We start from the raw sequence: 43,903 nt of genomic DNA, 5'->3' as shown, positions 1-43,903 counted from the left end.
CAACAGCACCCACGCCAAGATCCGCTGTCTCGGCGAGCGGGCCATGGCCACTCTGAAGGGCTGGCGCCTCCTGCGGAAGCTCCGCTGCAGCACCAACCGCATCACCGCGATCGTCCAAGCCGTCCTCGTCCTACATCACGCGGCAGCCTGAGGTTGGAAAAGGCTCAATGCCGGGCCAGCCATCGTGAGTGTGCTGTTCGGGTTCTTCCTCGCTGACACCGGCATGGCCCCGGAGATCGAGAAGTTCGTGAGGGACATCGCTGAGCTGGTCAACAGCATCCACTTCTAGACGGCCGTCGGGCGCGGGCGAGGTTCAGGCTCCCCTCCCTTTACCCCTGAGCCCGACGGCCTTTCCATCCACCCGCCTGTGATCAGAGGACTGTTGATGATGCCGATACCAGAGGCTTCGCCCCTGAGCCTGACCGTTGGTACGGCCGCGACTGCCGCACCTCTGTTGCAGCTCGTGCCGGCCACGTCACGTGGCGAGCCTGCCCTGAACGTGCAAGGCAATGCCCGGCGCGCGGGACCTCAGTCGCACCTCGTGTACGAGCAGGGCCGCCATGAATAGCCGCAGACCAGCCCTGGACCGGCATCCCGCCCGCGATGACGACCAACTACGGGCGGTGGTGGAGGACGCGGCCATGGGCCGATGGGAGGGCGCCCCGGGACCTGCTGGCGAGGATCGGTACGGACTGGGACCGACGCATCTTCCGCCTTCAGGTTCTTGCCCGCGCTGGGGTGCGGCTGACGTTCGCCGATACGTGGGCGCAGGCCGAACCTCGATCTGCCCACGCGTTGGCCCTCCTTGCAACCGTGCAGGCCTTGCGGTCGATGGCCGGCCCGCGAGGGCTGGGCAGCAACGTGGAGATGGAGCAGGCGTGGGAGTCGTGCGATGCAGCCTGTGAGGCCCTGCCATCCGATCCGGCACCGTACGTCGTCATGCTCGCGCTCCTCCGCTACCACTCCCCGGCCCGTGACCGGCAGTGGCGGGCCACGGTGCAAAAGGTGTGGGAGCAGGTGGAGGAGCGCGATCGGTGGAACAGGGAGGCGCACCACGAGCTCCTCACCTACATGTTCCCCACCTGGCACGGCATCGCCGGAGAAATGTTCCACTGGGCACAGGAACGATGCGCGCACGCCCCCCGCGGGCTCCCAATTCACACCCTCCCTTTGGTCGCTCTCGCCGAGTCCCACCGAATTCGGATGGAAAAGGAAGGGCACCGGTACGGACTGACGGTTCACCCGTGGACGGACAACCCGTCGACCCAGCAGACATGGGAAAACTGGTGGACCTACCGGGCCCCCGTTACTCCGCATGCCGCCTTCCACGAAGACGCCAATTACCTTGCGCACGCTCTGTCCTTCGGTGGACGCGAACCAGGCGGGCCGGGTCTTCGGGGTGGCCAACGGCTGCGGCCTGGCCGCCACCATCGTGGCCATGCTGATGGTCGCGACGATCACCGACCACAGCGATACCCGCTACGGATTCGTCGCGACCGCCGCCCTCAGCGCCGCCGCTACCCTGACGGCCGGGATCCGCCTGGTGCGACAGAAGCAGGTCCCGTCAGCCGCGGTGGCGTACGAGTCGACGGTTCGGTGAATCCATCGACCGTCAGCAGACCGCGCTGGTGCCGTGTGCGGACTTGGACGGAGCGGGCGGGTGGTTGGTGTTCGGTCGGCGCTCGTCGCGACAACATGGTGGGCTGGACAAGGGACGCCTGCGGTTGGTCGGTTTGGGAAGGGTGTTCGGCAAGCGGGGCCAACCGCCGGCCGGAGGGAAGCAGCTCAGCCGTGCCGGATGCGGGCGGCTGCCAGGGTGCTCGACCGCTGCTCGGGGTCTATCCGGGCAGCGGTGGCCGAGAACGACGGGCGCCCGTCGCCGGGCGTGGGTAGCGGTGCACGTTCAACTTGCCGTCGGGGAACTGCTCGTCCGGCTCGGTGACCTGGAGGACGTACCGGGCCCGGCCATGGGGCGTACCCAGGAGTAGGTGACTCCCGCATGGTCGGGCAGTGCGAACAAATGGTGCTGTGATCATGTGTTCCCGTCCTGGAGAGGTGGATCAGCGGCCGGTCGTGCCGTCGATGAGTTCGCGGAGGATGTCCGCGTGGCCCGCGTGTCGGCCGGTCTCCTCGATCATGTGGGTGAGTGCCCAGCGGATGCTGGGAGCGGGGCGGTCCGGCTGCGGTCGGGGGACCGGTGCGCCGAGGTCGGTACACCCGTCGAGAACGTCGTTCGCGCGCTTGACGGCATCTCGGTAGCGGGCGACGACATCGGCCACGCTGTCCGCCGGTGCGGCTTTGAACGTCTCCTACCAGTCGGTGACGTCGTCCCCCAGGAACATTTAGCGCTCGACGAAAGTCAGGTGGTTGAGCAGGCCGAGCAGGTTCGTGCCCGACGGCACTGCGGCTGTCCGCACCTGCGGTTCGCGGGCGCCGTCGACCTTCGCGGCGATCGAGGTACGGAGGTAGTCGAGGAAGCCGCGCCGGACCTCGGCCTCGTTGCTTCCGGTCCGGGGCGGCGGGATGTCGCGGCGGCGGTTGCGGCGCGTGCTGCTGGGCACCGTGGTCTCCTGGAGGTTGCGGTACAGCAGTGCCTCGGTTCCGGCCCCGAGCCGATCACGGCTGGGGCCCTTTGACATCCACATCCGATCTCAAACGGCGGACTCGTGACCGGGCGGCCTCTTGAGCAGCCGGCCCATGTGGCCGACAGCCTCGCGCTGCCCGTCCTGGACGACGTGCGGTAGACGTGCATCGTGACGGCGATCTGGCCGTGCCCGAGGATCCGACCCGTGCAACGCCTCCGCAGCGTGCCGCTGCGGGGCGTCGGCCGCAGCGTCCGTGACAATGCGTACGCACCACACAAGGGATGCCGCCCGGGGCTGGTCTTCGTCGACTCGGCCGGCGCAATTGCCGGATGCAGGAAAGATGCAGGAAAGGGGTGTGGCATGAGGTCTCCAGGCGTGCATCTACGGGAGATCACCGACGACAACCGCGACGCCGTTCGCGCCCTCCGCGTCCGACGGGATCAGAAGCAGTTCGTCGCCTCCGTGTCCAAGTCGCTCAAGGAGGCGGCGAAGACGCCGGAGGCCAATCCCTGGTATCGCGCCGTGTACCGCGGCGACGAGCCGGTCGGCTTCGTGATGCTGTCGTGGAAACCGCCGACCGGTCCCTTCGCAGGGCGGCACTTCCTCTGGCGTCTCCTCGTCGACAAGCGGTACCAGAGGCGGGGGATCGGCCGGGAAGCGCTCACGCAGATCGCCGCCCTGGTGCGTGAGGACGGCGCCACCGAGCTGCTGACCAGCTATGAGCCCGGCGATGGCGAACCGGGGCCCTTCTACCGGGAGTTCGGGTTCGAGCCCACGGGGGAGACCGACGACGACGGCGAGATCGTACTGCGGCTCACCTTCCCCGCTGGGTGAGCTCATAAGGCAAGCCACTGACTGTCACGGCCGCCTCTCCGCAGCGTGAGGCGGTGGTCCACACGCGGCGGATGAGATCATCCGCGAATGGCTGACGCGCTGCCCCCTCCGGGACGATCTGTGTGAGGCGCTGCGCGGTCCATAGCGGCTGCGGGGGGCGTTCAGCGCCCGAGCGCGGCGGCCTGGGCCGGAGTCGCAGTCAGTGCAGCGAGCGATCCGGCGGCGACCTGCGTGGCACGGTGCCGCACATGACAGAAGGGCCTCCGCTCGGAAGCGGAGGCCCTTTCGCCGAATCAGGAGGCGCCTTCTCGGATCAGAAGGCGCCGTTCAGGTTCCACCAGTCGGTGACCGTCTCCACGCGCGAGTCCAGTGCGCCGTCGCCGCGGCCCGGGTACACGAGCTGGCAGCCGACGCCCCGGCACGATTCGCCGACGTAGCTGCTCTTGGTGGTGGTGACGAGGTCACCGTGGCCGTCGCCGGTGACATCGCCCAGGCCGAGGAACGTGTCCATGACGTTCCAGCCACCGTTGCCGATCAGTACACGGGACCCGAGGGCTCCGGTCGTGCCCGGGTACAGAAACAGCTCCCCGGTGGAGGCCTTGCGGGCGATCAGGTCCGCCTTGCCGTCGCCGTTCATGTCGCCCGCCCCGACCATGGCGCTCATGCCGGTCCAGCCGCCGTTGCCGATGAGTTTGCGCGCACCGAGCGTGCCCGTGCTGGTGCCGGGGTACAGCCACAGCTTGCCCGTGGCCTTCTCGACGGCCATCAGGTCCGAGCGGCCGTCGCCGGAGAGGTCTCCGTAGGCGACGAGCCGGCTCATGGCGTTCCAGCCGCTGTTGCCGATGAGCTTGCGCGCACCGAGGCTGCCGGTGCCGGCGCCGGGGTACAGCCACAGCTTCCCGGTCGACGCCTCGCGGGCGATCACGTCCTCGCGGCCGTCTCCGCTGAAGTCGCCGTGCCGGACGAGGGCGTTCATGGCGTTCCAGCCGCCCTTGCCGACCAGCTGCCCGGTGCCGTCGCCGCGCAGGAACCACAGACGGCCCGCCTTGTCCCGGACCAGGACATCGGCCCGGCGGTCGGCGTTCAGGTCACCGAAGCCCGCCGCCTGCGGCGCGGTCGTCGCATACCACTCCGGGTAGGCCGGGAGGATGCACTCCCGCTCGGTGGTGACGAGCCGCACCGAGCTGACGGAGCGATGCGAGTAGCCCCACTCGGTCCCGGCGGGATCGGGGGCCCACACGGAGACGCCGCCGTCCTTGGCGTAGTTCGAGTCGTCGTACAGGCAGGCGAACTTGGACGTGTGGTTCACGACGGACTGGAACGTGTTGTCCCAGGTCCCGAGCGTCGCCTTGTCGACGTTCGTCTTGAACATGGTGCCTGTGCCGTTGTCGCTCTTCCAAGCACAGAAGTAGCCCGCCGGGCAGTCGCCGATCGCGGCCTGCGCGGGCGCCGCGCCCGCGCCGAGGAGCCCGAGCGAGGTGAGCCCCAGCGTCGTGGCCAGCGTGGCCGCGCGCCGAAGCAGTGATGTGCGCATGATTTTCCCTCCCCATGACGCGGCGCGGAGAGACGCTCGACGCGCCGCGAGAGGAAGATACCTTGCCGCGTGATCACTCCGTCTCGCGCGTCGCCATCTCGTGCGGCAGGCCGGGTTCCACGACCGATCACGGTCGTGGGGAGGGAACGCACTGCCGTACGCCTGTGCCGGGCGCCGCCGACGGAGGCGGTGCCCGGCACTCGGGGCTCAGCCGCAGCAGCCTCCGCACTGGCACGGGGCTCCGGACTGGCATCCGCAACCGCAGCCGGAGCCGCAGCCGCAGGCGCCGATCACTACGAGCTCCGGCAGCCGCGCCGCTTCGACGGGCCGCTCGGAGGTGGGTTCGATCACGAGAGATTCGGCCATGGGGTTCCCTCCCTGAAGGACCTTGTGGACCTCGGAGGCACCAGAAGACCGCCTCCTTCCCCATTTCATGCCCACTGAAGCGGGCGCCCGTTCGCTGTCCGGGACATGTCCCGGACATTCGTGCGCGACGAGGCCGCCGGCCGGAGCCGGCCGGAGCCGGTGAAGATGGTGAAGTGATCATGGGGGCGTACGGGGTCGGACCTCTTCCGGGGACGGCTGCCTGTGATCGGATGAAGTCCATGACGAGGACTCTTTACCTGTTCTGTTCCGCCGCGCCGCCCGTGTTCGACGTCGCTCAAGTGATCGAGCACGCACAGGCCGGCGGATGGGACGTATGCCTCGGCCTGACCCCAGCGGCGGCGCGCTGGCTGGAGGCCGGTCTCGACGGTCTGGCGGTGCTCACGGGCCACCCCGTTCTCTGGGAGTACGAGCGGCCGGGCGACCCGGGTGTGTGGCCGCCGGCCGATGCCGTCCTGTTCGCGCCCGCCACGTTCAACAGCGTCAACTCCTGGGCCCTCGGCCTGACGTCGTCTTTCGTCGTGGGCGTCGCCGCCGAGGCGATCGGCAAGCGCGTTCCGACGGTGACGATGCCGTGCGTGAACGCCGCGTATGCGCAGCACCCCCAGTTCCAGCGGTCCGTGGAGACGCTGCGGGCTTCCGGAGTGACCGTGCTGAACGGCGACGAGGGCTACGTCCCGAACGGGTCGGGGGGCGGGGGTCGGCCGGGTGCCTTTCCGTGGGGACTGGCCCTGGGGGCGGTCGAGGGCGCGGGGACGTGAGCGCGGGGCAGGGTGTGGCGGGCCGTGCGAGAGAAAGTTGATCGCGTTCAAAAACTCTGGGACGATGTGGCCGCCGGCCGGGGTGTCGAGGGGTCGGCCGAAAGGACGCCCTCCATGACCAGCTCGCTTCTCAGGCCACGAGGCCGTGCCCGTGTGAACACGCTCGTCGGAGGAACGACGGCGGCCCACGGGGACAGGTCGACGGGTGGCACGGCGCCGACACGGATCCTCGACTGGCAGCATCCGCGCGTGGTCGCACTCGTCCGCGACGTCGGCGCCACGTCCGATCCGGACCCCGCTCTGCAGGTGGCAGCCCTGCGCCGCGCCCACGGGTTGATCACCGCCGCTGTGCGGCCGGTGTACTCGGTGCAGGACGAGCGTCCCGTGTCGGAGGTGCTGCGCCGCGGCCTCGGCTCGTGCAGTCAGCGGCTGGCCGTCCTGGAGGCCGTCGCGCGGGCGACCGGAGTGGCCACCCGCGTGCGCGGCCTGCTGGTGGACGGAGCGTTCTGGTATCCGCGTTTCCCGCGGTTGCAGCGGATCGTTCCGGATCAGGTGCTACTGGCGTGGCCCGAGTTCCGGATCGTGGAACGGCAGCACGCCGGCCGTGCGACAGAGCGCTGGCTCACGGTGTCCGAACTCTTCGGCACGCTTGAAGAGTTGAGCGGCGATGCCGGCGGCGGCTTCACCAACTCCGGTCCGGAGACGCTGTTCGAGGCGTTGTCCAGGACGGCGATCGACTGGGACGGGGCGGCGGTCTGCTCGGCGGCCGACGCCGCGTGCGACCTTTCGGCCCATGTTCTGGCCGACCTGGGCCACTTCGACTCGCGCGACGAACTCTTCGCCCGGCATGGCCAGACCCTCTGCGGGATGGCCCGGCTGCTGGCCGAGCCCGTCATGGGCCGCCGCGCCGCGGGCGCCTGAAACAGCGGGGTTGATGGTCTTCAGCGTGACCTGTGTCGCCGCCCACTCGCCCCGGGCGAGGTGGACCGTTCGGCGGCCGAGCCTGCGTCGGGTCCGCCGCCGCGCTCAGTGGATGAAGCTGTAGCTCCGCCACGGTCCCGCGTCCGGCGCCACGACGTCGGACAACGTCGAGGGCACGTAGATCGACTCCTTGCCCGAGCAGTCGTCCGTCGGATAGACGGTGACGTCCACCGCGGTGTTGTTCTCGATCGCGACGGCTCCCTCACCCCCGAAGCGATGGCACCCCGTCACGAGGGGGCTCGTCACCGTCGTGTGGTGCGCGTGGCCGCCCTCGTACGTGAGCGTGCCGACGGCGGTGCGGCCGAGGCCGGAGCAGCCTGCGGCGGCCACGGCGAGGAGCGCGGCCCCGGCCGCAATGGCGGGACGCCGGTAGCGGGTCACGGACATGGGCGCTCCTCGTCTGGGCCGGAAGGTCCTGGCGAAGGCCACCCTGCCGCGTCCCCCCGGCCGGGGCATCCGCTGCGCGGCCGGTCGGGGTACGGGCCGCGGCCGGTGTCGTCGGGTGATCAGGGGCGCAGTTCGGCGAGGCGCGCCAGGGCGTCGTCGACCGATTCCCGCTCGTCCTCCGTCAGGGGAAGCTCTGCGGCCCTGGTCAGCAGCGTCGCGGCCGACTCGTCGTCGCCGAGTCGCTGTGCGATGTCCGCGCGCAGCACGAGCAGGCGCAGAAGCTCCGGAGGAGTGGGGTGCTCGTCGTCGAGCCCCAGTACGCGGTCGACGATCTTCGCGGCGCCCGGCAGGTCCTGCTTGGAATCGACGAAGAGATCGGCCATGTGCAGCGCCCGCGCGAATGTTCCCTCCGGGGGGTACCGGTGGTGCTGGTCCTCGCTGATCTTCTGGCCGATGCGGATGCTGTTGCCGCCGGGGTCGGTCATCAGGAACTGCCGCATGCCGTACGACATGTCCTTCAACGGCCCTATGCGGGGCAGTCCCCGGGAGGGGATCTTCCCGTACGCGGCCTTGAGGCCGGCGCGGAACGTCGCGTACAGGCCGTCCACGTCGTCCGTGACGATGTAGCAGCCGGAGTAGGACTGCGCCGGGTCGTACCCCTTCATGCCGGCGAACTGCAGCTCGACGGCGCCTCGCTCGACGGCGGCGTACGGATACGGGCTCTTCTGGAAGAACGTCGTCTTGAAGCCCAGCGCGGTGTAGAAGTCGACGACCGGCTGGATCGCGTGGCAGGGGAGCAGGGGGATGGTCTTCTCTGTCATGACCCCAATCTAGTCAAAATTGATTAGATGTGCCCGGGAACCCGGAAGGCCGACCCGGGAGGCCGGCGTCCGGGGTTTGGGCGGAATCACTACTCGGCTGCCGCCGCCGGAGTCGGGGCGCCGCGGCGGAACAGGGCCGTCCAGAGGAAGGACTCGCCGAAATACGGGGACTCGGCGGGCTCGTCGTGCATGCGGCGCAGTTCCACCTCCGTCAGGTCCGAGAAGATCCGGCGAAGGGACTCCGGCGTGTAGGCGAGGCCGCCCTGGAGACCGGACTCGCGGTAGAAGTCCGCGTCGTCGAGCTCGGAGCCCATTCCTCCGGCCGCGAAGCAGGTGAGGGCGAGGTGGCCGCCGGGTGCGAGGGATCGTTCGAGGAGGGCGAGATAGCTGACACGGCGGTGGGGCGGCAGGTGGTGGAAGCAGCCGGAGTCGTGGATCAGGTCGTACGGGCCGGCGAGCTCCGCCGTGGTGAGGGCGAAGGCGTCGCCGCAGTGGAACCGGATGTCGGCTCCGGCCTCACGAGCGCGTTCCTCGGCCCAGCCGATCGCCGCCGGTGAGAGGTCGACCGCGTCCACGTGGAAGCCGAGGGACGCCAGATGGAGTGCGTTGCGGCCCGGCCCGCATCCCAGGTCGAGGGCTCGGCCGGGTGCGATCAGGCCTCGGTCGGCGTACGAGCCGAGACTCTCGTCCGGCTTGGCCACGAAGAACGGCACGGGCTTCGTACGGTCGGTGTAGAAGCCGTCCCACCACGTCGCCCCGGCACTCGTCCAGCGATCGGCCTCGGGTGCGAACAGTTCGTCCATGAGCTTCAGCACGTCGTCGACCGTGCGTATGTTCCGGTCCATCCGGCCCCCTTTCAGGTAAGGGGAACGGTACGGGCGGACACGGTAAAAGGCCAGGTCAGGATGGGTGCGGCGAGGGCAGGGGCGGGCGTTTGCGGAGCTTCGGCCGCAGGGGGCGGGGCGGCACCTTAGACCGCGTGTGCGGTGTCGCCCAAGCCGCCGCTGAAGGCCGTCACGGGGGCTTTCCGGGCGGTGTCCAGGCGGGTTTCCGGTCGGCTTTCGCGACCATGCCCGACCCGGGCGCGAGGCAGCGGCGCCCCGCGTGGAAGTGTCCCGCCCGGGGCGCCGCCGACGTCGTACGGACCGGCTACGGCTTGCGCCCCACGCCGCAGTAGGCGTCCACCGCCACCGCGTCGGCGGCGCTGTCCGCCTCCGGGCGCCACTGCGTGACCTGCACGACTCCCGGGTCCGCCAGCTCCAGGCCGTCGAAGAACCCGGCGATCTCGTCGACGCTGCGCACGTAGTACGGAACCGCTCCGCTGGCGTTGTACGCGTCCGAGGCCGCGATCATGCCCGCGCTGGTGGAGGTGCTGTCGCTGATCACCAGGTAGCTGCCGGACGGCAGGCCCGCCATGAGCTGCGCGACCAGGCCCCGGGCCTGCTCGTAATCGCCCACGTGGCCGAGCGTGTTGAGGATCATCAGCGCGACGGGCCGGGAGAGGTCCAGCGTGCCGGCTGCGGCCTTCAAGATCTCGTCCGGCGCGTACAGATCGGCGTCCAGGTACGCCGTCTGCCCCTCGGGTGTGCTCGTCAGCAGGGCCCGGGCATGGGCCAGCACCAGGGGGTCGCTGTCGACGTACACGACCTTGGCGTCCGGTGCGACCCGCTGCGCCACCTCGTGGGTGTTGTCGGCGGTGGGCAGGCCGGTGCCGATGTCGAGGAACTGCCGGATGCCCTGCTCGCCCGCGAGGTCCCGGACGGCGCGGCCGAGGAAGTGGCGGCTGGTGCGCGCCACGTCGACGAGGCCGGGGAAGATCTCCTTGATGTGGTCCCCGGTCTGCCGGTCGACCTCGTAGTGGTCCTTGCCGCCCACGAAGTAGTTCCAGAACCGGGCGGAGTGCGGCTTGCTCGTGTCGATCCGGGCACGTATGTCGGCGGCGGCGGCGAGCTGGGGGTCGTGTTCTGACACGTGAGGGCCTCCTGGGCACGAACGATTCCTCGACCGACCCCAAACTAGACCAACCGGCCCGGCGGGGCTCGTGTCAGGGTGGACCAACTCGCAGGTCAGGGAACGGAGTTTGGCCGCCTCGCCGGCCCGGCCGCGAACCGGCCGCGGTGCGGGTCGCCGCACGGCAGGCGGGGCCGTACGTCGGGGCGGGCCGGCGGGGCAGTCTTCGAGCCCTGGACACCCAGCAGCGCTGTGGGACCATCTGCTGACTTCGGCCCGCGGGGCCGGACAGCACAAGGGTGGAACGATGAACGTGATCGTGGGAGTCCTGGTCGGCGTGCTCGCCGCGCTCGTCGCCGTGAGCGGGATCGCCGCCGTCCGCAGTGGGTGGATGCTGCCCACCCAGCGGAAGTACATCGTCCGGCCCCGGCTCTTCGGCTACGCGCAGCTGGTCATCGCCGCCGTGCTCGTGATGCAGATCGCGGGGGCGGTCCTGGTCTCCGGCGCCGAAGCGCAGGGATACGTCAGATACGCGGGCATGGCACTCATGCTGGCGGTGCCCGGTCTGGTCTGGGCCTCGCAGCGGCCCGAGCGCGCCGCCGCCGCCCGCTGACGCGCCGCCGCCCGCTGAGGGGCGGCGGCACAGCCGTCCGCTACGCCTCGTCGTCCTCGAGGTTGCCTTCCGTCTCCAGGAAGACCTGCCGCAGCTGCTCCAGCACCGCCGGGTCCGGCTTCTCCCACATGCCGCGGGACTCAGCCTCCAGGAGGCGTTCGGCGATGCCGTGGAGAGCCCACGGGTTGGCCTGCTCGAGGAAGGCGCGGTTCTCCGGGTCGAGGACGTACGTCTCCGTGAGCTTGTCGTACATCCAGTCGGCGACCACACCCGTCGTCGCGTCGTAACCGAAGAGGTAGTCGACGGTGGCGGCCAGTTCGAAGGCGCCCTTGTAGCCGTGGCGGCGCATCGCCTCGATCCAGCGCGGGTTGACCACGCGGGCTCGGAAGACGCGGGAGGTCTCCTCGACGAGGGTGCGGGTGCGGACCGTCTCCGGGCGTGTGGAGTCGCCGATGTACGCCTCGGGGGCCGTCCCGCGCAGGGCGCGGACCGTGGCGACCATGCCGCCGTGGTACTGGAAGTAGTCGTCGGAGTCGGCGATGTCGTGCTCGCGGGTGTCCGTGTTCTTCGCGGCGACCGTGATGCGCTTGTACGCGGTCTCCATCTCGGCACGGGCCGGGCGGCCCTCCAGGCCACGGCCGTAGGCGTAGCCGCCCCACACCGTGTAGACCTCGGCCAGGTCCGCGTCCGTGCGCCAGTCTCGGGAGTCGATCAGCTGCAGCAGGCCCGCGCCGTACGTACCGGGGCGGGAGCCGAAGATACGGGTCGTCGCCCGGCGCTCGTCTCCGTGTTCAGCCAGGTCGGCCTGGGCGTGCGCGCGCACGAAGTTCACGTCGGCCGGCTCGTCGAGGGACGCGGCGAGGCGCACCGCGTCGTCCAGCAGGCCGATCGTGTGCGGGAACGCGTCCCGGAAGAAGCCGGAGATGCGCAGCGTCACGTCGATCCTGGGTCGGCCGAGCTCCGCCTGCGGGACCGGCTCGAGGCCGGTCACGCGGCGGGAGGCGTCGTCCCAGACGGGGCGGATGCCGAGCAGGGCCAGAGCCTCCGCCACGTCGTCGCCGGCCGTGCGCATCGCGCTGGTTCCCCACAGGGACAGGCCCACGGAGGCGGGCCACTCGCCGTTGTCGTCGCGGTAGCGGGTCAGGAGCGAGTCCGCGAGGGCCTGGCCCGTCTCCCAGGCCAGTCGGGACGGGACGGCCTTGGGGTCGACCGAGTAGAAGTTGCGGCCGGTCGGCAGCACGTTGACCAGGCCGCGCAGCGGGGAGCCCGACGGGCCGGCCGGGACGAAGCCGCCGTTCAGGGCGTGGACCGCGTGGTCGACCTCGTCGGTGGTGCGGGCCAGGCGCGGGACGACCTCGAGCGCGGCGAAGCGCAGGATGGCCGCGACCTGCTCGCCCTGGTCCGCCGGAACCGCGGCGGGGTCCCAGTGGGCCGCCTCCATCGCCTCGACGAGGGCGCGGGCCGCGGCCTCTGCCTCGTCGGCGGTGGTGCGGGTCGCCGCGGACTCGTCCAGGCCGAGCGCCTCGCGCAGGCCCAGCAGGGCCTGGGAGCCGCCCCAGATCTGGCGCGCGCGGAGGATGGACAGGACCAGGTTGACCCGCTCGGGGCCGGTCGGGGCGCTGCCCAGCACATGGAGGCCGTCGCGGATCTGGGCGTCCTTCACCTCGCACAGCCAGCCGTCGACGTGCAGCAGGAAGTCGTCGAAGCCGTCGTCGTCGGGACGGTCGTCCAGGCCGAGGTCGTGGTCGAGCTTCGCGGCCTGGATCAGGGTCCAGATCTGGGCGCGGATCGCCGGCAGCTTGGACGGATCCATGGACGAGATCTGGGCGTACTCGTCGAGCAGCTGCTCCAGGCGCGCGATGTCGCCGTACGACTCGGCGCGCGCCATCGGCGGCACCAGGTGGTCGACGAGCGTCGCGTGCACACGGCGCTTGGCCTGCGTGCCCTCGCCGGGGTCGTTGACCAGGAAGGGGTAGACGAGCGGCAGGTCGCCGAGGGCGGCGTCCGGGCCGCAAGCGGCGGACAGGCCCGCGTTCTTGCCCGGCAGCCACTCGAGGTTGCCGTGCTTGCCGAGGTGGATCATCGCGTCCGCGCCGAAACCGCCGTCGTCCGCGGAGGCGGCGATCCAGCGGTACGCGGCCAAGTAATGGTGGCTCGGCGGCAGATCCGGGTCGTGGTAGATCGCGATCGGGTTCTCGCCGAAGCCGCGCGGCGGCTGGATGAGGATCAGCAGATTCCCGCGGCGCAGCGCGGCGAGCACGATGTCGCCCTCGGGGTTGCGGGAACGGTCCAGGAACATCTCGCCGGGCGCCGGACCCCAGTGCTCCTCGACCGAGGACCGCAGTTCGGCGGGCAGGGTCGCGTACCACCGCTTGTAGTCCGCCGCCGGGATACGGACCGGGTTGCGGGCCAGCTGCTCCTCGGTCAGCCACTCCTGATCATGGCCGCCCGCCTCGATGAGCGCGTAGATCAGTTCGTCGCCGTCGCCGGACTCGATACCGGGGACGTCCTCGTCGCCGAAGTCGTAGCCCTCCTCGCGCAGTCGGCGCAGCAGGGAGACGGCAGAGGCGGGGGTGTCGAGGCCCACCGCGTTGCCGATGCGGGAGTGCTTGGTCGGATACGCGGACAGGACGAGCGCGAGCCGCTTCTCGGGGTTCGGGATGTGGCGCAGGCGCGCGTGGCGCACGGCGATCCCGGCGACGCGGGCGGCGCGCTCCTCGTCGGCGACGTACGCCGGCAGCCCGTCCTCGTCGATCTCCTTGAAGGAGAACGGGACGGTGATGAGCCGGCCGTCGAACTCGGGGACGGCGACCTGGCTCGCCGCGTCCAGCGGGGACAGGCCCTCGTCGCTCTCCTCCCACGCCGTGCGCGAACCGGTCAGGCACAGCGCCTGCAAGATCGGTACGTCGAGGGCCGCCAGGGCACCCGCGTCCCACGACTCGTCGTCGCCGCCGGCCGAGGCCTCGGCCGGGCGGGTACCGCCGGCGGCGAGAACGGTGGTCACCAGGGCGTCGGCTTCGCGCAGTTGCTCGAGCAGCTCGGGCTCGGGGGCGCGCAGGGACGCCACGTACAGCGGCAGCGCACGGCCGCCCGCGTCCTCGATGGCGCCGCAGAGGGCATCCACGAAGGCGGTGTTGCCGCTCATGTGGTGGGCCCGGTAGTAGAGCACCGCGATCAGCGGACCGCCGGCGTCCGTGACGCGGGGGGTGCGCCGCAGGCGGCCCCAGGTGGGGGCGGCGGCCGGCGGATCGAAGCCGTGGCCGGTGAGCAGCACCGTGTCGGACAGGAAGCGGGCCAGTTGCTCCAGGTTCGCCGGGCCGCCGTGCGCCAGGTAGGCGTGGGACTCCGCGGCGATGCCGATGGGGACCGTGGAGGCCTCCATCAGCTGGGCGTCGGGCGCCTGTTCGCCGGTGAGGACCACGACGGGGCGGTCCTGGGCGAGCAGCAGGTCGAGGCCCTCCTGCCAGGCGCGCAGGCCGCCGAGGAGGCGGACGACGACGAGGTCCGTGCCCTCGAGCAGCGCGGGCAGTTCCTCGAGCGCGAGGCGGGTGGGGTTCGCGAAGCGGTACGCGACCGGGCCGGCCGCGGCACGTGCGCTCAGCAGGTCGGTGTCGGACGTCGACAGGAGCAGGATCATGCGGCGTCTGGCCTCTTCCTCGGGGTTTCCGCGCCCCGGGCGGTGGAAGACGGCGGGAGTTCCTGGCTCACCCGGCGGCGTGCGCATGGTGCACAGCCGCCTGGCTCACAGTGGCGGGACCGCGCCGGGTTCTCACCGGGCTTCCTCCCCTGACGCCGTCTTCGGCGGTGGTGGGCCGTTTGGCCCGCCGAGCAGCATAGTAGGGGCCGCTCCGGTCCGGGTAGGGCGCTCGGAGCAGGGGGCTTGTGTGATGGTCGGTATGCTCGCCGCCATGCCTCCGGCCCCCTCGAACCGCCCGAACAGGGATGAAGTTCCCGTAACTCCCGTTCGGGACCGCGGTGATGCCTGCCCCGGCGCGCTGCGTCTGCACTCGGCGGACGACGGCGCGCTGGCGCGCGTCCGCGTGCCGGCGGGCATCCTGACCGCCGAGCAGACATACGCGCTGGCCCACGCGGCCGAGCGGCTGGGCGACGGCGCGCTGGACATCACCTCGCGCGGCAACCTTCAGCTGCGGGGCCTGGAAGCAGGCTGCGGTGGGGAGTTGGCGGAGCTCCTGGACGCGGCCGGGCTGCTGCCGTCGCCCCGCCACGAACGCGTCCGCAACATCGTCGCCTCGCCGCTGTCGGGGCTCGACGAACAGGGCTTCGCCGATGTGCGGCCGCTCGTCGCGGAGCTGGACGCGCTGCTGTGCGCGAGCGATGTCACGCCGGAGCTCTCGGGGCGCTTCCTGTTCGCCCTGGACGACGGCCGCGGGGACATGGCCGGACTCGCCGCGGATGTGATGTTGCTCGCAGAACCGGGCGGCACGCGGGTCCGCGTGACGGCGGGCGACGCGACGCTGCGCGTCCGGTCCGAGGACGGCCCCCGCTGCATGCTCCTCGCGGCCGAGAGCTTTCTCGCCGCGGCGAACGCGAGCGGCACACGCGCGTGGCGGGTACGCGAACTCCCGCCGGGGCACGGGGTGTCGACCGCTGCTCTGGAGGCACGGGCCGCGGCGGCGGGCGTCAGTGCGGAGCACGCAGCTCCGGCGGCCGCGGCCGCGGCCGTACGGGGCCCGGCCGCAGACGGTCCCGCCGGCGCCCGCGCCGGTGCGGGCGAAGTGGCGCCGGGCGCCGAGGGTGTCCTCGGTCTCGCTTTCCCGGGCGGGGGCGGTGTCCCCGCCCACGCCCACGCCCACGCCGGCGCCGGCGCCGGTGCGGGCGATGTGGCGTCGGCCGAGACCGGCGGCTGCCCCGCCGTCCCGGCCACAGACAGTGGTCTCGGCCCCGCCGTCACCCGGGGCAGTGCGGGCGAGCCGGCGCCGGGCGCGGACAGTGTCCTCGGCCCCGCTTCCCCGGGGGCGGACGGCTGCCCCGCCCACGCCTCCGCCGTCGCGGCTGAACGTGGACCGGTCGGGGACGGCGGCCACGCCCCCGCCTCCGCGGCCGAACGCGAACCGGCCGGGGACCGCAGCCACGCCCCCGCCTCCGCGGCCGAACGCGAACCGGCCGGGGACCGCAGCCACGCCCACGCCCACGCCCACGCCCACGCCCACGCCCACGCCCACGCCCACGCCCACGCCCCCGCGCCCGTGCCCGGGCGCGTTCGGGGAGCCGGGCGCGGGGGGCTCTACGTGCTCGCGCCCCTCGGGCGGCTCACCGCCGCCCAGTGGCGGCTCCTCGGTCAGGTCGCCGAGCGTTACGGCTCGGGCGAGTTGCGCGTCACACCGTGGCGTGGCGTGGTCGTGCCCGGAGCCGGGGCCGAGCATCTGGGGGCGCTCGCCGACGCGGGGCTCGTCACCGGACCCGGCTCGCCCTGGCTCGGTGTCGGCGCCTGCACCGGGCGCCCCGGATGCGCCAAGTCGCTCGCCGACGTGCGGGCCGACGCCACCGAACTGCTCGCCGCGGGCCAGGGCGGCCTGCCCGTGTACTGGTCCGGCTGCGAACGCCGCTGCGGCCACCCCCGCGGCACCTGGGTCGACGTCGTCGCGACCGGCGACGGACGCTACGAGGTGTCCGCCCCCGGCGAAGCGCCGCACACCGCACCTGTTTCCCGACTCGCCGACGCCCTCGCGGCGGCGCGCACCATCACCACCCCGACGAAGTGAGCGAGAGCACCGTGTTCGAGTACGAGAAGGACGGCGCGGCCATCTACCGCCAGTCCTTTGCCACGATCCGCGCGGAGGCGGACCTCGCCGGGCTGCCGGCCGAGGTCTCGCAGGTCGCGGTCCGCATGATCCACGCCTGCGGGATGGTCGATCTCGTCACCGACCTCGTCCACAGCCCGGACGTCGTCGTCCGTGCCCGCGCCGCCCTGCGCTCCGGCGCGCCGATCCTGTGCGATGCCCAGATGGTCGCGAGCGGCGTCACCCGCAAGCGGCTGCCCGCCGACAACGACGTGGTCTGCACGCTGTCCGACCCGTCCGTGCCCGGCTTGGCAGAGAAGCTCGGCACCACCCGCTCCGCCGCCGCCCTCGAGCTGTGGCGCGACCGCCTGGAGGGCTCCGTCGTCGCCGTCGGTAACGCGCCCACCGCGCTGTTCCGGCTGCTGGAGATGATCGAGGAGGGCGCCCCGCGCCCGGCCGCGATCATCGGCGTGCCCGTGGGCTTCATCGGCGCCGCCGAGTCCAAGGAGGCGCTCGCCGTCCACCCCCTGGCACTCGAACACCTCGTGGTGCGCGGGCGCCGCGGCGGCAGCGCGATGGCCGCCGCCGCAGTCAACGCGATCGCGAGCGAGGCGGAATGAGCGAGAACCAGAGCACCACCGGGCGGCTGTACGGGGTCGGGCTCGGCCCCGGCGACCCGGAGCTGACGACCCTGCGCGCCGCGCGCGTCATCGCGGAGGCCGACGTCGTCGCCTACCACTGCGCACGTCACGGCCGTTCCATCGCCCGCTCGATCGCCGCCCCGCATCTGCGCCCCGACCACATCGAGGAGCGCCTGATGTACCCGGTCACCGTGGAGACCACCGACCATCCCGGCGGCTACCGGGGTGCGCTCGACGACTTCTACGAGCAGGCCGCGGCGCGGCTCGCCGAGCACCTGGACGCCGGCCGGACGGTCGCCGTCCTCGCCGAGGGCGACCCGTTCTTCTACGGCTCCTACCAGCACATGCACAAGCGGCTCGCACACCGGTACCCGACCGAGGTCATCCCCGGTGTCACCTCGATCAGCGCCGCGGCGGCCCGGCTGGGTACGCCGCTGTGCGAGGCGGAGGAAGTGCTGACGATCATCCCCGGCACGCTGCCGGAGGACGAGCTGACCGCACGCCTCGCCGCGACCGACTCGGCCGTGGTGATGAAGCTCGGCCGCACCTTCCCCGCCGTGCGGCGCGCGATGGAGACGTCGGGGCGGCTCGACGAGGCCCGTTACGTCGAACGCGCCACGATGAGCGGCGAGCGCACCGGGCACCTGGCGGACATCGCCCCGGACTCGGTGCCGTACTTTTCCGTCGCCGTCGTGCCGAGCCGTATCGCGAACCCGCGCCCGGGCTCCGGCTTCGGCGAGGTCGTGGTCGTCGGCACCGGGCCCGCCGGGGCCCTGTGGCTCACGCCGGAGACCCGGCGCGCGCTCGCCGACGCCGACGAACTCGTCGGCTACACCACGTACGTGGACCGGGTGCCGCACCGTCCCGGGCAGATCCGGCACGGCTCCGACAACAGGGTCGAGTCCGAGCGCGCCGAGTTCGCGCTCGAGCTGGCCCGGCGCGGACGACGCGTCGCGGTGGTCTCCGGCGGCGACCCCGGCGTCTTCGCCATGGCCACGGCGGTGCTGGAGGTCGCGTCCCAGGACGCCTACAAGGACGTGCCCGTACGGGTCCTCCCGGGCGTCACCGCCGCCAACGCCGCCGCCGCGAAGGCCGGTGCGCCACTCGGCCACGACTACGCGGTGCTCTCGCTCTCCGACCGGCTCAAGCCGTGGGAGGTCATCGCGGAACGGTTGAACGCCGCCGCCGCGGCCGACCTGGTGCTCGCCCTCTACAACCCGGGTTCCCGCAGCCGTACCTGGCAGGTCGGCAAGGCCCGCGAGCTTCTGCTGGCGCACCGGGCGCCCGACACGCCCGTCGTGCTCGGCCGGGACGTGGGCGGCCCGGAGGAAAGCGTACGGATCGTGCGCCTCGGCGAACTCGACCCGGCGCAGGTCGACATGCGGACCATCCTGCTCGTCGGATCGTCGCAGACGCAGGTCGTGCGCCGGGGCGACGGCGAGGAGATCGTCTGGACCCCGCGCCGCTACCCCGAGTAGTCCGCCAGCCAGGCGGCCGCCTCCTCGGGGGTGGCCGCGACGGGGACACCGTCCGGGACCGGCGGGCGGCGCACGATCACCACGGGCACGCCCGCCTCCCGCGCGGCCGTCAGCTTCGGCGCGGTCGCCGCGCCGCCGCTGTCCTTGGTGACGAGCACGTCGATGCGGTGGCGGCGGATCAGTTCGCGCTCGCCGTCGAGGGTGAACGGGCCCCGGTCCAGCAGCACGTCCATACGGGCCGGGCGCGGTCCCTCGGGGGCGTCGACGGACCGCAGCAGGAACCAGGCGTCGTCGATGTGCGCGAAGGAGGCGAGTCCCATGCGGCCGGTGGTCAGGAACACCCGGCTGCCGAGGGCCGGGGCTCTGTCGGCGGCCTCCTCCAGGGAGCCGACCGGATGCCAGTCGTCGCCGTCGGCCGCATCCCAGCCGGGCCGGCGCAGCGCCAGCAGGGGAACATGGGCGTCGGCGGCGGCCCGGGCCGCGTTGAAACTGATCGTTCCGGCGAAAGGATGGGTGGCGTCGATGACCGCGCCGACCTCGTGCTCGCGCAGCCAGCGGGCCAGGCCCTCGACCCCGCCGAAGCCGCCCACCCGGACGTCGCCCGGAGGCATCCTGGGAGTGGCGACCCGGCCGGCGAGGCTGCTGGTGACGCGGACCGTCCCGTCGGTGAGGAGTCTCTCCGCGAGACGCCGGCCCTCGGTCGTCCCACCCAATACCAGTACGTGCATCGGATCCATTCATGACTGAGTCGAGCGGAGGGCGTGACGCCCAACTCAAGCACACCGGTCTGCGGCCCGGCTGGACGACCGGTGCGTGCGCGACGGCGGCGACGACCGCGGCGTACACGGCGCTGCTGACCGGTGACTTCCCGGACCCGGTGACGATCACGCTGCCCAAGGGCCAGACGCCGTCCTTCGCCCTGGCCGCGGAGGCCCTGACCGGGTCGTCCGCCATGGCCGGCATCGTCAAGGACGCCGGCGACGACCCGGACGTCACGCACGGCGCGCTGGTCCGGGCGACCGTACGGCTGCTGCCCGCCGGGTCAGGGGTCGTCTTCCGGGCGGGGGAGGGCGTCGGAACGGTCACCCGGCCCGGACTCCCGCTCGACGTCGGCGAACCGGCGATCAACCCCGTCCCGCGGCAGATGATGCGCGACCACGTGGCCCAGGTCGCCGCCCGCCACGGCGGCAGCGGGGACGTCGAGATCACCGTCTCGGTCGACCACGGCGAGGACATCGCCCACTCCACCTGGAACCCACGGCTGGGGATCCTCGGCGGGCTCTCCATCCTCGGTACGACGGGGATCGTCGTCCCCTACTCGTGCTCGGCCTGGATCGACTCGATCCGGCGCGGCGTGGACGTCGCGCGTGCGGCCGGACGCACCCACCTCGCCGGCTGCACGGGCTCGACATCCGAGAAAACGGTCGTCTCCCTGTACGGCCTCCCCGAGGACGCGCTCCTCGACATGGGGGACTTCGCGGGAGCGGTGCTGAAGTACGTGCGACGCCATCCCGTGGGACGGCTCACCATCTGCGGCGGTTTCGCCAAGCTCTCGAAACTGGCCGCCGGGCACCTGGACCTGCACTCGGGACGCTCCCAGGTCGACAAGGCGTTCCTCGCGGGCCTGGCGAGACGCGGCGGCGCGGACGAGGCTCTCGCCTCGGAGGTCGCGGCGGCGAACACCGGCCTGGCCGCGCTCCAGATGTGCGCGGCGCAGGGCGTGCCCCTGGGCGACCTGGTGGCGGCCGCCGCGCGCGACCAGGCGCTTGGGGTGCTGCGGGGGGCGCCGGTGGCGGTGGACGTGGTGTGCATCGACCGGGCGGGCACGGTGGTGGGACGCTCCGGGTGACGCTGCCGGGCGTGGCCCTCGGGCGGGCGGCGCACCGGGTGACGCTCTCGGGCGTGACCCGGTCCGTTTCGCTTGGCGTCCGGGTGCGTTGCCGGGCCCGGCCCGGTTGTCCCGGGTGCGGTTCCGGGGCGGGCCCGGTCCGGCTGGTGTGCGTCCGGGTGCCGCTCCGGGGGCATGTCCGGGACTGCTTTCCCGTACCTGCCTTGCCTTAACTCACGACGCCTTACGTCCCGAACACGCCCCCTGCGCGTCCCCCTCCCCCGGCGAACGGCTTCGCTTCCCCCGGTGGACAGCCACCGACCGCGGCACACAAGCGTCGGCACTCGAGCGACCGTTGCGCTCCCCGCAACGGAAGTGGAGCCGGCGTGGGGACGGCCACCGGCCCCACGGTCCCGTGACCGGCGGGAGGGGGTGGGGTCGCAGGAGGGGGGTGAGCGGACGTAAAGCGTCGTGAGTCAGGGCGGGGCAAGTACGGGAAAGCAGTCCGCGATCCCCCCTCCGGAGGCCCCGCCCCCGCACCCACCCCCGCACAGCGGGCACCCCCGGAAACGCCGCGCACCCCCGGAAACGCCGCGCACCCCCGGAAACGCCGCGCACCCCCGGAAACGCCGCGCACCCCGGAAACGCCGCGCACCCCCGGAAACGCCGCGCAAGCGCGGGGCGGGGGGGACCGGGGGCGTCACGCCCTCGGACCGGGCCACGCACAACCGCGCAACGCCCCCGCTCAGCAGACGTGGCGGTCGCGTTCCGCGGAGTACAGATGACTGTCGCGGAACTCCGTCGCCGCCAGGACGCGGCCGACCAGGATCACCGCCGTGCGGGTCACGCCCGCCGACTTCACCTGGGCCGCGATGTCCTCCAGCGTGCCCCGCAGGACCAGCTCGTCCGGGCGGCTCGCCATCGCCACCACCGCTGCCGGGCAGTCCGCGCCGTAGTGGGGGACGAGTTCGGAGACGATCCGGTCGATGTACCGCGCGCCCAGGTGGAGGACCAGGAGCGCTCCGCTGCGGCCGAGGGTCGCGAGGTCCTCGCCCTCGGGCATGGGCGTCGCCTGCTGGGCGATGCGGGTGAGGACCACGGTCTGGCCGACGGTCGGCACGGTCAGCTCCCGCTTCAGCGCCGCCGCCGCCGCCGCGAACGCCGGGACGCCCGGCACGACCTCGTACGGCACGCCCGCCGCGTCGAGGCGCCGCATCTGTTCCGCCACCGCGCTGAAGACGGACGGGTCGCCCGAGTGCAGCCGGGCCACGTCGTGGCCCTCCTCGTGGGCACGGACCAACTCGGCGGTGATGGCGTCCAGGTCCAGCTGGGCGGTGTCGATCAGACGGGCGTCCGGCGGGCATTCGGAGAGGAGCTCTCGGGGCACCAGGGAGCCGGCGTAGAGGCAGACCCCGCACCTCGCCAGCGTGCGGGCGCCGCGGACGGTGATGAGGTCGGCGGCGCCGGGGCCCGCACCGATGAAGTACACGGTCATGTCGGATCTCCTGCTTTGGTGACGGACCATTGGGTGACGGGCATGGCCTGACGCCAGCCGGTGAAGCCGCCGACGGGCACGGCGTGCGAGACGGCCAGCCGCACGAGTTCGCCGCCGTGGCGCCGGTAGCGCGCGGCGAGCAGTGCCTCCGACTCGAGGGTGACGGTGTTGGCGACGAGACGGCCGCCGGGCGGCAGCGCGTTCCAGCAGGCGTCGAGCAGGCCGGGCGCCGTGAGCCCGCCACCGATGAACACGGCATCGGGGGTGGGGAGTTCAAGCAGGGCGTCCGGTGCCGCGCCGGTGACGACGCGCAGGGCAGGTACACCGAGTGTGTCGGCGTTACGGGCGATACGCGCGGCCCGCACCGGGTCCCGCTCGACGGTGACGGCCCGGCAGGAGCGGTGCGCGCGCATCCACTCGATCGCGATGGAGCCGGAGCCGCCGCCGATGTCCCACAGCAGTTCGCCGGGTGCGGGCGCAAGAGCGGTGAGCGTCGCCGCGCGTATGTGGCGTTTGGTGAGCTGACCGTCGTGTTCGTACGCCTCGTCGGGCAGACCGGGGACCGCGGACAGCCGCAACGCACTCTCGTCCCTGCGGCATTCGAGGGCGATCACGTTCAGCGGGTCGCCCGCCGGCGCGGTCCAGTTCGCGGCGTGGCCCTCGACGCTCCGCTCCGCGGGCGCGCCGAGTTGCTCGAGCACCCGCATCCGGGTGGGGCCGAAGCCCCGGTCCTGGAGCAGGGCCGCGACCTCGGCGGGCGTGCCCGGGCCGGCGCTGAGCACCAGCAGCCGGCGGCCGTCGTGCAGCGCGGCGGAGAGCTGCCCGGCGGGACGGCCGACGAGCGTGACGATTTCGGTGTCCTCGACGGGCCAGCCGAGCCGGGCGCAGGCGTACGAGACGGACGACGGGTGCGGCAGGACGTGGAGCGCGTCGGGCCCGAGTTCCTCGGTGAGCGCCCGGCCGATGCCGTAGAACATCGGGTCGCCGCTGGCCACGACGGCGAGCCGGCGGCCCCGGTGCGCGGCGAGCAGCCCGGCGACGGCGGGCCGCAGCGGGCTCGGCCACGGCACGCGCTCCCCGGCGCAGTCGGCGGGCAGCAGGTCCAACTGCCGTGCGCCGCCGATGAGAACCTCAGCCCGCCGCAGCGCGTCCCGCGAGGCCTCCGGGAGTCCTGGCCAGCCGTCGGCGCCGATCCCGACGACGGTTGCTGCTGGTGAGCGTGGTGCGGGGGTCACTGAGCGGTACCTCGTCGACGGAACGGCAGGGGGACGGAGCCGCACTCTACTGGCCGCGTCCGCAGCGGCTTCCGGGCCCCCGGGATACGCAGCCCGCAGCCCCGATCACCGGGGATGCTCGGAGCCCACACGGGGACGCTCGCCGCCTGTCAGTGGTGCGCGGCACACTGGACGCATGTGCCGCAGCATCAAGACTCTCCGTCCGCCCGTGCTCCCCGAAGAGGCCACAGAGGAGGACATGCGGGCCGCCGCCCTGCAGTACGTGCGCAAGGTCTCCGGCTTCCGGGCCCCGGCCGCGCACAACCGCGAAGTCTTCGACCAGGCCGTCGAAGAGATCACGGAAGCGACCCGCAGACTCCTCGAGGGGCTCGAGGTCCGCGGTTCCGGCGTCCAGGCCGCTAAGCGGTCGGCTCAGGAGCCGCAGCCGGACGCCGCATGACGTAGGCGGCGAGCGAGCCCGCGCCGAACAGCGCGAGCACGGACACGGCCGCGCCGACCCAGCTCGCGCCGAGCCACTGCCCGCCGAAGTAGCCGAGTCCCACCGCGTATCCGGCCCAGGCGATCCCGGCCAGGGCGGACCACGGCAGGAACTCCTTCACCTTGCGGTGCGCCGCGCCCGCGCCGAGCGAGACGACGGAGCGGCCTGCCGGTGCGAAGCGCGCGATGACGACAAGTGCGCCGCCGCCGCGGGTGAGGGCCGCGCCGAGACGTTCCTGCGCCCGGGTCAGCCGGCGCGAGCGGGCGATGGCCCGGTCCAGGCGGTCGCCGCCGCGCCACGCGAGCCGGTAGGCGACGAGATCGCCGAGTACGGAGGCCGTCGCCGCGCACAGGACGAGGACAAGCAGGGAGGGCACCTCGCGGGTGACCTGGTCGGCGGTGCCCGCGACCGCGGCGGTGCCGGCGGTGGACCCGGCGGCGGCAGCGGTGGCGGCCGTGATCACCAGCACTCCGCTGGGCAGCACGGGCAGGAACACGTCGAGAAGTACGGAAACCGCCACGACGGCGTAGATCCATGGGCTGCCGGTCAGCGACCCAAGACTCTCGAGCACTCGACTCTCCCCGTTCGTGGCAAGGCCGCGATGTCGCGGGGGAGCGGCAGGGCGGTCAGACAGCTGTACAGCGTACGCCCGGGCGCTGGGGGAGATCGACGGGGGGCGTTCCCCGGACGGACATCGATTCGAAACCGCCCGTATGGGTGGGGGCTCGGGGGGCGCTACCGCCCCGCGTGCGCCGTGGGCGGGACGGCGGGGCCCGGCCCCTCAGCTGCGAGGGGCCGGGCGCTTTCATTCGTGCAGTGCTCGGATCAGGCCGCCGCAGTGGCCCGTTCCTCGCGCTGCTCCGCCGCGCCGGCGGTGCCGCGCGATATGAACAGCCGGTCCAGCGCCCAGGCGCCGGGGCCGGTGAAGACCAGCAGCAGGAACGCCCAGCAGAACATCGCCGACGCCTCGCCGCCGTTCTGCAGCGGGAACAGCGACTCGGGCTGGTGGACCTTGAAGTACGCGTACGCCATCGAGCCGGCGGCGACGAACGCGGCGCTGCGGGTGCCGAGGCCGAGCAGCACGAGCGCTCCGGCGACCAACTGGATCACGGCTGCGTACCAGCCGGGCCAGGTGCCGGCCGGGATGGTGCCGCCGCCCATGGCGCCACCGAGGACGCCGAACAGCGAGGCGGCGCCGTGGCACAGGAACAGCAGGCCGACGACGGCGCGGAACAGCGCGAGCGCGTACGGCTGGGCCTGATCGAGGCGGGTGGGGAGGGCGGAGGTGGGGGATGCCACGTGGGGGCTCCTTCGGTTTCGGGGACGGGAACCGATGAGGGGGCCACAGGTTAGGCAGACCTAATCGATACTTGCAAGTTCAACATTCGGGCAGGGGCTCAAACCGGCCGGGGCACGGGAAGGCGCTCGGGCATGGCGAGGAGCACCCAACTCGCTGATGACGGACGGTCAGTGGCCGCCCGTCAGCCGCCGCTCCAGCAGTGTCGTCAGCCGACCGCGGGCCGAGCCCTTCTCCTCCGCTCGCGCCTGATCCAGCCGCAGCAGAGCCGAGCGGCCCCGCAGGGTCAGCGTCATCAGCTGATTCCCGAACCACGGTCCGGCCGACCGGCGCCAGCGGACGGGCGCCCTGTCGGTGCGGCCGTGCCAGGCGAAGAGCCGCCCGAGCCGCCGCCCCGCACTGCTCCAGCCGAACCGGAATCCGAGCCTTATCGGGCGCGGGATGGAGTTGTGCACAGGGGAGCAGGTCAGCTGTAGCACGCGGGCGTCCGGCCGTGCGACGCTCCCGTCGCGCTCGGAGCCGTCCGGCCACTCCGGTTCCGCCACGTACGCGTGATGGACGTCCCCCGACAGCACGCACACCGTCGCCGGTGCGTCGGGCCCGCTGCCCACCTCCGTGAGCAGCCGCGTCAGCTCCTCGAACGAGGAGGGGAACGCGGACCAGTGCTCCAGATCCGCATGCCGGCGCAGCTGCTCCCCGAAGCGCGCCCATCGCGGCCCGCGCTCGCCGCGGCACAGTGCCGCGTTCCAGCTCTCCGCGTCGTGGATCAGCGGGGGCAGCAGCCATGGCAGCGAGGTGCCGATCAGCAGATGGTCGAACGACCCCGGGGTGTCCCGCGCCTGTTCGGTCAGCCACTTGGCCTCGCCCGGGTCGAGCATCGACCGGTCCTGCTCCTCCAGGACCCGGGCGGCGCGGGTGTCGACCATCAGCAGCCGGGTCCGGCCGAAGTCGCGCCGGTAGCTCCAGCGCACGGTCGTCGCGTCACGGTCGGCCTTCTCCGCGAACCGGCGCAGGAGTTCCGTGCCGTCCGGTGCGGCCAGCACGGCTTCGTACAGCGGGTCGGCGGCCAGCTCGGCGGGGGAGAGGTTGCCCAGGTGCTGGTAGACCCAGTACGACATCAGCGCGCTGATGATCCGCTCGTGCCACCACGGCGTCGCCCGCATCTCCGCCAGCCATGCCGTGCTGGTGTTCCAGTCGTCGATGACGTCGTGGTCGTCGAAGATCATGCAACTGGGAACGGTGGAGAGCAGCCAGCGGACGTCCGGGTCGCGCCAGGACTCGTCGTAGAGCCAGGTGTACTCCTCGTAGTCGGCGACTCCGGAGCCCGGCGGCACCTTCGTGTCCCGGCGGGCTTTGAGCCGGGCGCCGGTGGCGTCGGAGGTCTCGTCCGCGTAGACCTGGTCTCCCAGCAGGAGCAGCACGTCGGGACGCTCGGCGTCGGGGTCGGCGGCCAGCCGGACGGCGAGCGTGTCCAGGGCGTCGGGCCCCACCGGGTCGTGCCCGTGCGCCGGCCGTGCCGCCCAGCGGCAGGAGCCGAAGGTGATCTGCACGGTGTCTGCGGACGCGGGCGGGGTGCGGATGGTGCTCGGCGGGAGCGCGGAATCCTCGGGCGGCCACACGCGGCTGCCGTCGAGGAGCACCTCGTACGCCGTGGCGGAACCGGGTGTCAGGCCCGTCACCGGAATCACGGCGTAGTGGTGGCCGGCGATCTGGAACGTCGGGGCGGAGCCCGAGCCGCCCTGCTCGCAGCGGACCTCCGCCGTGCACGAGCGGTCGGCCTCGACCCAGACGGTGGCGTTCGTGCCCGTCTCCCAGTCGACATGCCTCAGCAGTGGTCCCAGGCGGAGGCCGGTCATGTGTGCCCCTTTCGTCGCCCCGTACGGTACGGAACGAGGGAGGGGGCGGGTCGGTTCCTGGCTTTTCGCGTGTCCTGCGGGCGTGTCCTGCGGGGCGGGGGTCCGGGGGCTCTGCCCCCGGACCGCCGCGCCTCAACGCCGGCGGGGCTTGAACGGGGTCAGCAGCCGTTCAGGACCGACTGGAGCGCGCTCTTCTCCGCCGAGTCCACCTTCAGGTTCCAGTAGTACTTCGTGTGCACCCACATCCGCGCGTAGTAGCAGTGGTACGAGCTGCTCGGCGGCATCCACTCGGCCGGGTCCTGGTCGCCCTTGGACTGGTTCACGTTGTCCGTGACGGCGATGAGCTGCGGGCGGGTCAGGTCGTTGGCGAACTGCTGGCGCTTGGACGTGGTCCAGCTGTTCGCGCCGGAGCGCCAGGCCTCCGCCAGCGGCACGATGTGGTCGATGTCGACGTCGGCCGCCGCGCTCCAGGTGGCGCCGTCGTACGGGGAGTACCAACTGCCGCTGACCGCCGCGCAGCTGGAGTCCTGCTGGACGTTCGAGCCGTCGCGCTTGAGGACGACCTCGCGGGTGTTGCAGGCCCCGGACTGGGTGATCCAGTGCGGGAAGAGGTCACGACTGTAGCCGGAGGAGGAGCCTTCCGCGCCCACGGTGAGCTGGCTGAGATAGCTGCGGGCGGTGGACGCGCTGACGGGTGTGGGGGGCGCTGCCTGCGCTGCGGGGGCCGTTGCCAGCAGACCGGTCGTGGCGAGGGCGGACGCGGCGCCGAGGACGGCTATTCGGCGGAGGCCGCGGCTTCGACGCGCGTAGACACCTGACATGTGGAACTCCTTGTGGGTGGGGGAGCCGGCCTCCTCCATCGCCCCTGCGGGCGCGGGGAGGTGCCCTTGCGGGCGTGGCCATGTTGATGGCGCGAAGTTGCCTGGGGGTGGGCGCCAGGTAACAGACTGGCGACATGAGCACGTCACATCAAGGGTTCTGGCGTACCGACACGAGCCGTGAGAGGTCGTAATGTTGCGGCGTGCTCCTGCCGGTCAACCTCACCCTCGGGGCCGTACTGGCCGTTCTGCTGGCCGCCGCGGCGACCGTGGTCGCGGTCGCCCACCTGGGGCGTTCCCGCCGGATCGTCGTCGCGGGCGTGCGGGCCGCGGTTCAACTCGCCGCGGTTTCCGCGGCGATCGGCTGGGTCGTCCGCTCCGTTCCGCTGCTGCTCGCCTTCATCGCGCTCATGTACGCGGTCGCCGCCCGCACGGCCGGGAGGCGGATCACCCCCAACGCCACCTGGTGGTGGGCCGGCCTGCCGATCGCCGCCGGGGTGGTGCCCGTCGTGGCCGCGCTGCTCCTCACCGGACTGGTGCCGGTGAAGGGCATCACGCTGATCCCCGTGACCGGCATTCTGATCGGCGGCGCCCTGACCGTGACGGCGGTCGGCGGCCGGCGGGCGCTGGACGAGCTGGAGCAGCGGCGCGGCGAGGTGGAGGCGGGTCTCGCCCTCGGTCTGCTGGACCGCGACGCTCGCATGGAGGTCGCCCGCGATCCCGCCTCCGACGCACTGCTCCCTGGCCTCGACCAGACCAGGACCGTGGGGCTGGTCACACTCCCCGGCGCCTTCGTCGGCATGCTGCTGGGCGGCGCCTCACCGGTCGAGGCGGGAGCGGTCCAGCTGTTCGTACTGGTCGCGCTGCTGGCCGTGCAGGCGATCGCGGTCGCTCTGGTCGTCGAGCTCGTGGCGCGCGGGCTGCTGAACAGGAACGGAGGGGCCCAAGGTCCCTGACGGAGCGGCGGCGCAGTCCCGTAGGCTGTGCGGAGCAGAAGGGGAGTAGCTCTTCGCCGGACCGTCGACATACTGCTGGGCCTCGTGCCCGGCCGGCGCCCGGAGGCCGCCTCGTCACAGAGGCTTGCCGGCGAGACCTTCGGCCGCAGTGCCCATGTATGCATTCATGGCGCTGCCGTGCCGAAGCGACCCCTGAAACGCTCAGGACACTCTCGGCAGGGCCGCGCCCGACCGATTGAGGACCCACCCGTGATCAGCTTGACCGTCATGGCGATCACGTTCGGCGTCGTCTTCCTCGCCGAACTGCCCGACAAGACCGCGCTCGCCGGTCTGATGCTGGGCACCCGCTACCGCGCGTCGTACGTCTTCGCCGGTGTCGCCGCCGCCTTCGCCGTCCACGTCGCCCTCGCCATCGCCGCCGGCAGCGTGCTGACCCTGCTGCCGCACCGGTTGGTGCAGGCCGTGGTGGGCGTCCTGTTCCTCGCGGGCGCGCTGATGCTGCTGCTGAAGAAGGACGACGGCGAGGAGGAGAGCATCAAGGCCCCGGCCGACCAGTCTTTCTGGAAGGTCTCCGGGGCGGGCTTCATGCTCATCCTGGTCGCCGAGTTCGGTGACCTCACCCAGATCATGACGGCCAACCTCGCGGCCCGTTACGACAATCCGCTCTCGGTCGGCGTCGGCGCGGTGCTGGCGCTGTGGGCGGTCGCGGGCATCGGCATCCTCGGCGGCCGGACGCTGATGAAGTACGTGCCGCTGAAGCTGATCACCAAGGTCGCGGCGTGCCTGATGCTCGCGCTCGCCGGCTTCAGCCTCTTCGAGGCGATCACCGGCTGAGCGGAAGGACCGCACCACTCGGCGGGCTCGTGGCGCCCGCCGAGTGGTCCTGGACCTCCCGCCGAGTGGTCCCGGAGCTAAGGGGTGCTGAGCGCGATCGTGCCGTCCCTGTGCGCGGTCACGGTGAGATGCGTCAGGTCCGGTACGTGGATGTCGGGCGTCATCACCGCGGCTCGGGGACCGACGCCGACGACGCGCATACCGGCCGCGCGGGCCGCCGTGATGCCCGCCTCGGAGTCCTCGAAGGCCACGCACTCCTCGGGGGCGAAACCCAGTTCGGCCGCGCCCTTGAGGAAGCCCTCGGGGTCGGGCTTGCTCGCCCCGACGCACTCGGCCGTCACCCGCACCTGCGGCATGGGCAGCACCGCCGCGTTCATACGGGCCGTGGCCAGGGGCAGGTCGGCCGAGGTCACGAGGGCGTGCGGCAGGCCGGCGACGGCGGCCATGAAGGCGGGAGCGCCGGTGACGGGGATCACGCCCTCGGTGTCGGCCGTCTCCTGGGCGAGCAGCACGCGGTTGTCGGCGTGGTTCTGCTCCATCGGGCGGTCCGGGAGCAGCGCGGCCATCGTCGCGTAGCCCTGCCGGCCGTGGACGACCTTGAGTGCCTCGTCGGCGTCCAGTCCGTGCTCGACGGCCCAGGTGCGCCAGACGCGCTCGACCACGGCGTCCGAGTTGACGATGGTGCCGTCCATGTCCAGGAGGAGCGCACGGGCGGTGAGTACGGGCGTGGGGGTGGCCGGCATGGGCGAGCTCCAGGGCGCGGGAGAAGACAACAAGCGGTTCCGCCCGCCGGTCAGGGAGTACGGGCGGAACCACTTTGTTTCTACACGATACAAAAACCTGCGTGGTGGCGCCAATCCGCCTCGTGGGCGGGCCGCGCCGAGTGCCCCCCATGCCGTCCCCGAGCGTCGCGGCCGCCGCGTCACGGCTCTTCCGTCTCGGCCTCCAGTTCGCGGCGCGTATGGGGGCCGTAGACGCCCAGCGGGTCGCCCTGGATGCCGCGGGCCCACTGGTACCTCGCCACGGACTGCTCGACCTCCTCGTCGAACTGGCCGTCCGCCTCGTCGTAGTAGATCCGGAGCTGCCCCAGCCGCTGCTGGAGCTCCGAGACCGCAGGGCCGCTGTCCCCGCGGCGCAGTGTGCCGCCGCCCGGCTTGCTCGGGGCCTCCGACACGGTGCCTGTCGCCCGTGCCGTCGAGGGCGGCGGCGCGGAGGGGCTGACCGGAGTGTCGCCGCTGCCGCCGGGGGCCGGTCGCGTCGCGGAACGCGAGGGCGACGGGGTGGTGGAGGCGGACGGTGACGGCGACGGCGACGCGGAGGCCGACGCCGACGGGGACGACGACGCGGTCTCGGACGGGGCGTCCGGCACCGCGCTGGCAGTGGCGTCCGGTGCGCTGCTCCGGGTGTCCGGGGGCAGGGCACGGTCCCGCTCGTCGTCGCCGGAGAACAACCCGCCGGCGAACGCGGCCGTACCCGCCACGGCGACGGCCGCCGCGCCCGCGATGAGCCCGGCGAACGCCCGCCGGCGGCGGGGGCGCGGCGCGGCCCCGGGATCGGCGACGTACAGCGTGACGTCCTCGGGCGCCTCCCCCGCGTCCCCCGCGTCCCCCGCGTCCCCCGCGTCCCCCGCGTCCCCCGCGTCCCCCGCGTCCCCCGCGGCCTCGGGCCCGGCGCCCGCCCGGTGCAACGTTTCTGTGGGTGTGGTCGCCCCCTGCGTGTCGGTGATCAAGGGCAACGGCGCGGTGTCGCCGCTCATGGCGGCCGGTGCCGACGCCGCTCCCACAGCGAATCCCAGGCCCCGCCCGTCAGGCCCCTGTCCGCCCGCCTCCGCAGACGCGCCTTCGGCGCCCTCCTCGCGCAGTGCGGCCCCCGCCCGCTCTGCCCGCGTCGCCCACGGCATCGGCCCGGTCGTAGCGGCCCCTCCGGCACCCGGGCCCTGCCCGGCCGCGGCCGCCGCGTCCGACGTCTCCTGACCCTGCCACCCCGTCGCCCCCTGGACGGGGCGGGGCAGCGGCGGGTCGGGCATCTCGGGCGCCGGGTCGGAGTCGTCGGCGGACCCCCGCAGGCCCTCCAGCGTCACGTACGGCCTGATCCGCAGCGGGTCGAAGTCCTCCGCCGCCGCGATGTCCGCCCGGCGTTCCGCGCGCAGCGCGGCCCCCGCCCGCTCTGCGCAGTCGCAGCCGGGGCCGGCGGTGCCGTCCCCGCTCCGCGGTCTGTCGCACTCCGGACATCTGTTTCCGGTCATTGCCGGCCCCTCCCCTTGGAATGCCGCCGATTATGCAGCGCTCCTCCGCGGTGCCCAACGCCCCGTCCCGCGGCCCGACCGCATCCTTGGGCGCTCGGCAGGCCATAACCGGACAGACCCACCACGATGGAATGGAACGTGCGCAGCCGGAACGAGGAGATCGGCATGGCCCAGGATGCGAGCACCGCGCAGTTGAGTCCCGCGCCCGGCGAGGGACAGGGCCGGCGAACCGTCCTTGTGGCCATCGGCGCGCTGCTGCTCGGCATGCTGCTCGCCGCTCTCGACCAGACCATCGTCGCAACCGCGTTGCCGACCATCGTCAGCGAACTGGGCGGCATGGACCACCTGTCATGGGTGGTCACCGCCTATCTGCTGGCCTCGACCGCCGCCACACCGCTGTGGGGCAAGCTCGGCGACCAGTACGGCCGCAAGAAGCTCTACCAGACGGCCATCGTCATCTTCCTCATCGGCTCCGCGCTGTGCGGCATGGCCCAGAACATGCCGCAGCTCATCGCCTTCCGCGCCGTCCAGGGCCTCGGCGGCGGCGGGCTGATGGTGCTGTCGATGGCGATCGTCGGCGACCTGGTCTCACCGCGTGAACGCGGCAAGTACCAGGGCCTGTTCGGGGCGGTCTTCGGCGCGACGAGCATCCTCGGCCCGCTGCTCGGCGGCTTCTTCACCGAACACCTCAGCTGGCGCTGGGTGTTCTACGTCAACCTGCCACTCGGGGTCGTCGCCCTCCTCGTCATCGCCGCCGTCCTGCACATCCCGGTCCGGCGGACCCCGCACACCATCGACTACCTCGGCACCCTCCTCATCGCCTCCGTCGCCACCTGCCTGGTCCTCGTCGCCTCCCTCGGCGGCACGACCTGGGCGTGGAGCTCGGCGCAGATCATCGGGCTCGCCGTCCTCGGAGCCGTACTCCTCGTCGCGTTCGTCGCCGTCGAACGCAGGGCAGCCGAACCGGTCCTGCCGTTGAAGCTCTTCCACAGCCGTACCTTCACGCTCGTCGCCGTCATCAGCTTTGTGATCGGCTTCGCGATGTTCGGAGCGATGACGTACCTGCCGACGTTCCTCCAGGTCGTCCACGGCATCTCGCCGACCTTGTCCGGTGTGCACATGCTGCCGATGGTGGTCGGTCTGCTGATCACGTCGACCGCGTCCGGGCAGATCGTCAGCCGCACCGGGCGCTGGAAGGTCTTCCCGATCACCGGAACCGCCGTCACCGCTCTCGGTCTCGTCCTGCTGCACCAGCTCAAGGAGTCCAGCTCCACCCTGCAGATGAGCGCCGTCTTCTTCGTGTTCGGCGCGGGACTCGGCCTGGTGATGCAGGTCCTGATCCTGGTCGTGCAGAACTCGGTCGGCTACGAGGATTTGGGCGTCGCCACGTCCGGTGCGACGTTCTTCCGCTCCATCGGCGCCTCGTTCGGGGTCGCCGTCTTCGGCACGATCTTCGCCGGCCGGCTGGAGAACAAGCTCGCCGGCGCCCTCGCCGGGCAGCAGGTCCCGCCAGGGGCCGGGCCGGCCGACATCGCCGCCGACCCGCGAACGATCGCCGAACTCCCCGTCGGCCTGCGGCCCTCGGTGCTCCACGCCTACTCGACGTCGATCACCGACGTCTTCCTGTACGCCGTGCCGATCGTCGCCGTCGCCTTCGTCATCGCCTGGTTCCTCAAGGAGGACAAGCTGCGCGCCTCGGTGACCGCGCCCGACCACAGCGAGACGCTCGCCTCCAACCCCGTCGAGCGTTCGTCCTACGACGAGGTGGCCCGGGCGCTGTCGGTGCTCGGTTCCCGCGAGGGGCGGCGACACATCTACGAGAAGATCACAGAGCGGGCCGGGTACGACCTGCTGCCCGCCTCCAGTTGGCTGCTGCTGCGGATGAAGCGCCACGGCGTGGTCGAACCGGCCCTGCTCGCCGAGACCACGCCCGTGCCGCTGCGTACCATCACGGAGGCGGCCCGCGAGGTGGAGGGGCGAGGCCTCGCCCGCCGCGAGGGGCTCAGCCTGATGCTCACCGACAGCGGGGCGGAGGCGGCCGTACGCCTGTCCCAGGCCCGGGAGGATTCGCTCGCGGAACTGCTCGGCGACTGGTGGGGCCCGGAACGGCCCACCGACCTCGTCCAGCTGGTGCACGAACTGAACGTGGAACTCTGCGGCTCCGACGACGAGCGGCCGCACAGTCCCGAACCGCGCGGCGACCACCAGCGCCCAAGGCGCCACGCCGTCTGACCGTCCCGGCCCGGGCCGTCGCTGCCCTCTGACCGTCCCGGACCGGACTGTCGCTACAGGTCCTTGCCGTACCAGACGTCCATGTACGGGCCCGTGCAGTACGCCGGAATCTCCGCGTACCCGTGCCGCACGTACAGCCTGCGGGCCTCGACGAGATCGAGTCGGGTGTTGAGCACCATTCGGCGGGCGCCGAGCGAACGGGCCTCGTGCTCCAGCGACTCCATCAGCAGACCGGCGCCCTTACGGCCGCGGCAGTGGTGGCGAAGGAACACACGGGTCAGCTCGGCGCGCTCCTGGTCCAGCATCAGCACCCCGCCGCAGGAGGCCGCTTCGCCGTCGCACCGGCCGACGAGGAACTGGCCGGTGGGCGATGTCAGACGCTCGACCCCGTCCCCGTCCAGACCTGCGTCGACCTCGGCGACGGTCGCCGGCCGTCCCCAGTAACGGCTCGCCACATCGTGGTAGTACGCGCGCCTGAGGGCGGTCGCGTCGGGGGAGTCGAAGGCCTCGGCGGTCAGGGTCCACACGGTCATGGGAGTTCCCTATCCCGCGTGCTGCTTGTTTGGCCAACGATTTACCGGTTACCCGCAGCGAGACACGCTCGCGAACAGTGAGCGCCCAACGGGTCAGCCCGGAAGGTGAGTCATGTCAACCCTGACCACAGTTCTGATCGTCGTCGCGGTGATCGTGGTCCTCCTGATCACCGCCGGCGCGCTGTACGCACGCCGCACGAGTGGACACGGCGGCGGGAGGCGAGCTCTGCGCCGACGGTTCGGCCCGGAGTACGAACGGGCCCTCGCGCGCCACGACGGAGACGCCAAGGCCGCCGACCGCGAACTGCACGAACGCGTGAAGCGCCACGGCGACCTGAAGCCGCAACCTCTCGCGCCCGGCGTGCGCGAGCACTACGACGCCGAATGGACCGCCGTGCAGGAACGCTTCGTCGATTCCCCGGCCAGGGCTGTCGCCGATGCGGACCAGCTGCTCGGCCGACTGGCCGCAGACCGGGGCTTCCCGGCAGCGGGCCGCTACGAGGAGCAGCTCGCCGCGCTCTCGGTGCACCACCCCCACCACGTCGAGGGCTACCGCGAGGTGCACCGCGCCGCGCGCACCGAGTCCGGAGTGAGCACGGAAGGACTGCGCGAGGCGATGGTCGACGCCCGAGCCCTCTTCGAGGACCTGGTGGCCGACCGTGCCGTCGACCACGGCCGCCATCGCCCCGGCCGCCCCGGCCGAGGGCACGCGCTGCACCCGAGGGGGAGTGGCGCCTGATGAAGCACGGCCGAGACGACGAGCACAACAGGTCATCCATAACTGCCGTCCCGCCCGGTGCCCCCGGCGACGCGGGAGACATGTACGCCCCCGCCGCGCCGGAGGGGCGGGACGGCAAGCAGTCCGAACGCAGCGCTGCCCACACGCCTCGACCGGGCCCGGTCGACGAACCGTTGAAGCCGGTAGGGGGCGCGGACGCGGGTGTTGACGCGGGGCGGGGCTCAGGGCCCGGGCGCATCGACGAGCCCCGCCGGCCGAAAGGGCCGTCGAGGACAACGGCGGGAACGGCGCCGGCCACGACTCCGGCAGCGGCCGGTGACGCGGTGACCGGCCCGCCCCCCGGGCGCGTCGGCCGCTCGGCCACCCCGGTCACCGCGCCGGGCGCCGGTGACGCCGAGCCGCGGGCGGCCCAACTGCTGCCCCAGCCCGAGCGCGAGCAGCTCGCGCAGCGGCTGCAGCACGCCATGACCGGCTTCGTCGACGCCCCGCGCCGTGCCGTCGAGGAGGCGGCCGATGTCCTCGAGGACACCGGCGACCGGCTCACCGCCGCACTCGCGGACTGCCGCCGCTCGCTGGGCGAGGGGTGGCGGCATGAGGACGACACGGAGGAACTGCGCCTCGCGCTGCGCGGGTACCGCGAGGTGACGGAGCGCCTCCTGCGGACCTGAGAGGTGGTCAGGCGCCCTGGCAGGATCAGGCCTTCGGGGCCGCCTGCTGGACGACCTCGAACGACCACAGTGTGGACCCGGTGGCGGCGGGCTTGGGACGCTCGCCGCCACCGCCTTCACCGCCGGTGCCCTGGTGCGCGGCCTTCATGGGCCCCTCCATCCACGCCTGGAACGACTCCTCGTCGCGCCACCGCGTGTAGACGAGGTACTGGTCGGTGCCCTCGACGGGCCGCAGCAGCTCGAACCATTCGAAGCCGTCGGAGTTCTCCACGGCGTGCGCGCGGGAGGCGAACCGCTTCTCCAGGATCTCGCGCTGCTCGGCGGGGACAGTCAGTACGTTGATCTTTACCACACTGGGCATATGGCACCTCTCCGGAATCACAGGCCGGGCCGTACGCCGAGCCTTGACGATCTCCGTGCAGTTTCCTACATCCGCCGGTCGAAGCGGGCGAGGACGAGTCCCGGGGGACCGGTCACCGATACCGCGATGAGTTTTCCCGGTGTGGAGAGTCTCATCAGCGTCATCGGCACCGCAGGAGGAACACATGGCTCAGCTGCTGAAAGTCCAGAACTTCAACGTCTCGAGTGACGGCATCGGTGCCGGTGAGGACCAGAGCCTCGAGAGACCGTTCGGCCACGTCGACCCCGAGCGGCTGTTCGCCTGGGCAGGCGCCACGGCGAGCTGGCCCAGGCGCACCGACCCCGGGGGGAGCCGGGGCCTGGACGACTACTTCACGCGGGACTACGCACGCAACATCGGCGCCGAGATCATGGGCCGCAACAAGTTCGGGCCCCAGCGCGGGCCCTGGCACGACCACGAGTGGCGCGGCTGGTGGGGCGACGAGCCTCCGTTCCACACCCCGGTGTTCGTCCTGACCCACCACAAGCGTCCTTCGTTCACGCTCTCCGACACCACGTTCCACTTCGTCGAAGGCGACCCGGCCACCGTCCTCGGGCAGGCGCGCGAGGCGGCGCGGGGCAAGGACGTCCGGCTCGGCGGCGGGGTCACCACCATCCGGCAGTTCCTCGACGCCGACCTCGTCGACACCATGCACGTGGCGGTCTCGCCGGTGAAGCTCGGGTCGGGACTGCGACTCTGGGAGTCCCCCGACGAGCTGCTCGACAGGTTCCACCTGGAGGTCGTGCCCAGCCCGAGCGGCGTGACGCACCACCTGTTCTGGCGCAGGTGACACGAGGCGGCGAAGCGCGGTACCGGGCCCGGGGCGTGCCCCGGTTCGCGAAGGCCCCCTACGGCCGCCAGGCCGTAGGGGAGGGCGGGGAGCAGCCTCGCAGGGTGACGCCCCCACGCGTCACTCAATCACCCGCGCCACAAGCATCCCGTCGTACCCCTTCACCCCCACCGTCTGCAGCGCCGTCGCGTCCAACCTCGGCTCGCGTGCCACCAGTTCGAACATCTCGCGTGTCCCGACGATCGACGGGTCCTTGCTCGACGCGTCCGTCACGGCCCCGCCCCGCACCACGTTGTCCACGATGATCAGGCTGCCGGGGCGGGTCAGGCGCAGGGCCCATTCCACGTAGCGGGGGTTGTTGCGCTTGTCCGCGTCGATGAAGACCAGGTCGAAGGGGCCCGCTCCCGGCTCCGCCGCGATGCGCGGCAGGGTGTCGAGGGCCGCTCCCGTGCGGACCTCCGCGACCTTGTCGAGGCCGGCCCGGGCGATGTTGGCGCGGGCCACGTCCGCGTGGGCCGGGTCGTACTCGAGCGAGATGAGCCGGCCGTCGGCGGGCAGCGCCCGTGCCAGCCAGATGGTGCTGTAGCCGCCGAGCGTCCCGATCTCGAGCGCCGTGCGCGCGCCCTGCATCCGCGCCAGAAGGTGCAGCAGTTTGCCCTGGTTCGGTGCCACGTTGATCGCGGGCAGCCCGGCCGCTTCGCTCGTCGCGAGGGCCGCGGCGAGGGCCTCGTCCTCGGGTACGAGGAGATCGCTGATATAGCTGTCCACGGCCTGCCATTGCTCCTGAGTCATACGGTTCAACCTACGTTCAGGAGACCGGCGGAGGCACTCGTGTCGGCGCCGACGGCGGCACCGACCCGCGCCGCCCCGCCCGGGCACCCCGTGCGCGCAGCAGCACCAGCGCCGTGAGCGCCACCGCCGCGCCGCCCACCGTCAGCAGCCACACCGGTACGCCGCCTACCGTCAGCAGGTCGTCGTCGTACACCGCCCGCCGAAAGGGTGTGTCCTGCGCGGTCGGCGTCAGTTCGTGGTCGCCGTCGATCCTGGCCGGCTCGGAAAAGTGCTGGTCGAGTGCGGTGAGGAAGCGTTCCTCCCCGCCGGTGAGGCGGCCCACCGCGCCATGCGGCTCCACCTTGCCCGCGAAGGTCACCTCCGGCTCCGAGCCGCCGATCGTGTCGCGCGGCTCCATGCGGTGCTGCGCGAGGACGAACAGGCCGAGCGCCTGCGGTGTCTTCGCACGCCGGGACAGCCGCATCGGGTAGACGAGCCGGTCGCTGGTGAAGCTCAGCCGCAGCGGATCGAGCGTGCCCGTCAGCACCGCGCCCTTCTCGCGCGGCGCCAGCCGTACGGCCACGTACTCCCAGCCCTGGTCGACGTACGGCCGAAGGTCCTCGCCGAGTCCCTCGGGCAGTTCGAAGCCGTTCTCGTCCAGCCAGTCGCCGAGCGCGTCGGGGTCGGTGGCCGTCAGCCGGGCCACGTCGAAGTCGCCGAGCCGCTCCCGGCCGACCACACCGACCCCCGAGCCGTCCGCTCCCGCGCCCGGTGCCGCCCCGGCCGCACCGTCGACGTCGTCGAAGGGCCAGTCGCCGCCCCGCGGCCAGAAGTAGTGACGCGTACGTTGCTCGGGCGCCGTGATCCGCACCAGTTCGTCGAAGAGCGCGTCGTCCGCCAGTTCGACCTCCGCCCGCGTCGGCACCGGCATGATCCACGCCGCGTCCGGCGCGTCCGAGGCGACCGTGAAGCGCATGACGATCTGCTCGGTGCGGCCGTCCCAGTCGATCACCGACGTCTCCCGGTCGACGGACAGTTCCGCGTTCCGGTCGACCACCATCGCGCCGCAGCCGCAGGCGTACGCCGGGCTGATCAGGGACGCGATCTGCAGCACGAGCAACGCCAGCACCACTGTGACCAGGCGCGCGCCCGGCCTGAATTCTTGTATGTTCCCCCGCATACCTCCTGTGACGGTGCCGTGAACATCCGCGGTTCCGTCGCGGACGTATCAGTTCCGCCGCCGGCTCCGTCGCTCGTTCCGTCGCGATCGGCGGACAATATCGGCCGGTGACGGGGTGACAGTCAGGCGAACAGGGGGTTGCGTAGGTCTTCTTCACGGGGCAGTGCGACGCTCTACGGGCGCGCTGTGGACACCAGATCTACAGACAACAGGACGAAAAAACGGTGGGGAGGCTCGGCGCGACGTGGCGAACGCGGAACACAGCCCGCGCGGGAGCGCGACGGCGGATTCGAGGATCGGTGCGGCGAGAGCCGCGCTGTGGCTCTTCGCGGTAGTGCTCGCGGTACGGCAGACGGCAGCGGTTCTGACCCAGCCGCCCGGTAAACGGCTCATCGACCTGGGGACGTGGATCGGCGACAACGGCGTCCTGCACGTCCCGGGCTCCCTCTACGAGTCCGGCCGGTTCACCGGCACGCCCTTCGCGGGGCTGGTCCTCAAACCGATCGCCAGATCCGCGGAGCAGAGCCTGGGCGTCGTCTGGACCTGCGGCACGCTGCTGCTCGTGGTGCTGCTCGGCCTGGTCGTGGCCCGTGCCCTGCCGATCCCCGTCTCGCGCCGCAGCACCCTGCTGGCCGCGCCCGTCGCCATCAGCCTGCTGATGCTGTCACTGCCCGTCCGCAACAGCTTCCACCTGGGCCAGACCAGCATCATCCCGGTTCTGCTCGTGCTGCTCGGCTGCCTCGCGGTGCGTGGGGAGAGGCCGGCGGGTCTCCTCATCGGTGTCGGAGCCGCCCTCCAGCCCACCGTGCTGCTCTTCGCGCCGCTGCTGTGGTTCACCGGCCGCCGCCAGGCCGCCGTGACCTCGATGGGCACCTTCGGCGCCCTCACAGCGCTCGCCTGGGCCGCGATGCCCGGCGACTCGTGGACGTTCTGGGTCCACCATGTCGCAGGCGCCGGGCTCGGCGACAACCCCGACAGCCTCGCCAACCAGTCGCTGCACGGTGCGCTCCTGCGCTTCGGGCTCGAAGGCCCCCTCGAGATCGCCGTCTACGTTCTCCTGGCCGCCGCCGTCGTCTTCTTCGGCCTGCGCCGCGCCGTCCGCTGTGCCCAGGACGGCCAACTGCTCCTCGCCGTGGCCGTGACCGGATGCGTGGCCGTCGCCGTCTCCCCGACCGCCTGGCAGCACCAGCTGCTGTGGGTGCTCCTCGCGGTCGTCGGCCGCGTCGGCAGGCGAGCGGCCGACCGGATGCTGTGGCCCGTGCTCGTCGTCCTCGCGATCACGCTGCCGGGCAACATGCTGCTGCCCGACATGACGGTCTTCCACCCGGTCCGGGACAACACGCTGCTCATCGCCGCGCTCGCCGCGGCCTGCGCGGTGCCGTACCTGCCGCTCAGCTCGCCCTACTTCCGCCGCCCCGTCCCGACCGACTACGCCGCGCCCGCCCCGGCCCGCTGGGCCCGGGTGCCGCTGCTGCCGTTCTGGCGGAGGGTGCTGACCCGCCCGAACCTGCTGCTCGAACTGCTCGTCATACGGGTCGGCTACTCCGTCTACTCGCACATCCGTGCCGCCGCGACCGGCAGCGTGGCCGCGGCGCAGGAGCACGGCCGGCAGATCCACGCCATCGAGGGCGTCCTCGGCATCGACATGGAACACTGGGCCAACCAGGCGGTGGTGAGGACGGAGTGGGTCGAGGCCCTCTTCAACTTCCACTACACGTCGTTCCACTTCCTGGTCCCGTTGTCCATCCTCGGCGTGCTGTACGTCCGCCGGCCCGCCGACTACCGCTGGGCGCGCTCGTCGCTCGCGTTCGCGACGCTCCTCGCGCTCCTCGGCTTCTGGCTGTACCCGCTGGCGCCGCCGCGGCTGATGCCCGGCATGGGCTTCGTCGACACCGTCCACGGCCCGCAGGACTTCGCCAACCCGGACTACGGGGCGATGACCGCCGTCACCAACCAGTACGCGGCCATGCCGTCACTGCACTTCGGCTGGTCGCTGTGGTGCGGACTCATCGTGCTGATGCTCGCACCCAAGCTGTGGATGAAACTGCTGGGACTGCTGCACCCGCTGCTCACCGTGTGCGCGATCGTGGTCACCGCCAACCACTGGGTGCTCGACGCGTTCGGCGGCGCGCTGGTCGTCGGCGCAGGCTTCGGCCTCACGTACCTGCTGGCGGGCCCGAGGCAGTTGCTGCTCCCGGCGAAGGCCGTACCGGCCGCCAGAAGGGAAGCGGACCCGCAGGGCGCGGCGGTCCCCGCCGGGCGCGCGTAACCCGGGGGGCACGGGTCTTCGTGCCCCCCGGGGTGGATCGCCGCGTTCAGTAATGGTCCGCCACCCGGGGGGCTTCCGCCACTGGAGTGACGGGCGGGGCGATCTCGCACATCGGTCCTGCCGCTCCCGCGCCGGGCGGCGCAGGACGAGCAACCCGCAGCACCAGGCACATGGCGCACGAGACTCACGAGCAGCTCGGCCACGGCGGGCCATGCCCTCGAAGACACCGCGCCGCCCTGACCAGGGGGGCGTCGCACGCGCCGCGGGTCAGTCGCGGCGGCCGGGCCGCGCTTCCGCGTCCCCGCCGGGCCGCGCTTCGCCTCCCTCGCCGTCCCCGCCCAGCAGGGACAGGAAGTCCCGGAACGCCTGCGGCATGTCCACCGACTCCGGCGCCAGCAGCCACTGGTACTGCAGGCCGTCCATCACCGCCGTCATCAGCGGGGCCGCCCGCTCCGGGGTGAGGCCTCCGGGCAGGTGGTCGCCGTACTCCGCGCGCAGGACGGCCGCCATGTTCTCCCGGACGGTCACGTAACGCCGGGTGAAGAAGTCCCGGGCCGGGTGGTCCTCCGTGACGCTCTCTCCGAGGAGGGCGGAGAAGGTCTGGATGATGCCCGGCCTCATCGCGTTGTACTCGACGAGTGAGGCCAGCAGGTCGATGCGCCACTGGCTGTCGGGCACCGCGTCCCACTGGTCGCGCTCCTCCAGCACGGCGACGAGCAGCGCCTCCTTGCTGGGGAAGTAGTGCAGCAGGCCCTGCTGGGTGAGCCCAACCCGCTCGGCGATCGCACCGAGGCTCGCGCTGCGGTAGCCGCGCTCGGCGATCACCTCCAGGGCGGCCCGCAGGATTTCGGCCCGCCGCCCCTCGCCTCTGACGCCCGCCGCCATCGCGCTCCTCCGGAGATCCGTTTCCACTGCTGGTAGGACCGTACGACATTCGTTATAACGTAAAGGTAACGTAACCTACCGATCATCAGGTAGGTGGAGAACGATGGCGGTCACCGCACCGAGTGCCATGCCGCGACATCTTTGCCGCGCACATCCGCGAGGAGACCCCGCCATGCCCGAAGCCCAGGCCGCCCCGGAACGCCGCCGCCCCCGGTCCGACAGTGCTGCCGACCTGGCACGCGAGGCGGTGGTCGACGCGGCGCTCGGCAAGCTCGACCTCGACACCAAGACCCGTCTGCTCGCCGGGCAGGACATGTGGTCCCTGCCGGCCGTCCCGCAGATCGGGCTCGGATCGCTTGTCATGTCCGACGGCCCGATCGGCGTCCGCGGTGTCCGGTGGACCGCGGACGACCCGTCGATCGCGCTGCCGTCGCCGACCGCGCTCGCCGCCGCCTGGGACCCGGCCCTCGCTCGCCGGGCCGGTGTGCTGCTCGCCCAGGAGGCGCGCCGCAAGGGCGTCCACGTGCTGCTCGCGCCGACCGTCAACCTGCACCGCTCGCCGCTCGGCGGACGGCACTTCGAGGCGTACAGCGAGGACCCGTACCTCACGGGGGCGATCGGCACCGGCTATGTGCAGGGCGTCCAGGCCGGAGGAGTGGGCACCACGGTCAAGCACTACGTCGCCAACGACGCGGAGACCGACCGCTTCACCGTCGACAACATCGTCTCCGCCCGCGCCCTGCGCGAGCTGTACCTCGCGCCGTTCGAGGCCATCGTCGAGAACGCCCACCCGTGGGGCATCATGACGGCCTACAACGCGGTCGACGGCGCGACCATGACCGAACACCGGTATCTCGTCCGCGAAGTACTGCGGGGCGAATGGGGCTTCGACGGCTGCAACGTCTCCGACTGGATGGCCGCCCGCTCCACCACGGGCGCCATCGAGGGCGGCCTCGACGTCGCCATGCCGGGCCCGCACACCGTCTACGGCGCGGCCCTCGCGGCCGCCGTCCGCGACGGCGAGGTCGACCAGTCGGCGGTGGACGAGGCCGTTCGCAATGTGCTGCGCCTCGCCGCCCGCGTCGGCCTGCTGGAGGACGCCGAGCCCGTGGTCGCCGAGGCCCCGCCCGAGGTCGACGGCCAGGCGCTCGCCCGCGAGATCGCCCGCCGCGCCTTCGTGCTCGTACGCAACGAGGCCGTACCGGGCGCGGACCGTGCCCGTCGTGCCCTGCCGCTGGACCCCGCCCGCGTCCGCACGGTCGCCCTCCTGGGTGCGGCGGCCCGGGACGCCCGCGTGCTCGGCGGCGGTTCCGCGACCGTCTTCCCCGCGCGTACGCTCTCGCCGCTCGACGGCCTGGTCGCCGCGCTGCCCGAGGGTGCGGTCGCCTACGCCGTCGGCGCCGACCCGAGTGTGGAACTCGCCCCGGCCGACAAGGGATTCACTCTCCGCGCCCTGTGCCGTGACGCCGGCGGGAACGTCATCGGCGAGGGGAGCCTGCCGAACGGGCAGGTCCAGTGGATCGGCGACGACCTGCCCGACGGCGTCACCCACGACGCGCTGCACAGCGTCGAGATCACCGGCACGTTCCTGCCGCGGGAGAGCGGCGAGCACGCCTTCGGCACCCGCGGGCTCGGCGCGTTCACCCTCACCGTGGACGGAAAGGTCCTCTACGACGGCGTCCAG

39 protein-coding genes, 1 pseudogene and 1 riboswitch (1 of these 41 only partly in view) are annotated in these 43,903 nt (G+C 72.3%); of the genes and pseudogenes, 19 read left to right on the top strand and 21 right to left on the bottom strand.

Annotated features, from left to right (window positions below; all coding sequences use genetic code 11):
• Positions 1-151: transposase family protein (locus ACIQ7Q_RS32745; protein ID WP_403870346.1), on the top strand; the 151-nt coding region annotated here is incomplete at its 5' end.
• A 1,215-nt stretch (positions 152-1,366) separates the two neighbouring features.
• Positions 1,367-1,600, top strand: coding sequence for a hypothetical protein (locus ACIQ7Q_RS32740; RefSeq protein WP_403870331.1), 234 nt, complete (start codon positions 1,367-1,369; stop codon positions 1,598-1,600).
• 460 nt (positions 1,601-2,060) lie between these two features.
• Here the strand turns inward: ACIQ7Q_RS32740 and ACIQ7Q_RS32735 are convergent.
• A pseudogene (locus tag ACIQ7Q_RS32735) lies at positions 2,061-2,561 on the bottom strand (DinB family protein).
• Between the two features lie 384 nt (positions 2,562-2,945).
• Between ACIQ7Q_RS32735 and ACIQ7Q_RS32730 the strand changes: the two are divergent.
• A complete protein-coding gene (locus ACIQ7Q_RS32730; protein ID WP_403870328.1) occupies positions 2,946-3,419 on the top strand; it encodes a GNAT family N-acetyltransferase in 474 nt (157 codons plus the stop codon).
• 313 nt (positions 3,420-3,732) lie between these two features.
• On the opposite strand, the gene ACIQ7Q_RS32725 is transcribed toward ACIQ7Q_RS32730, so the two are convergent.
• On the bottom strand, positions 3,733-4,953 hold the full coding sequence (locus ACIQ7Q_RS32725) for an FG-GAP-like repeat-containing protein (RefSeq protein WP_403870325.1): 1,221 nt from the start codon (positions 4,951-4,953) through the stop codon (positions 3,733-3,735).
• A 605-nt stretch (positions 4,954-5,558) separates the two neighbouring features.
• Here ACIQ7Q_RS32725 and ACIQ7Q_RS32720 point away from each other — a divergent pair.
• Positions 5,559-6,098 carry a flavoprotein gene (locus tag ACIQ7Q_RS32720; protein WP_403870323.1) on the top strand — a complete coding sequence of 180 codons (540 nt, stop codon included), beginning with the start codon at positions 5,559-5,561 and terminating at the stop codon, positions 6,096-6,098.
• A 114-nt stretch (positions 6,099-6,212) separates the two neighbouring features.
• On the top strand, positions 6,213-7,019 hold the full coding sequence (locus tag ACIQ7Q_RS32715) for a transglutaminase domain-containing protein (protein WP_403870320.1): 807 nt from the start codon (positions 6,213-6,215) through the stop codon (positions 7,017-7,019).
• 105 nt (positions 7,020-7,124) lie between these two features.
• On the opposite strand, the gene ACIQ7Q_RS32710 is transcribed toward ACIQ7Q_RS32715, so the two are convergent.
• The 4 genes from ACIQ7Q_RS32710 to ACIQ7Q_RS32695 all read right to left on the bottom strand — a co-directional run bounded on the left by ACIQ7Q_RS32710 (position 7,125) and on the right by ACIQ7Q_RS32695 (position 10,258).
• Complete coding sequence (locus ACIQ7Q_RS32710) at positions 7,125-7,466, bottom strand: hypothetical protein (RefSeq protein ID WP_403870318.1); 342 nt, start codon at positions 7,464-7,466, stop codon at positions 7,125-7,127.
• 119 nt (positions 7,467-7,585) lie between these two features.
• Positions 7,586-8,287 carry a VOC family protein gene (locus ACIQ7Q_RS32705; protein ID WP_403870315.1) on the bottom strand — a complete coding sequence of 234 codons (702 nt, stop codon included), beginning with the start codon at positions 8,285-8,287 and terminating at the stop codon, positions 7,586-7,588.
• 89 nt (positions 8,288-8,376) lie between these two features.
• A complete protein-coding gene (locus ACIQ7Q_RS32700; protein WP_403870312.1) occupies positions 8,377-9,132 on the bottom strand; it encodes a class I SAM-dependent methyltransferase in 756 nt (251 codons plus the stop codon).
• Positions 9,133-9,436: 304 nt separating this feature from the next.
• Positions 9,437-10,258, bottom strand: a complete 822-nt coding sequence (locus ACIQ7Q_RS32695; protein ID WP_403870309.1) for an SAM-dependent methyltransferase — start codon at positions 10,256-10,258, stop codon at positions 9,437-9,439.
• 286 nt (positions 10,259-10,544) lie between these two features.
• On the opposite strand from ACIQ7Q_RS32695, the gene ACIQ7Q_RS32690 reads away from it, so the two are divergent.
• Entirely contained in the window at positions 10,545-10,850 is a 306-nt protein-coding gene (locus tag ACIQ7Q_RS32690; protein ID WP_403870306.1) for a hypothetical protein, read from the top strand.
• 40 nt (positions 10,851-10,890) lie between these two features.
• Here ACIQ7Q_RS32690 and cobN read toward each other — a convergent pair whose 3' ends face one another.
• On the bottom strand, positions 10,891-14,487 hold the full coding sequence (gene cobN / locus ACIQ7Q_RS32685) for a cobaltochelatase subunit CobN (protein WP_403870303.1): 3,597 nt from the start codon (positions 14,485-14,487) through the stop codon (positions 10,891-10,893).
• Positions 14,488-14,543: 56 nt separating this feature from the next.
• Positions 14,544-14,634, bottom strand: a riboswitch (cobalamin riboswitch).
• Between the two features lie 124 nt (positions 14,635-14,758).
• Between cobN and ACIQ7Q_RS32680 the strand changes: the two genes are divergently transcribed.
• Genes ACIQ7Q_RS32680 through ACIQ7Q_RS32670 form a run of 3 tightly spaced genes read left to right on the top strand, consistent with a single transcriptional unit; the run spans position 14,759 to position 18,710 of the window.
• The gene (locus tag ACIQ7Q_RS32680) at positions 14,759-16,573 is read left to right on the top strand and encodes a hypothetical protein (RefSeq protein ID WP_403870300.1); all 1,815 of its coding nucleotides are present in this window, start codon (positions 14,759-14,761) and stop codon (positions 16,571-16,573) included.
• A gap of 11 nt (positions 16,574-16,584) precedes the next feature.
• Entirely contained in the window at positions 16,585-17,211 is a 627-nt protein-coding gene (locus ACIQ7Q_RS32675) for a precorrin-8X methylmutase (protein WP_403870343.1), read from the top strand.
• The gene (locus ACIQ7Q_RS32670) at positions 17,208-18,710 is read left to right on the top strand and encodes a precorrin-2 C(20)-methyltransferase (protein ID WP_403870297.1); all 1,503 of its coding nucleotides are present in this window, start codon (positions 17,208-17,210) and stop codon (positions 18,708-18,710) included. The genes ACIQ7Q_RS32675 and ACIQ7Q_RS32670 overlap by 4 nt, the downstream gene beginning before the upstream one ends.
• Here the strand turns inward: ACIQ7Q_RS32670 and ACIQ7Q_RS32665 are convergent.
• Positions 18,698-19,438: a cobalt-precorrin-6A reductase gene (locus ACIQ7Q_RS32665; protein ID WP_403870294.1), complete on the bottom strand. Its 741-nt coding sequence runs from the start codon at positions 19,436-19,438 to the stop codon at positions 18,698-18,700. The genes ACIQ7Q_RS32670 and ACIQ7Q_RS32665 overlap by 13 nt on opposite strands.
• A gap of 11 nt (positions 19,439-19,449) precedes the next feature.
• On the opposite strand from ACIQ7Q_RS32665, the gene ACIQ7Q_RS32660 reads away from it, so the two are divergent.
• Positions 19,450-20,559, top strand: coding sequence for a cobalt-precorrin-5B (C(1))-methyltransferase (locus tag ACIQ7Q_RS32660; RefSeq protein ID WP_403870291.1), 1,110 nt, complete (start codon positions 19,450-19,452; stop codon positions 20,557-20,559).
• A 724-nt stretch (positions 20,560-21,283) separates the two neighbouring features.
• Here the strand turns inward: ACIQ7Q_RS32660 and cobM are convergent.
• Together cobM and cbiE are read right to left on the bottom strand one after the other, a co-directional pair.
• Positions 21,284-22,033 carry a precorrin-4 C(11)-methyltransferase gene (gene cobM / locus ACIQ7Q_RS32655; protein ID WP_403870288.1) on the bottom strand — a complete coding sequence of 250 codons (750 nt, stop codon included), beginning with the start codon at positions 22,031-22,033 and terminating at the stop codon, positions 21,284-21,286.
• Positions 22,030-23,268 carry a precorrin-6y C5,15-methyltransferase (decarboxylating) subunit CbiE gene (gene cbiE, locus ACIQ7Q_RS32650; protein WP_403870285.1) on the bottom strand — a complete coding sequence of 413 codons (1,239 nt, stop codon included), beginning with the start codon at positions 23,266-23,268 and terminating at the stop codon, positions 22,030-22,032. The genes cobM and cbiE overlap by 4 nt, the downstream gene beginning before the upstream one ends.
• A gap of 175 nt (positions 23,269-23,443) precedes the next feature.
• On the opposite strand from cbiE, the gene ACIQ7Q_RS32645 reads away from it, so the two are divergent.
• On the top strand, positions 23,444-23,707 hold the full coding sequence (locus ACIQ7Q_RS32645; protein WP_403870282.1) for a DUF2277 domain-containing protein: 264 nt from the start codon (positions 23,444-23,446) through the stop codon (positions 23,705-23,707).
• On the opposite strand, the gene ACIQ7Q_RS32640 is transcribed toward ACIQ7Q_RS32645, so the two are convergent.
• The 4 genes from ACIQ7Q_RS32640 to ACIQ7Q_RS32625 all read right to left on the bottom strand — a co-directional run bounded on the left by ACIQ7Q_RS32640 (position 23,667) and on the right by ACIQ7Q_RS32625 (position 27,720).
• Positions 23,667-24,317, bottom strand: coding sequence for a DedA family protein (locus ACIQ7Q_RS32640; protein ID WP_403870280.1), 651 nt, complete (start codon positions 24,315-24,317; stop codon positions 23,667-23,669). The two genes, ACIQ7Q_RS32645 and ACIQ7Q_RS32640, sit on opposite strands and share 41 nt — an antisense overlap.
• A gap of 254 nt (positions 24,318-24,571) precedes the next feature.
• The gene (locus ACIQ7Q_RS32635) at positions 24,572-25,045 is read right to left on the bottom strand and encodes a DoxX family protein (RefSeq protein ID WP_403870277.1); all 474 of its coding nucleotides are present in this window, start codon (positions 25,043-25,045) and stop codon (positions 24,572-24,574) included.
• A gap of 168 nt (positions 25,046-25,213) precedes the next feature.
• On the bottom strand, positions 25,214-26,899 hold the full coding sequence (locus ACIQ7Q_RS32630; RefSeq protein WP_403870274.1) for an alkaline phosphatase D family protein: 1,686 nt from the start codon (positions 26,897-26,899) through the stop codon (positions 25,214-25,216).
• A 158-nt stretch (positions 26,900-27,057) separates the two neighbouring features.
• Positions 27,058-27,720, bottom strand: coding sequence for an HNH endonuclease family protein (locus tag ACIQ7Q_RS32625; protein ID WP_403870271.1), 663 nt, complete (start codon positions 27,718-27,720; stop codon positions 27,058-27,060).
• A 200-nt stretch (positions 27,721-27,920) separates the two neighbouring features.
• Between ACIQ7Q_RS32625 and ACIQ7Q_RS32620 the strand changes: the two genes are divergently transcribed.
• A complete protein-coding gene (locus tag ACIQ7Q_RS32620; protein ID WP_403870268.1) occupies positions 27,921-28,673 on the top strand; it encodes an ABC transporter permease in 753 nt (250 codons plus the stop codon).
• 249 nt (positions 28,674-28,922) lie between these two features.
• Entirely contained in the window at positions 28,923-29,507 is a 585-nt protein-coding gene (locus ACIQ7Q_RS32615) for a TMEM165/GDT1 family protein (protein WP_403870265.1), read from the top strand.
• A gap of 77 nt (positions 29,508-29,584) precedes the next feature.
• On the opposite strand, the gene ACIQ7Q_RS32610 is transcribed toward ACIQ7Q_RS32615, so the two are convergent.
• Positions 29,585-30,250 carry an HAD-IA family hydrolase gene (locus ACIQ7Q_RS32610; protein WP_403870262.1) on the bottom strand — a complete coding sequence of 222 codons (666 nt, stop codon included), beginning with the start codon at positions 30,248-30,250 and terminating at the stop codon, positions 29,585-29,587.
• 179 nt (positions 30,251-30,429) lie between these two features.
• Entirely contained in the window at positions 30,430-31,752 is a 1,323-nt protein-coding gene (locus tag ACIQ7Q_RS32605; RefSeq protein WP_403870260.1) for a peptidoglycan-binding protein, read from the bottom strand.
• Positions 31,753-31,917: 165 nt separating this feature from the next.
• Between ACIQ7Q_RS32605 and ACIQ7Q_RS32600 the strand changes: the two genes are divergently transcribed.
• On the top strand, positions 31,918-33,984 hold the full coding sequence (locus ACIQ7Q_RS32600; protein ID WP_403870340.1) for a DHA2 family efflux MFS transporter permease subunit: 2,067 nt from the start codon (positions 31,918-31,920) through the stop codon (positions 33,982-33,984).
• A 53-nt stretch (positions 33,985-34,037) separates the two neighbouring features.
• Here ACIQ7Q_RS32600 and ACIQ7Q_RS32595 read toward each other — a convergent pair whose 3' ends face one another.
• Positions 34,038-34,517 carry a GNAT family N-acetyltransferase gene (locus tag ACIQ7Q_RS32595; RefSeq protein WP_403870257.1) on the bottom strand — a complete coding sequence of 160 codons (480 nt, stop codon included), beginning with the start codon at positions 34,515-34,517 and terminating at the stop codon, positions 34,038-34,040.
• A gap of 112 nt (positions 34,518-34,629) precedes the next feature.
• Between ACIQ7Q_RS32595 and ACIQ7Q_RS32590 the strand changes: the two genes are divergently transcribed.
• Entirely contained in the window at positions 34,630-35,256 is a 627-nt protein-coding gene (locus ACIQ7Q_RS32590; RefSeq protein WP_403870254.1) for a hypothetical protein, read from the top strand.
• A 323-nt stretch (positions 35,257-35,579) separates the two neighbouring features.
• Positions 35,580-35,924, top strand: a complete 345-nt coding sequence (locus tag ACIQ7Q_RS32585) for a hypothetical protein (RefSeq protein WP_403870251.1) — start codon at positions 35,580-35,582, stop codon at positions 35,922-35,924.
• Positions 35,925-35,949: 25 nt separating this feature from the next.
• Here ACIQ7Q_RS32585 and ACIQ7Q_RS32580 read toward each other — a convergent pair whose 3' ends face one another.
• Positions 35,950-36,285, bottom strand: coding sequence for an antibiotic biosynthesis monooxygenase family protein (locus ACIQ7Q_RS32580; protein ID WP_403870248.1), 336 nt, complete (start codon positions 36,283-36,285; stop codon positions 35,950-35,952).
• Between the two features lie 184 nt (positions 36,286-36,469).
• On the opposite strand from ACIQ7Q_RS32580, the gene ACIQ7Q_RS32575 reads away from it, so the two are divergent.
• Complete coding sequence (locus ACIQ7Q_RS32575; RefSeq protein ID WP_403870245.1) at positions 36,470-37,114, top strand: dihydrofolate reductase family protein; 645 nt, start codon at positions 36,470-36,472, stop codon at positions 37,112-37,114.
• Positions 37,115-37,234: 120 nt separating this feature from the next.
• Here the strand turns inward: ACIQ7Q_RS32575 and ACIQ7Q_RS32570 are convergent, their stop codons facing one another.
• The gene (locus ACIQ7Q_RS32570) at positions 37,235-37,906 is read right to left on the bottom strand and encodes an O-methyltransferase (protein ID WP_403870242.1); all 672 of its coding nucleotides are present in this window, start codon (positions 37,904-37,906) and stop codon (positions 37,235-37,237) included.
• 16 nt (positions 37,907-37,922) lie between these two features.
• Positions 37,923-39,065, bottom strand: coding sequence for a DUF2330 domain-containing protein (locus ACIQ7Q_RS32565; RefSeq protein WP_403870239.1), 1,143 nt, complete (start codon positions 39,063-39,065; stop codon positions 37,923-37,925).
• A gap of 244 nt (positions 39,066-39,309) precedes the next feature.
• Here ACIQ7Q_RS32565 and ACIQ7Q_RS32560 point away from each other — a divergent pair, with 244 nt between their 5' ends.
• The gene (locus tag ACIQ7Q_RS32560; protein ID WP_403870236.1) at positions 39,310-41,334 is read left to right on the top strand and encodes a bifunctional glycosyltransferase 87/phosphatase PAP2 family protein; all 2,025 of its coding nucleotides are present in this window, start codon (positions 39,310-39,312) and stop codon (positions 41,332-41,334) included.
• A gap of 267 nt (positions 41,335-41,601) precedes the next feature.
• Here the strand turns inward: ACIQ7Q_RS32560 and ACIQ7Q_RS32555 are convergent, their stop codons facing one another.
• Positions 41,602-42,219: a TetR/AcrR family transcriptional regulator gene (locus tag ACIQ7Q_RS32555; protein WP_403870234.1), complete on the bottom strand. Its 618-nt coding sequence runs from the start codon at positions 42,217-42,219 to the stop codon at positions 41,602-41,604.
• 172 nt (positions 42,220-42,391) lie between these two features.
• On the opposite strand from ACIQ7Q_RS32555, the gene ACIQ7Q_RS32550 reads away from it, so the two are divergent.
• Positions 42,392-43,903, top strand: partial view of a glycoside hydrolase family 3 protein gene (locus tag ACIQ7Q_RS32550; protein WP_403870231.1) — the 5' portion only. The gene runs 993 nt beyond the window's last position; the window shows 1,512 of its 2,505 coding nt (coding positions 1-1,512); the start codon lies at positions 42,392-42,394; the stop codon falls past the right edge of the window.

Source organism: Streptomyces sp. NPDC096176, assembly GCF_044763255.1.
Lineage (GTDB): Bacteria > Actinomycetota > Actinomycetes > Streptomycetales > Streptomycetaceae > Streptomyces.
This window is presented reverse-complemented; position numbering and strand designations above follow the sequence as displayed.

What these genes read in the sequence shown, in the direction of transcription:
- ACIQ7Q_RS32730 (WP_403870328.1), top strand. Translation starts at nt 2,946, where the DNA reads ATGAGGTCTCCAGGCGTGCATCTACGGGAGATCACCGACGACAACCGC.
- ACIQ7Q_RS32725 (WP_403870325.1), bottom strand. Translation starts at nt 4,953, where the DNA reads ATGCGCACATCACTGCTTCGGCGCGCGGCCACGCTGGCCACGACGCTG.
- ACIQ7Q_RS32720 (WP_403870323.1), top strand. Translation starts at nt 5,559, where the DNA reads ATGACGAGGACTCTTTACCTGTTCTGTTCCGCCGCGCCGCCCGTGTTC.
- ACIQ7Q_RS32715 (WP_403870320.1), top strand. Translation starts at nt 6,213, where the DNA reads ATGACCAGCTCGCTTCTCAGGCCACGAGGCCGTGCCCGTGTGAACACG.
- ACIQ7Q_RS32710 (WP_403870318.1), bottom strand. Translation starts at nt 7,466, where the DNA reads ATGTCCGTGACCCGCTACCGGCGTCCCGCCATTGCGGCCGGGGCCGCG.
- ACIQ7Q_RS32705 (WP_403870315.1), bottom strand. Translation starts at nt 8,287, where the DNA reads ATGACAGAGAAGACCATCCCCCTGCTCCCCTGCCACGCGATCCAGCCG.
- ACIQ7Q_RS32700 (WP_403870312.1), bottom strand. Translation starts at nt 9,132, where the DNA reads ATGGACCGGAACATACGCACGGTCGACGACGTGCTGAAGCTCATGGAC.
- ACIQ7Q_RS32690 (WP_403870306.1), top strand. Translation starts at nt 10,545, where the DNA reads ATGAACGTGATCGTGGGAGTCCTGGTCGGCGTGCTCGCCGCGCTCGTC.
- cobN (WP_403870303.1), bottom strand. Translation starts at nt 14,487, where the DNA reads ATGATCCTGCTCCTGTCGACGTCCGACACCGACCTGCTGAGCGCACGT.
- ACIQ7Q_RS32680 (WP_403870300.1), top strand. Translation starts at nt 14,759, where the DNA reads ATGCCTCCGGCCCCCTCGAACCGCCCGAACAGGGATGAAGTTCCCGTA.
- ACIQ7Q_RS32670 (WP_403870297.1), top strand. Translation starts at nt 17,208, where the DNA reads ATGAGCGAGAACCAGAGCACCACCGGGCGGCTGTACGGGGTCGGGCTC.
- ACIQ7Q_RS32665 (WP_403870294.1), bottom strand. Translation starts at nt 19,438, where the DNA reads ATGCACGTACTGGTATTGGGTGGGACGACCGAGGGCCGGCGTCTCGCG.
- ACIQ7Q_RS32660 (WP_403870291.1), top strand. Translation starts at nt 19,450, where the DNA reads ATGACTGAGTCGAGCGGAGGGCGTGACGCCCAACTCAAGCACACCGGT.
- cobM (WP_403870288.1), bottom strand. Translation starts at nt 22,033, where the DNA reads ATGACCGTGTACTTCATCGGTGCGGGCCCCGGCGCCGCCGACCTCATC.
- ACIQ7Q_RS32645 (WP_403870282.1), top strand. Translation starts at nt 23,444, where the DNA reads ATGTGCCGCAGCATCAAGACTCTCCGTCCGCCCGTGCTCCCCGAAGAG.
- ACIQ7Q_RS32630 (WP_403870274.1), bottom strand. Translation starts at nt 26,899, where the DNA reads ATGACCGGCCTCCGCCTGGGACCACTGCTGAGGCATGTCGACTGGGAG.
- ACIQ7Q_RS32625 (WP_403870271.1), bottom strand. Translation starts at nt 27,720, where the DNA reads ATGTCAGGTGTCTACGCGCGTCGAAGCCGCGGCCTCCGCCGAATAGCC.
- ACIQ7Q_RS32610 (WP_403870262.1), bottom strand. Translation starts at nt 30,250, where the DNA reads ATGCCGGCCACCCCCACGCCCGTACTCACCGCCCGTGCGCTCCTCCTG.
- ACIQ7Q_RS32605 (WP_403870260.1), bottom strand. Translation starts at nt 31,752, where the DNA reads ATGACCGGAAACAGATGTCCGGAGTGCGACAGACCGCGGAGCGGGGAC.
- ACIQ7Q_RS32600 (WP_403870340.1), top strand. Translation starts at nt 31,918, where the DNA reads ATGGCCCAGGATGCGAGCACCGCGCAGTTGAGTCCCGCGCCCGGCGAG.
- ACIQ7Q_RS32595 (WP_403870257.1), bottom strand. Translation starts at nt 34,517, where the DNA reads ATGACCGTGTGGACCCTGACCGCCGAGGCCTTCGACTCCCCCGACGCG.
- ACIQ7Q_RS32590 (WP_403870254.1), top strand. Translation starts at nt 34,630, where the DNA reads ATGTCAACCCTGACCACAGTTCTGATCGTCGTCGCGGTGATCGTGGTC.
- ACIQ7Q_RS32580 (WP_403870248.1), bottom strand. Translation starts at nt 36,285, where the DNA reads ATGCCCAGTGTGGTAAAGATCAACGTACTGACTGTCCCCGCCGAGCAG.
- ACIQ7Q_RS32575 (WP_403870245.1), top strand. Translation starts at nt 36,470, where the DNA reads ATGGCTCAGCTGCTGAAAGTCCAGAACTTCAACGTCTCGAGTGACGGC.
- ACIQ7Q_RS32570 (WP_403870242.1), bottom strand. Translation starts at nt 37,906, where the DNA reads ATGACTCAGGAGCAATGGCAGGCCGTGGACAGCTATATCAGCGATCTC.
- ACIQ7Q_RS32565 (WP_403870239.1), bottom strand. Translation starts at nt 39,065, where the DNA reads ATGCGGGGGAACATACAAGAATTCAGGCCGGGCGCGCGCCTGGTCACA.
- ACIQ7Q_RS32555 (WP_403870234.1), bottom strand. Translation starts at nt 42,219, where the DNA reads ATGGCGGCGGGCGTCAGAGGCGAGGGGCGGCGGGCCGAAATCCTGCGG.